Here is a 53,690-nt window from a genome sequence, read left to right as displayed (position 1 = left end):
GCGGGCTCGCCGGTACGGCAAACAGCAGCACCGCCGAGGCGCCCATCGGTGCCACGATCAGCGGCAATTGCGGATCGCCGCCGATCGCGAGATTGCAGATGAAGCCCGTCAGGCTGATGCCGATGAGCGCGCCCAGACATCCGATCAACCGCTCACGCAGCGTCGCCCCGGTCAGGATCGGCGCGAAACCCGGGAAGCGATCAATGACACTCTTGCGATGTTTTGACCGGAAGCGGCGCATGAACGTCACGGCAGAAGTACCTTCAAATATTGATCTTTTTAGAGATTCTCCACGCCTGCGGCATTGAGGCTCCCAGACCCGGCCGGGATGCGCGTTAGAGGTTGTCCAGCTTGGTCTGCAGCGCCATCACCCAACTCCTCGTCAAGACCCCTGCTCTATCCCGCACCTTGAATCTATTATTTTTCAATTAGATAGAGCATATACATGAAGTGATCGCAGGATCAAGCTCAGATATCCAATTGTTTTTCAATAACAAATCCGTCATATCCCGGCTCGACATGCGGTGGCGTCTCGCCCATGACCGTCTCGTAATCCAGCGGCGTATGCATATGGGTCAGGACAGCCTGTCTCGGCCCGAGCCGCTCGATCCAGCCCAGCGCCTGCTCGAGCGACAGATGGCTCGGATGCGGCCGGTATTGCAGAGCATCGATGTAAAGCAGGTCGAGCCCGGAGAGCTTCGCAACCGTCTCCTCGGGAAAGTCGGAGATGTCACAGCAATAGGCGACGTCGCCGACGCGGAGACCAATTGAGATGATGTCACCATGCTGCTGTTTCAGCGGCAGGAGGCTGATGGTCCCGCCGGCGCCAGAGATCTCGATCGGCTGATCGAGAGCCTCGATGATGATCGGCGCGACGATCGGCGGATAGCTGCTGCCGGCCGGCGTCTTCAGGCAATAGCCGAAGCCGTCTTCGATGCGCGCCATGGTCACAGGCTCGGCATAGATCGGGATCCGGTTCTTCTGGGTGATGAAATAGCCGCGCAGATCGTCGATCCCATGCAGGTGGTCGGCATGGGCATGGCTGTAGATGACCGCATCGATATGCTCAACCTTCGCGCGGATCATCTGCTCGCGAAAATCTGGGCCGGTATCGACGACGACGGTCGTCTTGCCGCCACCGGCTCCGATCTGCTCGATCAGGAAGGACGCGCGGGTGCGCCGGTTACGCGGATTGTCAGGATCGCAATTGCCCCAGTCGCCATTGATCCTGGGAACGCCGGGAGACGAGGAACAACCGAGCAGCGTGAACCGGCGCGTGACCTTCATCGAAGCTCCCTCAAGCCAGCCGCGGCATCTTGGAGAAGCAGCGGAAGGCGTTCTCGGTGGTGATCTCGGCCATCTCCGCGTAACTCACGCCCTTCACCTCCGCCAGCACCTCGGCCGTATTCACCACATAGGACGGCTCGTTGCGTTTTCCACGCCAGCGCTTCGGCGCCAGATAAGGCGCATCCGTCTCGACCAGCAGCCGGTCCATCGGCACGGTCTTGGCGATCTCGCGCAACCCTTCCGATTTCGGGAAGGTCACGATGCCGGAGAAGGAGACATAGCCGCCGAGCGCAACACCGGTGTCGGCCAGCGCCTGGCCGGAGGAGAAGCAGTGCAGGATGAAGGGGAAGGCCCCCTTCCCTGTTTCCGTAGTCAGGATATCCGCCATGTCCTCATCCGCACTGCGGCTATGGATGACGAGCGGAAGACCCGTCCGCCGGGCCGCCTCGATGTGGCGGATCAGGCCGGTCTTCTGGTCCTCGGGCTTCTGCGTGTCGTAGAAGTAATCAAGTCCCGCCTCGCCGATAGCCACGATCTTCTCATGGCTCTCGGCAAGCTTCACCAGCTCGTCCGCCGTCACATCCAGCTCGTCGCCGGCATTGTTCGGATGCGTACCGACAGAGCAGAAGACGCTCGGATAGCGCTCCGTGAGTGCCAAAAGCGTCTCGAGCTTCCTGACGCGCGTCGAGATCGTCACCATCTGCTTCACGCCGGCCTGGTGCGCCCGCGTGACAAGCTCGTCACGCTCGCTGTCGAAATCGGCGAAGTCGAGATGGCAATGGGTATCGATCAGCATGGTGTCAGGCCTTGCCCGCGTCCGGGGCGACGTAACGCGGATAAACCGGCGAGGGTGCCGGCAGTTCCGTGCCAGGCTGCAGACGGCCGGCAGCGCCGAGCGTTGCAAACACGCGGTCTTCTTCGGCGACCGCCACGAGATCGAGGATCTTCGCCGAGGTTTCCGGCATGATCGGCTGGAACAGGATCGCGATCTGGCGCACGACATCAGCCGTCACATAAAGCACCGTGCCCATGCGCGCCTCGTCAGTCTTCTTCAACACCCACGGCGCCTGTGCCGCGAAATAGCGGTCGGCTTCGTTGACGATGTTGATGATCGCGGCCACAGCCTTGTGGATCTGCTGCTTGCCCATCTCCTCGCGGCAGATGTCGATCGCCTCGTCGGCAATCTTCAGGATCGCCTCGTCCTCGGCTGTCAGCGCACCGGGTGTCGGCACCCGGCCCTCGCAATTCTTGTTGATCATCGACAGCGAGCGCGAGGCCAGATTGCCGATGCCATTGGCGAGATCGGCATTGATGCGCGTGCCGATCCCCTCTTCCGAATAGCTGCCGTCCTGACCGAAGGAAACTTCACGCAGGAAGAAATAGCGCACCTGGTCGAGACCGAAGTGGTTTACGAGGTTCACCGGGTCGACGACATTGCCGAGCGACTTCGACATCTTCTCGCCCTTGTTGAGCAGGAAGCCATGGGCGTAAACGCGCTGCGGCAAAGGCAGGCCCGCCGACATCAGGAAGGCCGGCCAGTAGACGGCGTGGAAACGGATGATGTCCTTGCCGATGATGTGCACGTCCGCCGGCCAGTATTTCGCCCGCGGGCCGTTTTCGTCTTCGACGTAACCGGTCGCTGTGATGTAGTTGGTCAGCGCATCGACCCAGACATACATGACATGTTTGTCGTCGCCAGGCACCTTGATGCCCCAGTCGAAGGTGGTGCGCGAGATCGAGAGATCCTTGAGCCCCGACTTGACGAACGAGATCACCTCGTTGCGGCGCTCGTTCGGGCCGATGAAATCCGGCTGGTCTTCGTAGAGCTTGAGAAGCTTGTCTTCATAGGCCGAGAGCTTGAAGAAATAGCTTTCCTCTTCCACCCATTCGACTGGCGTGCCCTGCGGCCCGTAGCGCACGCCATCGGCACGCAGCTCGGTTTCCTCTTCCTGGTAATAGGCCTCGTCGCGCACTGAGTACCAGCCGGCATAGCCGCCCTTGTAGACGTCGCCGTTCTTCTCCATGCGGCGCCAGACTTCCTGCACCGTCTCGTGATGGCGCTTTTCGGTCGTGCGGATGAAGTCGTCGTTCGAGGAATTGAGCAGCTTGCCCATCTCACGGAATTCGTTCGAGTTCCGCTCGGCCAGAGCCTCCGGCGTTATCCCTTCGGCACGTGCCGTCTGCTGCATCTTCTGCCCGTGCTCGTCCGTGCCCGTCAGGAAGAACACATCCCGGCCGTCGAGCCGCTGGAACCGCGCCATGGCATCGGTCGCGATCAGCTCATAGGCATGGCCGATATGCGGCTTGCCGTTCGGGTAGGAGATGGCAGTGGTGATGTAGTAGGGATCGCTCATGGCTTCTTGTTGTCTTTTCGTCGGTTGCGATGGTCGTGTGCGATTGTCTTGCGGCCAGACCATGGCGGCGCGGATCAGCCACCATGCACGGCAAAAACAAATGGGGTCGAACGCTCTTAAAACATTCCGCTGGCTTTAGGAACATCCGTTTTGCTGCAGCGCCACCAGGAACCGCAGAGAGCCCCGATCGGGCATGTTCAACGCACGATCGCGCCGAGCACATCGAGCATCGTCTGCTTGCGGTCGAGATTGTAGGCCGCGGCGATGCCGAGCTGCTGGTTGATCGTGGAGGACAGCCGCGCGAAATGCTCGGCCCCACCGAGATCGCCTTCAAGCGCCAGCTGCCGTGCCGTCGCCGCAAGATGGTCGCCCAGATGCTCGGTGAAGAAGCCGAAGGCCACGTCGCTATCCTTGCCCGACAGCGCCTCGGCGATCTTGAACATCATCTTGCGCTGCGAGGGTCCTGACGCCGCAAGCATCTGATCGAAGGCGTCGAGGATATCGGCGCCTCCATAATTCACCAGTTTCAACGCCCGCGCCACGCTGCCCTTGGCAAGCGCCAGAACCGCCTCCCGCCTGTCCGCTGGGATCGACAGCCCAAGCTGCCCCAGCGCCTTGTCCATGGCTTCAGGCGACAGTTCATGCAGCCGAAGCGGCAGGCAGCGCGAGCGGATGGTCGGCAACAGTTTGCCGGGCGCATGGGAAAGCACGAGGAACATCGCCCGCTTCGGCGGTTCCTCCAGGATCTTCAGGATGGCATTCGCCGCATTGCGGTTGAGATCGTCGGCGGGGTCGATGATGACGATACGCCAGTTGCCGGTCCCCGACGTCTGGCTGAAGAAGTGACCCGCCTTGCGCACCTCGTCCACGGTGATCGCGCTGCGCACCCGGCCGGTCTTCTCGTCCACCGGCCGATGCAGATGCAGCAGATTGTGGCTGGCACCGGAGGCGAGTTGCCGTGTGACCGGGTGATCCGGATCCGGATCGGACAGGGTCTCGGGCGCACTGGCCGGCTCGGGATGACGCAGGATGTGGTTCGCAAAACGAAAGGCAAGCGTCGCCTTTCCGATCCCCTCCGGTCCCTCGATCAGCACCGCATGGTGCCCCTTGCCCGAGCGATAGCTGCGCGCCAGAAACTCTTCCGCCGCCTCGTGTCCGAACAGTTTCACATTGCTGACCGGCGCAATCGCCCCGTCGAGCAGCCCTGCCCTTTCCTCGCTCATGACCGCGCCGCCTGCTCCGTATCGGCTGCGCTACCCGCCTGACGGGCAAGCGCGTGCGTCACCTCGAAAAGGATGTCCCGCGCGATATGGTCGACGTCGAAGGACGCATCGACCACGCGGCAGCGTTCGGGTTCACGGTTCGCGATGTCGAGGAAGCCCTGGCGGCGCTTCTCGTGCACTTCGAGCTTTTCCTTCTCGAACCGATCCGGCGCCGTCGCCTCGCTCAACGCTCCTGCCCGTCGCCTCGCTCGCTGCAGTCCGACTTCGGCGGCGAGGTCCAGCACCAGCGTGATGTCGGGCATGGTCTTTCCGATCGACACCCGCTCGAGCGCCTCCATCAGCGGTGGCTCGATATTGCCGGTGACCCCCTGATAGACCCGGGAGGAATCGACGAAACGGTCACAGAGCACGATCTCGCCGCGCGCCAGTGCCGGACGGATCACGCAGTCAAGGTGATCGGCGCGCGCCGCCGCAAACAGCAAAGCCTCCATGCGCACCCCGAAGGGTTCTGCCGCGCCCGAGAGCAGCACATGACGAAGCGCTTCGGCTCCGGCCGATCCCCCCGGTTCGCGGGTCGTGATCACGGTATGGCCCTTCTCCCGCAGACTGTCCGCCAGAAGACGTATCTGGGTGGACTTGCCGGCCCCCTCGCCTCCCTCGAAACTCACGAACAATCCGCGCGCCGTCGCCAATGCCTTGCCTACTTCCCGCCTGAGGCGTCTGAAATTCACCCTTGCGGGCCTGCCTACGGCTCTAACCCAAGATCGTCTTCAGCGAAACCGTGAAGCACGCGGAGGATGCGGATTTTCGTCACATCCAGAAGAACAGGAGCTCGATCACCGCATCCCAGGCGCGCTGGCGCAGTGTGCCGACCTCGACTGCCTGCGCACTCTTCAGCGGCACGCTGACAAGTGGCCGCTCGCCTGACAGGATGTTGAGCGTCGCGATCTCCCGATCCGCAGCTAGCGGCGGCTTGAGCGGCCAGCGATACACGATCCGGGCCTGCAGCCGGTCGGGATTGTTGATCGGCACATAGACCTCGACCGGCCCATGTGCCACCAGCGGCACCTTGGAGGGATTGCCGCCATAGACGCTTGCCTCGCCGACCACTTCGCCGGGCTTGAACAACGTGCGCATCTCGAAGCCGTCGAAACCCCAGTTCAGGAGGCGCGTCGCTTCCTCCGTTCGCTCCTTGTCGGTCTGGGCACCGCTCAACCCGAGGAACAGCCGTCGCCCATCCCGCTCCATGGAAGCGATGATGGCAAAGCCGCTCTCCTCGGCAAAGCCGGTGCCAAGCCCGTCCGCCCCGATCGGCAGAAGCGGATTGCGGTTGCGCTGCAGGATCTTGTTCCACTCGAACTCGGCGAGGCTGAAGGTCTGGTAGAGATCCGGATAGGCCTCGACCAGATGCCGCGCGAGCTTGACCAGGTCGACCAGCGTCGAACGGTTGTCGGGATGCGGAAGTCCGGTCGCGTTGGCGAAATGGCTTTCGGTGAGCCCGAGTTCGGCTGCGCGCGCATTCATTCGCTCGACGAATTTTGCCTCTGATCCGGCCATGCCCTCGGCAATGATCAGGCAGCCATCATTTGCGGTCTGGACCGCGATCCCCTTGATGAGATCGGCAACCGGCACCTGGCTTTTGACCGCCGCGAACATGGTCGAGGTTCGGGACGGCGCGCCGCCCGTGCGCCAGGCATATTCCGAAACCGGATAAATCGTGTCGGGCCGGATCTCGCCCTTCTTCAGCGCATCGAACACCACTTCGAGCGTCATCAGCTTGGCAAGCGACGCCGGCGCAAAACTCTTCGTCTCGTCCTTGGAAAAGAGCACCGTGCCCGTCGAGGCTTCGATGAGATAGACCTGCGCTGCCTTGCTCTCGATCAACGGCGCCGGTGCCGCCGTCTGCGCAAATGCCGCCGGGGACGGAAGTCCAAGCGACAGAAGGCTCGCCAGAAGCAGGACGACGGTGGAGAAGATACGCATGATCACACTTCGGCTGGCCAGTCTCGGTGTCGGAACACCCGCATTCTCGCCGCGACGCACCGCCGACCGGCTTAGCGGCCTGTGGAGAGCCGGATGCCGCCGCTTGCGACCGAGGAGAGAATCGAGCGCTCGGTGAGGCTGCCATTGCGCACGAGAATGGCATCGAAGGCAAGCGCGCCGGTGTCCGAACGCTCTTCCACGAAGGCCGCCGCATAGCCGGAGCCGTCATAGCCATCGATGTGGTGCGGCCGCGGCATCGGCGTCGGGCCGAAGTCCGGCAGGGCCGCGAAGCTCTCGCCGGAAACCACGCCAGTGCCCGCAGCACCGGCGCTGCCCTGCATCAGCAATTGCGCATCGAGAGTCTGGGGCTGAGCATTGCCGCTCGGTGTCGGACCAGCCAGAGCGGTCTGATAGGTCGTTGCCACCGGGGGCTGATAATCAGGCGTCTTGACCTCGTTTGAGGCCACCATCACGCCGGATGCAATCTGACCGCCGGGATCGATGACCGGTCCGCGTTCGCCCTTCCGGATATAGGACGCCATGAGATAGGGCATGTCATGCCCGTCGAGCCGCGCCGGCCCGATATACTGCACGCGCACCTCGCCGGTCCCGCTGTGCTTCATGTCCAGCATGTCGGCCGTCTTGCGCGACAGGTCGATGATCCGCCCCTTGTGGAACGGACCGCGGTCGTTGATGCGCACGATGACGGAGCTGCCGGTGTTGAGATTGGTGACGCGGGCATAACTTGGCAGCGGCAGCGTCGGATGGGCCGCCGACAGATGCTCCTTGTCGTAAAGCTCGCCATTCGCCGTCATCCGGCCATGGAAGGCATCCCCATACCAGGAGGCGACGCCGACCTTGTCGTAATCGGGATTTTCCTGCGGCACGAAGGTCTTGCCCTTCACCACATAGGGCTTGCCGACCATATAGCGTCCGCCGCCCTTGGGAACGGGACCGCTCGCCACGACCCGCGGGCTCGCCTTCACGCCATAGATCGATTCGGCGAAATACTCCTTCGACCGCTTCGGCTTCTCAGCCGTCTTGGTGGTCGAACAGGAGGCGGTAAAGGCGCACAACAGCACAAGCCCGAACCACTTCCCCGAATTGGCCAGGCGGCCAGCGATCGAAAACTGCATCAGTCCCACTTCACATCAGCAGGGCCTGCAATCATCGCGCCCCATCCGCGAAGCCCCCATGCCTCGCTCACGTCAGCGCAATAACTCTCGTGGAAAAATGACCAAAATGGGAAAAGTCACAATTTGAATGATCGCGAGGGGCGCAAAGCTGCAATCATGGTTAGCAGACGGTTAATGCGCCACCGCCCGACGCCGCCGCATACGCACACCCCGTCAGACACCCCTTCCCCGCCTTTTCCCGCGACAATCGCTCTTGCCAAGTCGAATGGCTTTGCGCATAACGCACCCCACTGGAAGAGTGTCCGAGTGGTTTAAGGAACCGGTCTTGAAAACCGGCGTGCGGGAGACCGTACCGTGGGTTCGAATCCCACCTCTTCCGCCATACTGGCAAGTTTCGCTGCCGAGGCCGCCCGCTGCCCGCCTCCCCAACCTTACCAATCTTTCACTGTCCTTTCCGCTGCGAATGTCTATCTCCATAGCCATGGAACCTGATCGCGCTTGACCGCGATCAAGGGTTTGAGAGCGCGCCTGCCCCAGGATGGCGGCGAGTTGAATGATCCAGACGGAGCAGACGTGAAAGACGACGTGAAACCGCAGACCTCTCCCGAGACCGAAGAGCTGAAGGCGATTCTGGATCAGGCCGCACGGCCCAGGGCCCGCTGGGGGCTGCGCCTCCTCGGCCTCGTGGCCGTCGCCGGGCTTGCCTATGGCGCCTATCTCTGGTCGGCCGGCGGGACGACGGTGAGCTACACCACGGCAGAGGTGAAGCCAGGCAATCTCACGGTCATCGTCACGGCAACGGGCTCGGTCGAACCGACCGTGCAGGTCGACGTCTCCTCCGAACAGTCCGGCACGATCCGCGAGGTGCTGGTCGACTATAACAGCGAGGTCACGAAGGGCGATGTGCTTGCGCGTCTCGACACCGACAAGCTGAGCGCCGACCTGAAGGCGAAGGAGGCAGCCGTTGCCTCCGCGCGTGCCACGGTCTCCAAGGCCCGCGCCGATGAGCAGTCGGCCAAGGCCAAGCTCGATCGCCTGACGACGCTGGTCTCCAGCCGGGTCTCCACCCAGCAGGATCTCGATACCGCCGAATACACCTTCCAGGCCGCCGAAGCCGCGCGCCAGAGTGCCGAGGCCGACGTCATCTCGGCGGAAGCCGCCCTTGAGCAGTCGAAACTCTCGCTCTCCAAGGCGACCATCGTCTCGCCGATCGATGGCATCGTGCTCTCGCGCGATGTCGACACCGGCGCCACGGTCGCGGCATCGCTCGAAGCCCCCACCCTCTTCACCATCGCCGGCGACCTCCGCCAGATGGAACTCCAGGTCTCGATCGATGAGGCCGATGTCGGTCAGGTCGCAGTCGGCCAGGACGCAACCTTCACCGTCGACGCCTTCCCCGATCAGCGCTTCCCGGCCAAGATCACCTCGATCCGCTATGCCGCGGAAACCGTAAGCGACGTCGTCACCTACAAGGGCATTCTGTCTGTCGCCAATGACGACCTGCTGCTGCGCCAGGGCATGACGGCAACCGCCGATATCGTGGTCCAGTCGATCACCGATGGTCTGCTGATCCCCAATGCCGCCCTGCGCTACGCGCCGCCGGCCACCACGCCGGCCGAGACCGAAGGCGGCGGCAGCGGTGTCTTCAGCATCTTCCGCCCGCCCCGTCAGACGCCGACAAGCGCGCCGGAGCCGGAAGGCAGTGAGCGGACCGTCTGGGTATTGCGCGACGGCGCCCCCGTGGCCATCAACATCGAGATCGGCGCCTCCGACGGTCAGAACACCGTGATCGTGAAGGGCGACATCAAGGAGGGCGACCGGGTCATCACCGACCAGACCGTCCGCAACGGGTAAGGACGCCGCATGGCCAGCGCCCCGCTCATCGAATTTCGCCAGATCTCGCGCCTCTATGGACGCGGCGAAGCCACGATCCGCGCCCTCGACCGCGTCGACCTCACCATCGACCGGCATGAATTCGTGGCAATCATGGGCCCTTCCGGCTCCGGCAAGTCGACCGCGATGAACATCCTCGGCTGCCTCGACGTGCCGACCTCGGGTCAGTATCTCTTCCAGGGGATCGACACGACTGGCTTCGACCGTGCGCAATACACCCTGCTACGTCGCCACATGCTGGGCTTCGTCTTCCAGGGTTTCAATCTCCTGGCCCGAACCTCTGCCGTGGAAAATGTCGAGCTGCCGCTCGTCTATCGCGGCATGGATGCGCGTGAACGGCGCGCCCGGGCGCTGAAAGCGCTCGCCCAGGTCGGTCTCGGCGGCCGGGAGAACCACACAACGCAGGAGCTTTCGGGCGGACAGCAACAGCGCGTGGCGATCGCCCGCGCCATCGTCACGAGCCCCGCCGTGCTTCTGGCCGATGAACCCACCGGAAACCTCGACACGAAGACCAGCCGCGAGATCATGGACCTGATCACCGGCCTCAACCGCGACCATGGCATTACGGTCATCATGGTCACGCATGAGGACGACATCGCCGCCTATGCGAAACGCAACCTGCGTTTTGTCGATGGCCATATCCAGTCCGACAGCCGGAATGAGGAGCCCCTCGCCCATGTTCGGTGAAACCATCAAGCTTGCGCTGCGCGCCATCCGTCGCAACCTGCTCCGCTCGTTCCTGACCGTGCTCGGCGTGGTCATCGGCGTTGCCGCCGTCATCGCCATGGTCACGATCGGCAATGGCACCACCGCGCAAGTGACCAGCGAAATCTCCAAGCTCGGCACCAATCTCCTCTTCGTCCGTCCCGGCCAGTTCGGCCCTGGACGTGCGGCAACCGATGCGAAGAAGTTCACCATCCGCGACATCGATGCGATCCGCGATCAGATCCCCGGTCTGCGCGCGGTCGCCGCGATCAACCAGTCCAGCCAGACCGTCATCTTCAGTGGCCAGAGCCGCCAGACCTCGATCATCGGCTCCGGCGATGACTACCTTGTCGCCCAGAACTGGGAGCTCGCCTCCGGCCGCAGCTTTCTGCCGTCGGAAGAGCGCGGCGGCCAGGCCGTCTGCCTGCTCGGCGAAACGGTCCGCTCCAAGCTCTTCGGTTCGACACCGGCCGTCGACCAGACGATCCGCGTCGGCAATGTCGCCTGCCAGGTCATCGGCATTCTTGCCAAGAAGGGCCAGAGCGGCATGGGCAGCGATCAGGACGATGTCGTCATGATGCCGCTCAAGGTCTTCCAGCGCCGCATCGGCGGCTCCTCCGACGTCTCGAGCATCATGCTCTCGGCCGAGGACGGCGTCTCCACATCCAAGGTCCAGGCGGATGTCGAGCGTCTGCTTCGCGAACGCCGCAAGATCATTGCGGGTCGCGACGATGATTTCAGCGTCAACGACATGACCCAGATGGCGGCAACCCTGACCGGCACCACCACGCTGATGACCGGCCTTCTCGGCGCCGTCGCCGCCGTCTCGCTCCTCGTCGGCGGCATCGGCATCATGAACATCATGCTGGTATCGGTTACCGAACGCACGCGCGAGATCGGTATCCGGCTCGCAATCGGCGCGGTCGAGCGTCAGGTCCTGATGCAGTTCCTCGTCGAAGCCGTCACCCTCTCCATCTTCGGCGGTGTCGTCGGCATCGCGCTGGGTCTCGGCATTGCCTATACGGCGGTCAGCCTGATGTCCGTGCCCTTCGTGGCAAGCCCCTCCATCATCCTGCTCGCCTTCGCCTTTTCAGCCGCGATCGGCATGGTCTTCGGCTATTTCCCCGCCCGCCGCGCCGCCCAGATGAACCCGATCGACGCGCTCCGCCACGAGTGATGGCGACGCAGGAGCAGCGGGACAAGCCTCGGGCAAACTTGTTGTGGTGTAGCTGGTCCTAATGGATGCGGGCTCTGTTCGCGTCCCGGAGCCTTGACCATGTGAGGGAGTAAGCCCATGTCCGCCTTTCCGGATCGTGACACCGTCGCCGCCAAGATCGCCTCGATGCAGGAGCAGGATCAGGCCTTCCTGAAGCTGATCTTCGAAAACCCGGCCCAGGACGACGCGCTGCTCGAAGGCCTTTGCCTCTATCTCGACATCGCCTCCGAGGGGCGCTTCTTGAACACGCTGAAGCTCGAACGCAATGGCGAGTGGATCGGCGACAACGCCCCGCCACGCCTGCAGATCCGCCTGATGGAAGTCGCGCGCTCGAGCCAGCATCCGGCCTTTGCCGCTTTCCGCACAGGCCTCAGCCGCTCCGGCGGACTGGAGCGCGCCTATCCCAAGGCGGCGGTCTAGGCCTTACTGCGGGATCTGCATGCTGACCGAAAGGATCGGCCCCATCGGGAAAAGCCGGTCCATGCGCTTCTCCTCGGCGATAAAGACGCTCGATATCGTGCCGTCGAGGTAGAGCGCATTGGCACAGCCCAACCGGTCCCGAAAGAACGTGGCGAAGTCGTAGAACCGCACGGGCACCCTCGACACCACCATATGCACCCGCCCATCGGCATCCACGCCGACACCGTTGCGGATGTTGAAGCTGTCGCTGTCGGGCAGGAAGCGCGGATGCAGCTGTCCGTCGATCACCAGCATCGGCCCCGACTGCGTGCCGAAATCCGGCACCATTCCACTCGCCACGAACGCCTTGGTTTCCATGACCGACGCCTTGCCGTCCTTGATCAGGAAGACCCCGTTCGGCAGCAGGTGGAAATTGCCCCAGCCGCCGCCGGTCACAGCCGGTTTCAGCACCTTGCCATGCTCGGCAAAGTAACCGACCGGCGAGAGATCATCGTGATACATGCCGGCATTCATCGCAAAGGTCAGCACCCGCCGCTCGGCCCAGAGCTGCTGGCGAAGACGGGCAAAGCCGCCATAGGCCTGTCCATCCGGAGAAGCGAGATGCAGCCGGATATCGTCCTTGGCAGGGTCGAAACGGCAGGAAAGATAGCTCTGAGAACCCTCCTGCAGCATCTCGCATGCCGCATGGGAAACAGACGGCATTGTCAGGCCGGTCAGGAAACCGAGGAAAGTGAGGATCTTGCGCACGCATTGGCCCTTTGGTGAGCCCGCTTCTTGCCGCTGATATCAGGCATTGTGAAGACGGCTTGCGCGATATCCCCGAAATCGATCCCGTCGATCAATCCGGCAGTGTCAGCGCCTGCATGTGAAATTGAAGCTGCGCCTCCGGATAGCGGTACTCGGTACCGACAGGACAGGCATTGCGGGCAAGACATCCCGAGATCATACAGCCGCGCTGTCCCTGAGGCGTCGCGAGATGCCGCCGGCACCCCAGGACGTCAAAGCCGTCTTCCGTGACCGCGCCGACGGGACAGGCGGACAGACAAGGCTTGTCGCGACAGCGATCGCAGGGATGATCCGACCCAACGGCCGCTTCGCCGCCATCCTGCCAGTCGCCAAACAGCAACGCCCCGCGATAACTGTGCCAGAGCCCGAAGCGCGGATGGACGAGGATCCCGAGCGGCGAGGCTTTGAGACCCTCCGCCCGCATCGCCCAGGCCTGAAAGGGTTGGTAAGGCGCCTCTGACGGATAACAGGCCGCCGCGCCGACCTCTCTGGCAACCGAATCGATGACGCTTTGAGACCACCGATCGAGCGGGTCTGACCCGCCCCGATCCGGCTGAGCTGCCCGCCAGGCTGAAAAAACCGGCCACATGCCAGCACCCGCGACACCGATCAGCACCACCGCCTCGCTCCGTCCGCCATCCGGCAACCGCGGCGTTGGCTCGTCACTCCCAAAGCGAACCACCCCGCGCGGCGAAAGCCCGTGCCTGGCAAGCAGCGTTTCGATCTCGGTCAGAACGGAAGAAGGGCCGCTCATCGCGGCCCCTCGATCTTGTAATGCGGTCGCCAGACCTCCTCTTGGATCATGTCGGCAACTCTGTTGGCTCCGCCTTGCTCCCTGGCAACGGGACCCTTTCAGGAGAAGGCGTCGGGCATCGAATCCTTGCGGCTCGCGACGAAGGCCAGCAGCGCCTCGTCGATGGCCGGATCGAGCGCCGGCGCTTCGTAAGCGTCGAGCCACGAGCGGCAGAGTGCGTTCGCCCGGTCCTCAATGCGCTTGCGGCCCTCGATTTCCCACTGCTCGAAGGAATTGTTGTCGGCGAGCGGCGAACGATAGAAGGCGGTCTGGAAGTTCGCCTGCGTATGGGCGCAGCCGAGATAATGCGCGCCCGGGCCGACTTCACGGATCGCATCCATCGCCTGGCCGTCGTCGGAGAGATCCACACCCTGTGCCATCTTCTGCATCATGCCGAGCTGGTCCTGGTCGATCATGAACTTCTCGTAGCAGGCGGCAAGACCGCCTTCGAGCCAGCCGGCCGCATGCAGAACGAAGTTGGCGCCGGCGAGGAGCGTCATGTTGAGCGTATTGGCGCTCTCATGTGCTGCCTGCGCATCCGGAACCTTCGACGCACAGAGCGAACCGCCGGTACGGAAAGGCAGACCCATGCGCCGCGCGAGCTGAGCCGCGCCATAGGAAACGAGTGCCGGCTCCGGCGTGCCGAAGGTCGGTGCACCCGACTGCATCGAGATCGAGGCGGCGAAGGTGCCGAAGAGCACCGGTGCGCCCGGACGGATCAGCTGGGTGAAGGAGGCACCCGCGAGCACTTCAGCCAGGATCTGCGTCAGCGTACCGGCGACCGTGACCGGGCTCATGGCGCCCGAGAGAATGAAGGGCGAAATGACCGAGGCCTGGCCGTGACGGGCATAGACCTTGGCAGCGCCCAGCATCGTCTCGTCGAAGACCATCGGCGAATTGGCGTTGATGAGGTTCAGCATGACGCAGTTGTTTTCGACGAAGTCGTCGCCGAAGACGAGCTTCGCCATGGCAACCGAATCTTCCGCGCGCTCCGGTGCCGTGACCGAGCCCATGAACGGCTTGTCGGAATATTTGATATGGCTGTAGACCATGTCGAGGTGACGCTTGTTCACCGGGATATCGACGGGTTCGCAGACCGTGCCGCCCGACGAATGCATCGACGGCGCCATATAGGCGAGCTTGACGAAGTTGCGGAAGTCCTCGAGCGTCGCATACCGACGATTACCCTCGAGGTCGCGCACGAAGGGCGATCCGTAAACCGGGGCAAAGACCGTGGCATTGCCGCCGATGCGAACGCTGCGCTCGGGGTTGCGGGCATGCCAGGTGAATTCGGACGGCGCCGTCTTCAGAAGTTCGCGGCAGAGACCCTTCGGGAAATGCACGCGCTGCCCGCGCACATCGGCCCCGGCTTGCTTCCAGAGCTCCAGGGCTTCCGCGTCGTCACGAAACTCGATGCCGATCTCTTCGAGAACGACATCGGCATTGTGTTCGATCAGCGCCAGACCTTCCTCGTCCAGAACCTCGTAGGTCCGGATCTTGCGGGTGATGTAAGGCATGGCAGGACCGGCACCGCCGCCGCTGCGCGATGCCCTGCGGGCCGCAGCCCCTCGCCCCTCGCCGCGTTGGCGGCGGCCTGCGCCCGGTTCTGCCGTGATATCGTCCATGTCTGCTTCCTCGCTCGAGCGCTCGATCGCGCTGCTTCTCTCCCCCATTATGCTAATCCAATCCGCTTGTGAAACCATCCTTTATGCGCCAACGGCTTGCGTCATGCAGACATCGGCTTTTTCCTCCACTTGTCTGCCGCCGTCGCTTTTCACCGCCGCCGCGTCGTAATCGAAAAGAGTTTTTCACGAACTTGAGGTTTAACTTTCGATCGGGCAGTCTGATGCCCGGCGCGACCGGAATCGCGTTGAAAAAGAAGCGGGAAGCACCACCATGGCCGAAGACGACATCATTCTTTCCGAACTCTCCGATGAAGAACTCGTGCAGCAAATGCATGATGACCTCTATGACGGCCTCAAGGAGGAGATCGAGGAAGCGACACAGATCCTGCTCGACCGCGGCTGGGCTCCCTACGACATCCTGACCCAGGCGCTCGTCGAAGGCATGCGCATCGTCGGCATCGATTTCCGCGACGGCATTCTCTTCGTTCCGGAAGTTCTGCTCTCCGCCAACGCCATGAAGGCCGGCATGACGATCCTGCGTCCGCTGCTTGCCGCCACCGGCGCGCCCAAGCAGGGCAAGATGGTGATCGGCACGGTCAAGGGCGACATCCACGACATCGGCAAGAACCTCGTCGGCATGATGATGGAAGGTGCAGGTTTCGACGTGATTGACCTCGGCATCAACAACCCGGTCGAAAACTATCTGGAAGCGCTGGAACGGGAAAAGCCCGATATCCTCGGCATGTCCGCGCTGCTCACGACCACGATGCCCTACATGAAGGTCGTCATCGACACGATGAAGGAAAAGGGTATCCGCGACGATTACGTCGTTCTCGTCGGCGGCGCGCCGCTCAACGAGGAATTCGGCAAGGCTGTCGGTGCAGATGCCTATTGTCGCGATGCCGCCGTTGCGGTCGAGACGGCCAAGGACTTTATTGCACGCAAGCACAACAGCATGGGCGCCCGCGCCTGAAGCTTTGGAAACGCAGAAGCCGGCCCTTAAAGGCCGGCTTCTGCGTAGAACTCGCCCTGAGGGGCCGTTGCCATGGTCTGCCAGGCAACATGCCCGCCGGCATACAGGATGGCCGCCAGCATATAGATGGCACTGGCCTTTGCGATGGTCGTGAGCGTCATGCTCCCTCTCCTGTTTCAGGTGCGCTCAAAGCGGTGTCCCCCGCGCGCTGACAATTAGCGGGAGGCGGCGGCGTCGACGTTGTTGGCGGCGTTCTGCGTCGCATCAACAGTGTTGGCGGCGTCCTGGCCTACGCCACGGATCGTATTGCCGCACGACGACAGTGCGAAGACGGTGAGGATGAGAGCTGCGCCGGCTGTCAGTTTTTTCGCCATCATGTGGGTGTACCTTTTCTCTGGGTAACGAGTGGATTGCGATGGAACAACGCGCGACATCAAAAAAAGTTCACGTGATCGCCTGCGGTGCGATCGCCCGTGAAATCCTGGCCGTCAAAGCGCTGAACGGGCTCGACCATCTGTCGCTCGAATGCCTGCCCGCCATCTGGCATGTCTGGCCCGAAAGGATTGCACCGGCACTGCGAGAAAAGATCGCGGAAGCCCGCGCAGCCGGCCATGAAAACATCTTCCTCGGCTATGCCGAATGCGGCACCCAGGGCGAGGTCGACAAGATCTGTCGCGAAGAAGGCATCGAGCGCCTGTCAGGCCCCCATTGTTATGCCTTCTTCACCGGTACGGAGAAGTTTTTGGCCGAATGCGAAAGCGAATTCACCTCCTTCTATCTGACCGACCTAATCACCCGCCAGTTCGAAGCCTTCGTCATCGAGCCCCTGAAACTCGATCGTCATCCCGAACTGCGCGACATGGTCTTCGGCAATTACACCAAGATCGTCTATCTCGCGCAGACTGAAGATGCCGAACTTCAGGCCAAGGCCAAATGGGCCGCCGACTATCTGAAGCTCGACTATGAATATCGCTTCACCGGTTACGGCGACCTGCAGCCGGAACTCGTCGCGGCTGCCGAACGAAGCCTGGTCCCGGCCAACTGAGGTCGGGAAAATCGATCCCTTTAGCGGACCGAATTGGCGACGCTGCGCCCCGCATCCTGCGTCGCATCCACCGCATTGCCGAGATCCGCGCCGACGCCCCGGATCGTGTTTCCGCAGGAGGTGAGACCCAAGGTCAGCGCCAGCAGCAATGCGGCGAGACCTGCAGTTGCGTGAGAAGACTTCCTCATTCTGATTCCCCGTTTTTGGAAGGCAGCCCTCTTAGCTGACAAGGGAGAGAGGAGAAATCAAGGCAATGAGGTAGGGTGATGAGCTGTGTGCGTACGGTCAGCTGAAGATCAGCGCGCCCGCGACGAACAACAGCCCCACCACCAGGAGCAGCTGCACCAGCAGGAAAAGTGGAACACGCGACAAGGCAGCGGCGACAACTATCGTCAAAACCCAATGCCAGACTTCGTAGACGGTCACCAAAACACAAAACAAGACCAAGCCACCAAGGACAACCGTCATGAAGAAGGCGTCAAAGCCTGACGGCAGCTGATTGCCGCTAGAACTTGACCCGGCACTCTCCACCGCGTGCGCGTTTTTCTCGTCGCTGTTCAATTTGGTCCGATCCATACCGACATCTCAGTCGCTGCGGTCCGCAAAGGTCAACAACCATTTGTGGTGGCAACAAAATTCACCCTCCTTTCACCATTCCCGAAAGCGTGAACAGGACACGGATCCGCTTTAATCCGGCTGTAATCTCCCCTTGCGACACTGCCTGTCAGGTCAACAAGAAACCAAGAGAATCAGCAATGACCGACAGGGCGGAAACATGGGTGGCGGGTCTCGCCACCGCGTGTGAAGACAAGCATCCCGAAAACCTTTCGGACCTTCTCGTCCGGCTGGCCCGCACGACGGACCGCAAGGTGACCGTCCGCGACATCGCGATCGCCCTGCAGGACCGCTCCTTCGGCGCATTCCTCCTGGTCTTCGCGCTTCCGAACCTCGTGCCCATGCCGCCGGGCGCAACCTTCATCCTCGGCCTGCCCCTCATTTTCGTCGCCTGGCAGATGATGGCGTCTCCGGGCGGTCGCGTCTTCTTCCCAAGGGTCGTCAGCGACTACGGTGTCGAACCGCAAACCTTTGAAGCGATCGTCAAGCGGCTGGTGCCCTGGATGCGCTGGGCCGAGAAACTGGTCGTGCCGCGCTTCTGGGTTTTCGAAAGCCGTTTCGTCGAACGGGTAATCGGCTGCCTTGCCCTGATCCTCGCCATCGTCGTCTTCCTGCCGATCCCGCTCGGCAACTGGCCGCCGGCCTTTGCGCTCGCCGTCCTCGGCTTTGCCCATTCCCAGCGTGATGGCCTCGGCGTCGTCGTCGGCTGTCTGATCGGCCTCCTGTCGCTCGCCGTTGCCGGTTTCGTGGTCTACACCGCGATCGCCGTCGTCTCGCTCGTCGTCTGATGTCCGAAACAGGAGACAGCCCAACGCGCCGCAAGGTGGTCGTCATGACCGCCGGCGGCTTGAACCCCACCATCGTCATCCAGCATCTGGCGGCCTGCGGCTTCGACATCTCCGTCATCCTGGAGAACCCGGAGGGCAAAGGCGAGATCACCCGCCGCCGGGCGCGGCGCCTCGGTTGGATCAACGCGACAGGACAACTCGGCACGATGATCGCCGCGCGCCTGTTGCGCCGCCTGGCGGACCGGCGCATTGCCGATCTGCTGGACCGCCATGGCCTTCAGCGTGAACTTCCGCAAACAATCCCGATCCAACCGGTCACCTCGATCAACGCACCGGAAACGGCAGCGCTCGTCGAGGAGCTCGATCCCGGCGCGATCCTCCTCGTCTCCACCCGCCTGATGTCGGCCCGCCAGCTCTCGGCCATGCCCTGCCCGGTCATCAACCTGCATGCCGGCATCAACCCGAACTACCGCGGCCAGATGGGTGGCTACTGGTCGCTCCGGGAAAACGATCCTGACAATTTCGGCGCCACCCTCCATCTCGTCGACGCCGGCACCGATACCGGCGGCACGCTCTACGAGGTCCGCACCCGCCCTGCATCAGCTGATTTCATCTCCACCTATCCCCTACTGCTGACCATCGCTTCGCTCGACATCACGCGCCAATCGATCGAGGACGCACTCAGGGACCGTCTTGCTCCCAAGACGCCGGAAGGCTCCTCGGCCCTGCGCTTTCCGCCCACCCTCTGGTCCTGGATCTGGTGCGGTCTGACGCGACGCATCTGGTAAAAACACCGGGACTCGTGGCAGCGTCGTTTTTGGCGACAAGCGACGTCGTGAAGAGCGCAGTCCGGCGAATGCCCCCCGTGCATTCTGGCCCCAAAGGGAGTGAGTGGCATGGCAGACAAGATCGTCGTCTTCTGGCGGGACATTCCCGCTCAGGTGATCGTCAAGCAGGGACGTAAATCGGCAAAACGCGAACTCTCGCTCCGCTTCACCGAGGCCATCGACATGGCCGCGATGCGCACGGGAGCGGCTGAAACCGACGCCTATCTCGCCGATTGGCGCAAGGCCGATCCGGTGCCGGTCGGTGACGACCTCGAAGCCGAAGCCGAAGCCGCGGCAGCCGAGATCGAGGCCGCCTACGACAAGGCCCGTCTCGTGGCCCTCGTCCATGCCGGAGGCCGCGACAATGGCTGAACCCGTGCTCGTCGATCCCGGCCCGCCGAAGAAGGGCAATGCCGCACCGGCCGCCAAGGCCAAGACCGGCGCGTTTACGCCGGCAGGCGTCTCGCCCAACCGCCGCGCCCGCCGCTCCTATACGATCCGCCTCTGGGCGGTGCGCAATTCGCGCTTCCTCGAATGGTTCTATCGCAATTTCGCCAGCGCCTTCCTCTTCCTCCATCCCGTCTGGAAGAAGCTGGGCTACAACAGGGTCGAGAAGCCGATCACCTTCGTCGAGCGCAATGTGAAGGGCCTGCTCTTTGACTGTCGGATGTGCGGCCAGTGCGTCTTGTCCTCCACCGGCATGTCCTGCCCGATGAACTGTCCCAAGCAGCTGCGCAACGGCCCCTGCGGCGGCGTGCGCGCCAATGGCAATTGCGAGGTCGAGCCGGACATGCCCTGCGTCTGGGTCCAGGCCTGGAGCGGCTCGCGCAACATGGTCGCGGGTGATGCGATCCTGAAGGTGCAGAAGCCGGTCAACCAGTCGCTGCGCGAGACATCCTCCTGGCTGCGCGTCACGGCAGAAGCCGCCGCCGAGCGGGAAAAACAGACGGCAAAGGAAGTCTGAGAGCATGGCCCAGATCGACGAAAATCCGCTTGGCGTCCACCTGCCACTCGATCCCCTGCCCGGCCATTCCTCGCTCGGCCGCCTGGAGCGCGTCCTGCGTCGTGGCGAATTCGCCGTCACCGCCGAACTCAATCCGCCCGACAGCGCCGATCCGGAAGATGTCTATGAGCGCGCCAAGGTCTTCGACGGTTGGGTCGACGGCATCAATGCGGTCGACGCCTCGGGCGCCAACTGCCACATGTCCTCGGTCGGCATCTGCGCGCTTCTGACCCGCATGGGCTATGCCCCGATCATGCAGATCGCCTGCCGCGACAAGAACCGCATCGCCATCCAGGGCGACGTGCTCGGCGCTGCCGCCATGGGTGTTGCGAACATCATGTGCCTCACCGGCGACGGGGTGCAGGCCGGCGACCAGCCGGGTGCCAAGCCCGTATTCGATCTCGACTGCATGTCGCTTCTGGAAACCGTCCGCACGATGCGCGACGAATCCAAGTTCCTCTCCGGCCGCAAGCTGACCACGCCGCCCAAGGTCTTCCTGGGTGCTGCGATCAACCCTTTCGCGCCGCCGTATGATTTCCGCCCCTATCGCCTGGGCAAGAAGATCGAGGCCGGCGCCCAGTTCGTTCAGAGCCAGTATTGCTTCGACGTGCCCATGTTCCGGGAATACATGAAGAAGGTCCGCGACCTCGGCTTCCACGAGAAGTGCTTCATTCTCGTCGGCGTCGGGCCGCTTGCCTCGGCCAAGACCGCCAAGTGGATCCGCTCCAACGTGCCCGGCATCCACATTCCCGATCACGTCATCAAGCGCCTGGAAGGTGCCGAAGATCAGAAGAAGGAAGGCAAGCAGCTTTGCATCGATATCATCAATGAGGTGAAGGAGATCGAGGGCGTCTCCGGCGTGCATGTCATGGCCTATCGCCAGGAAGAATATGTCGCCGAGATCGTCCATGAATCCGGCATCCTGAAGGGCCGCAAGCCCTGGAAGCGCGAACATGCCCGCGCCGACGACATGGCGGCCGAACGCATGCGCGAAATCGGCAGCGATCCCGTCCAGGACCAGCAGGAAATGGCAGCCAAGGCCGCGCATCCCCAGCCGCACTGAACCCACCCCATTGCTTTTTCCCGGCACCTGCCGGCACATCCCATTCCCGCCGTGCGAGAGCCGGCACCGACCGGAGGACTGAAATGACCCGCACCATCGTCGCATCCGCCACCAAGGAAATCATCATCGGTTTCGATCAGCCTTTCTGCGTGATCGGCGAGCGCATCAACCCGACGGGTCGCAAGAAGCTCGCTGCGGAAATGCAGGCCGGCAATTTCGAGACCGTCATCAAGGATGCGCTGGAACAGGTTGCCGCCGGCGCCACCATGCTCGACGTCAATGCCGGTGTCACCTCCGTCAACCCGAACGAAACCGAGCCCGGCCTGCTCGTCCAGACGCTCGAAATCGTCCAGGGCCTCGTCGACGTGCCGCTCGCGATTGACTCATCCGTGACGGCCGCCATTGAGGCCGGCCTCAAGGCCGCCAAGGGCCGCCCGCTGGTCAATTCCGTCACCGGCGAGGAAGAAAAGCTCGAAGCCATCCTGCCGCTCGTGGCCAAATACAATGTCCCTGTCGTCGCGATCTCCAACGACGAATCCGGCATCTCCCAGGATCCCGACGTGCGTTTCGCCGTCGCCAAGAAGATTGTCGAGCGCGCCATGGACTATGGCATCAAGCCGCATGACATCGTCGTCGACCCGCTGGTCATGCCGATCGGCGCCATCGGCTCCGCCGGCCTGCAGGTCTTCGCCCTTGTCCGCCGTCTGCGCGAGGAGCTAAAGGTCAACACCACCTGCGGCCTCTCCAACATCTCCTTCGGCCTGCCCCATCGCCACGGCATCAATGCCGGTTTCATCCCCATGGTCATCGGTGCCGGCATGACATCCGCCATCATGAACCCCTGCCGCCCGCAGGAGATGGAAGCCGTCCGCGCCGCCAACGTCCTCAATGGCACAGACGACAACTGCTACAACTGGATCAAGACCTACCGCGACTACAAGCCCGCCGAGGGCGGTGCGCACGCCGCTCCCGCCGCAGCCCCGGCAGCAGCCGCCTCCGGCGGCGGCCGCCGCGGTGGACGTGCGGCACGTGTCGGCGGTGGTGCTCCAACCGAATAAGGACCAATCTCCCTCGTTTTACATTTGCCTATACAAACGTGTAGTATTCAAACATGAAGCGATCGATTTCTGGCTTCGATTGGGACGATGGCAACTGGCCGAAATGTGCCAGGCACGGCCTGACGAAAGCAGAAATTGAGGAGGTGTTCATGAGGGCGCCTTCCGTTTATCCCGACCCCACAGTCGGAGAAGACCGGAAGCGCGCCATCGGAACCACTTCGGAAGGCAGATACGTCTTCATCGCCTTCACCTTGCGCGAAAGCGAGCTCGGAATTCTCATCCGACCAATCAGCGCGCGTTACATGCACGAACGGGAGATCAGGCGCTATGAGCAACGGTAAGGGTAAACAGATGCCGGTTCTACATTCTGACGAAGAGGCCGAAGCCTTCGTCGACACTGCAGACCTTTCCGAATACGACCTGTCCGGCTTCAAACCCGTGCAGTTCGAGTTCGAAAAGAAGTCAGCGCAGTTGAACATGAGACTACCGGAAGCCTTGCTTTCGGCGATCAAGGCAAAGGCTCAGGAAAGGGGTATCCCCTACACACGCCTGATCCGTGAAGTCCTCGAAAAGACGGTGGCCAAGTAGGCCAAGCAGACAGTCATGCCCCGGGGAACCGCCCCAGATTGCGAAAGACCAGAATGACAGACGCCACTGATCCCCTCGTCCTCTTCATGCCCTCGGGCAAGCGCGGCCGTTTTCCTGTCGGCACCTCCGTGCTCGAAGCGGCGCGATCGCTCGGCGTCTATGTCGAAAGCGTCTGCGGCGGCCGCGCCACCTGTGGCCGTTGCCAGATCGAGGTCCAGGAAGGTCAGTTCGCCAAACACGGCATCACCTCGTCCAACGACCACATCTCACCCGTCGGGCCGAAGGAAAAGCGCTACGCCGAGGTCCGCACCATCCCGGCCGGACGCCGCCTCTCCTGCTCGGCCACCATCCTCGGCGACCTCGTTGTCGACGTGCCGCCGGATACGGTTGTAAACGCCCAGGTCATCCGCAAGGCTGCGACCGACCGCACCTTCCCGCGCAATCCCGCCATCCAGCTCTGCTATGTCGAGGTTGACGAACCCGACATGCACAAGCCGCTCGGCGATCTCGACCGGCTCAACCTGATGCTGGAAAAGGACTGGGGTTTTCAGAACATCCTCGTCGCCCAGCATCTTCTGCCCGATGTCCAGAAGACGCTGCGCAAGGGCAACTGGGGCGTCACCGCCGCCATCCACCGCGATCTCGAAACCTCGCGTCCCAACATGATCGCGCTCTGGCCGGGCCTCCACAACGAGGCCTATGGCATCGCCTGCGACATCGGCTCGACGACCATTGCCATGCATCTCGTCTCGCTGCTCTCCGGCCGCGTCATCGCCTCATCAGGCACGTCGAACCCGCAGATCCGCTTCGGCGAAGACCTGATGAGCCGCGTCTCCTATGTGATGATGAACCCGGACGGGCGCGAGGCCATGACCAAGGCCGTGCGTCAGGCGATCAACGAGCTGACGGTCAAGGTCTGCAAGGAGGCCGGCGTCAACCCGGACGACATCCTCGACGCCGTCTTCGTCGCCAATCCGATCATGCACCATCTTTTCCTCGGCATCGATCCGACCGAGCTTGGCCAGGCACCCTTTGCGCTCGCCGTCTCCGGCGCCGTGCACACCTGGTCGCGCGAGATCGATCTCGCCATCAATCATGGCGCCCGCGTTTACTGCCTGCCCTGCATCGCCGGCCATGTCGGTGCCGATGCCGCCGGCGCCACGCTGTCGGAAGGGCCGCACCGCCAGGACAAGATGATGCTGCTCGTCGATGTCGGCACCAATGCCGAGATCGTGCTTGGTAACCGCGAACGCACGGTTGCAGCCTCCTCCCCCACGGGGCCTGCCTTCGAAGGGGCGGAAATCTCCTGCGGCCAGCGCGCCGCCCCCGGCGCCATCGAGCGCGTCCGCATCGACGCCGAAACGCTGGAACCCCGCTTCAAGGTCATCGGCGTCGAGCCCTGGTCGGATGAGGAAGGTTTTGCCGAAGCCGCGGAAAAGACCGGAATCACCGGCATCTGCGGCTCGGCGATCATCGAGGTCGTCGCCGAAATGTATCTCTCCGGCGTCATCTCCGCCGATGGCGTCGTCGATGGTGCCATGGCCGCGAAAAGCCACCGCATCCTCGAAAACGGCCGCACCTTCTCCTACCTCCTGCATGACGGCGCCCAGAAGATCACGGTGACGCAGAACGACGTGCGCGCCATCCAGCTCGCCAAGGCCGCCCTTTACGCCGGCATCAAGCTGCTGATGGAAAAGCTCGGCGTCGAGACCGTCGACACCATCCGCTTCGCCGGCGCCTTCGGCTCCTTCATCGATCCGAAATACGCGATGGTCTTGGGGTTGATCCCCGATTGCGACCTCGCCGAGGTCAAGGCCGTCGGCAACGCCGCCGGCACCGGCGCCCTCATGGCCCTCCTCAACCGCGACTACCGCCGCGAGATCGAAGACACCGTCACCCGCATCGAGAAGATCGAGACGGCGCTGGAGCCCCACTTCCAACAACTCTTCATCGACGCCATGGCCCTGCCGAACAAGGTCGACCCCTTCCCGAAGCTCGCAAGCGTCGTGACGCTGCCGGAGCGGAAAGTGCTAGCGGAGGGGGATGGCGAGGCCGGCGGGCGGAGACGGCGGCGGTCGAGGGAGTAGGTGGAGGGACCACTTAGTCGTAACTGCGGAGGGCTTGGCGCGGTGATTTTACCGCTTAGCCCAATTCTTGGTGGCTTGGTACGCAAAGCTCTCAAAGGACCACCAAAATGCTGTTATGTGTCAGAAGAGATCGGAACCGGGCCAAGTCTGGAGTTCAGGATGTCTGTGGTGAGGACCGAGTACAGGGGTATTGGGGACTTAGTTTTCGAGAACAGCACCGCTTCCGGCGAGCTGGAGACAGTAGAGAAGTTTTCAGTTTCCCTCAGGAATGATGCTCCCGACGAGCAAGGTCATGTAACGGGGTTCATTGCTACCGTGATTGGCCCAGCGTCGTCTCTAGATGAAGCCATTCATGAACATGCAATTCAATTAGCACACGCTCTCGATTATCTGAGCTTGGTCACGAGGTGCCGGTATAGAATTGGCGAACCGTTGAGAGCGATCGAATGGGAACCGGGACCGGGTCGGCGAAAGATGCTGGCCTTCTTGAGATTTGACGGCCGCTATCCGCCGTTGCCAAGATTGAGCCAACGGTACTTTGACGGTGGCCGCGTCATCCTACACGACGCACTGGAGCCGTTTCTATTGACCGCGGCAAGATACTTTAGGCTGGCTCTGTTGGACAAGTCAGCAGCCGACCAATTCATAAAGTTCTGGCATGCGTTGGAGGTAATTGCTGAAAACACGATCGAGAGGGCGCTAACGCCAATAACTTGTCGCAAGTGTTCTTCTCCGATTTCTTGCGCAGAGTGCGGTCACGAGGCGACCAGATTTCCGTTTCCGAAGGATGCGATAAAGGAGGTACTCAATCGGCTGAAAGTCCCGGATCTTGAGGACAATTTCAAACATCTTCTGACTGCTCGTAATTCGCTCATGCACGGCGGCAATAGCAAGACGGTTGAGCGCAAGTGCGGCGTTCCATTGACAACCCTGGTCAATCGGCTCGGATCCATCGTCCAAGCTGCCATTATCGTTCGTGCCGGATCTGGCAATAGGTTGTTTTTTGCCCACGATGGAGAGCTGTGTGGATTCCATCAGTTGAATCGCCTGCGCCTTGAGTTTGACTATGCAGGACCGGGTGAACACCCTGAGGAAGAACTGATACCGAAACCCATAATTAGCGTAACGCACAGCTTTGAAGCAACAGATCTGACCGAATCCGCCTCGCAAGAAGGTTAGCAGTGGACTTGCGGCTCCGAGACTATGGTAGCGACGCAGGTAACGAGCATTCTTGAATCCGCGACCGGGAGACAGCTCTTCCAGCCAAAAGTTCACAGTCTGACAACTGCTGCGTCTCCTCTTCTGCGCCGCAAAGCGTCTGACTTCTCCCCTCACCCCAAAATCCCCGAGGCATCCTCCACCATCTTCGCCAGCGCCTCCGGCGTGGCCCCGCGCACCGGACAGAAATACCTCACCTTCAAATCCTTGAACCCGCAGAACGCCCAAATCTGCCGCCGCAGCACCTTCACCCAGCCGTTGCTGAGAAAAACAGTCCACGTCTCCGAGGTGATGACCTCCCACCCCACCCCCTCATAAGATTTTTTCCGGGTCAACGGAGCTTGTTCCCGTCTGGCGCGTTCATCGACGTCGATATCATGGGGCCATCGCTATATGTTCACGGAATTCCTCGCAGACTACCAGGCGCAGATCGCACTGGGGCTGGTCGTCGTGCTGTTCGCCTTCTTCGTCTGGGAGAAATACCCGGCCGAAGTGACGGCCTCCGCCGGTGCGGCCCTCTTCATCGTCCTCGGCTTCGTGCCGGCCGACAAGGCCATGGGCGTCTTCTCCAATTCCGCGCCGCTGACGATTGCCGCCATGTTCGTGCTGACGGGGGCCCTGGTCCGGACCGGCGTGCTGGAACGCGTGGCGGGCCTCGTGCTCGAACGCTCCAAGACCTATCCGAAGCTCGCGCTCGGCGTCTTCCTGCTGACGGCCCTCATCGCCTCGGCCTTCATGAACAACACGCCCGTGGTGCTCGTGCTGATCCCGATCGTGATCCGGCTTGCCGCAGCGCTCGACATCGCCTCCACCCGGCTTCTGATCCCTGTCTCCTATGCCGCAATCCTCGGCGGCACCCTGACCCTGATCGGCACCTCCACCAGCCTGCTCGTCGATGGCGTCGCCCGTGGCCAGGGGCTTGAACCCTTCTCGCTCTTCGAGATCACGCCCGTCGGCCTCGCGACCGCCGCGACCGGCATCTTGACCATGCTCGTGCTCGGCATGTTCCTGCTGCCCGATCGGCGCGATGAAGGCGGCGAACTCGAAGACCAGAACGACGCCGAATATCTGTCGGAACTGACCGTGCTTGCCGATGGCCCCTTCACCGAAAAGCCGGTGGGCGAGATTGCCGAATTCAAGCAGCCGGGTCTGCGCATCACCGGCATCCGCGCAAATGGCGAGGTGATCCGCAAGGACGTCAATGCGCAGACGCTGAAGAAGGGCGACAGCCTGATCGTGCTCGCCAAATCCGCCGATCTGCTCACCCTGAACAACCTCGAAGGCATCCGGGTCGGTCAGCGCCGGGCCATGTCGGGCGAAGGCGAGCGCTCGATCGTCGAAGCCGTCGTCGCGCCCGGACGCTTCTCGCAAGGCATCCGCCTCTCCAGCCTCTCGCTCGGCCGCCGCTTCGGCGTGCGCATCCTCGGCGCCCACCGGCACAAACACGTGCCCGGCCCCGATCTCGGCAATGTCCGCCTGCGCCCGGCAGACAAACTCCTCCTGGAGGGCACGCCCGAAGCGCTCGACGAACTCTCGCATGAAAGCGAGCTCGTCTCCGTCACCCGCTCGACCGCCCGCGCCTTCCGCCCGACCAAGGCGCCGCTTGCCCTCCTCGCCCTCGGCCTCGTCGTCCTCTTGGCCGCACTCGACGTCATGGACATCGGCATCCTCGCCATGATCGCCGTGCCCGCCATCCTCATCCTGCGCTGCATCGATGCCGATGAGGCCTGGGGCTCGATCGAAGGCGGCATCCTGATCCTGATCTTCGCCATGCTCGTCGTCGGCCAGGGCCTGCAGGAAACCGGCGCCGTCACCCTCGTCGTCGACACCGCCATGCCGCTAATGTCGGCCGTCTCCCCCTTCGTGGTCCTGCTCCTGGTCTATGCGCTCTCCTCGACGCTGACCGAATGTGTGACCAACAATGCGGTTGCCGTCATTCTCACCCCGATCGTCATCGGTCTCGGCCAGCAGCTCGGCATCGAACCCCGCGCCCTCGTCGTCGCCGTCATGTTCGGCGCCAGCGCCAGCTTCGCCACCCCGATCGGCTACCAGACCAACACCCTGGTCTACGGTGCCGGCAACTACCGCTTCAGCGATTTCGTCAAGATCGGCCTGCCGATGAACCTCATCGTCGGCTTCGTCTCCTGCTACGCGATCTATCTGTATTACGGGGTGTAAGAAGGCTCGGGGCACGGAAGCGCCACCTTGTCACCTACCCGTGCAGCAGCGGCACCCGCTGATCACCGTTCCGGCCATTCCCAGGCCGGAACGCCAATGTTCCTGACGATCGTCTCGCCGCTCTCCTTCTCGAGCGCCAGCATCTGCGCCCCGTGTTCGGCAAGCGCCTCGACAAGGGCCTGGGCGTGACTGACGACAATGATCTGGCTGCGCTGGCTTGCCGCGGCAATCATGCGGGCCAGCGGTTCAAGCAGGTTGGGATGCAGACTGCCCTCCGGCTCGTTCAGCACCATCAGCTCCGGCGGGCGTGGCGTGTGGAGGGCCGTGGCAAGCGCGATATACCGCAATGTCCCGTCCGAAAGCTCGGAGGCGTCAAGCGCCCGCTGCAGCCCGCCTTGGCGCATGGAGAGGCGAAACAGGCCATTGACGGCATCGATCTCGACCGATGATCCCGGAAAGGCGTCCTCGATCGCATCGTCGAAGGCGGGTCCATCGCCGATCTCCCGCACGGTCTGGACGGCTGGAGCAAGATCGGAGCCATCGGAGGCGAGAGCCACGGTGCGCGTGCCGATCCGGGGAATGCGCGAGGGAGCGTCCCGATCGATGCGGAAGTGGTCGTAGAAACGCCAGGCCTTCATCCGCTCGCGCAGGAAAAGCAATTCCACCGCATTGGTCGGATCGGCGGCGCGCATCATCATGGTCTCGAAGGGCGCGAGGTCGCTGACGACAGGCCGCAACCGTCCGCTCTTGTCCTGCACGAGAACGGACGCATTGCCCCGCCGGGCAATCACGTTGAACCGCGACAGCCTCTCGCCCGCCCAGACGGCTTCCGCCTTCACGACCGGATCGTCGCCGAAGAGGGACCCCTCCTCGCGGCTCGCGCCGGGTCCGGGGATCGGCAGCCCGAGATCGATGGCATAGCCATAATCCTCCGACGCAAAACCGAGGCGAAGCGAGACCGGACCGCGTCCGACATTGCCCTGCATCGGCGAGCGTCCCGAGCGCATCGCGCTGGAATAGCCGGCTCCGCCCGCCCACATCGTCGACCGCAAGCCGCCCTCGGCGGCCAGCGAAGCGATCGCCTGCCCTTGCGCGACATCCGCAAGCAGGCGCAGCGACCGATAAAGGCTCGATTTGCCGCTGCCGTTGGCGCCGGTGACCACATTCAGCCGCTCGAGCGGCAGCACGAGGCTGCGCAGCGAACGGTAGCCAGAAACGGCAAGGGTGATAAGTGCCATTAGCTCTTCACTTCAGGGCCCGGAGAACGACGGGTTACGACCGCGTCAGATCGATCCGAGGTAATAGCCGATCGCCTCTTCCAGTTCGGTTTCCTCATAGCCGAAATGGGACCGTACGACCGCTTCGAGTTTTCGAAAAGTCTTTCCCGCCAGAATGAAATTCGCCTCCGTCGGCGCATCCGCCAATGCCTCTGCCGCGCGGGCCAGCCGGACGATCAACTCGTGCACGACCTCGTGCTCCGCCATCAGCTTCGCAACGACAGCGCCAAACCTGCCACCACCCGCAGCCTTAAGCCGGGGAAACATGTCGGCTCTTTCGATGTCGTGGTGGAATTTCAGCACATGGCATTCCCGGCCGCACAGCGAACCGAAGGCTTGAAAATTCTCCGCCATATCGAGGGAAAGCACGATCTGCCTGAGATGCTCAGGAGGCGCATCCCCCGTTTCGATCCGGGCAAGGATCGCGCCGATCTGCGCCATCTCTCTGAGATGATGACTATGGATCTGGGCCAGTTGCCGGCCCCGGTAGCGATGCACATCCGTCGCCTCGGGCACCGGCGGTGCCTTCGGCCGTGCGGCTTCATCCAGAGTCAGTTCATCGAGCGGTTGGGTTGAAAGATCGATCATGCCGTTTGATATTGGCCTATGCCGGGCCAAGTCAACGCGATCCAACCGGGGCCGGGAACGAGAATAGTCGCCTCACCCCAAGATCGCAGGCGCCGCCTCGACCATCTTCGCCAGCGCCTCGGGCTTTGCCCCGCGCACGGGAGCGAAATACTTGACCTTCAAATCCTTGAAACCGCAGAAGCCGAGGATCTGGCGCCGCAAGAGCTTCACCCAGCCATTGCCGTAGATCCATTTGAGAAAGATGGTCGGCGTGTCCGAGGTGATTACGATGCGCGCCTTGCGGCCGGCGAGCAGCGGCTTCGGCAGGGGCTTGCCCTCGATATACTGAAAGCCGAAGCCGGGCAGCAGCACGCGGTCGAAAAGGCCCTTGAGCTGCGCCGGTGCTGATCCCCACCACAGCGGATGCACGATCACCAGCCGATCGCACCAGATCAGGTCATCGGCGAAAGCCTTGAGATCCGGCTCCCATTCCATCCGCGCGCGATAACCCTGATTCAGATTGGCGTCGAAAGACAGATCCTCGAGATGCACAAGCCGCACCGTCTGACCGCGACGCCGGGCATCTGCGGCGATCTTCTCGGCCATGGCTCCGCACAATGTCTCCCGCGAAGGATTGCCGTTCAGAACAAGAACGCGGGAGGGTTGCGCATCACGCGAGAGGAAAGACATGAGGAGCCCTCAAATATTGACCGTGGTCATTTTATGACGTGTAAATTGACCGTGGTCAACGAATATTTGGCGTAGGCTCGGCCAAAAGGATTCGCGCATGAAGCTTCGCCAGACCCGCAGCCGCCAGACCAGAGAACAGATCCTGGCCGTTGCGCGCGAGCTTTTCGCCCGTCAGGGCTTCGATCAGACGAGCATCGATCAGATTGCGAGCGCGGCGAAGGTTGCGAAATCGAGCGTCTTTGCCCATTTCGGCGACAAGACCAATCTTCTGGCGGCCTTGGGCCTCACCGAGATCGAACCCATGGCCGAAGCCGGACGCAAGGGCATGGGGATCGACCCGGACGCGCCGCTGGAGACGCAGATCTTTTCCCTGCTCAAGCCCTGGCTCGACTATTTCTGCCGCGAACCGGCCTTTGCCGGGCTCTATCTCAGCCAGGCGGCCATTGTCAGTGGTCCCTATACCGAGACCTTCATGCGCCTCTGCTTCGAACTTGAAGACCAGATCGCCGATCTCTTTGCCCGCGCCATGCCTTCGCTGACGGCCGAGCAGTCCCGTACCTATGCCCGCGGCGTGCAGGCGCTTTTCCATGAGGTGATCGTCTTTGAAATGTCCGAGGGGCTGAAGCAATCGCGACCGAACCCGGCGCCACCCCAGGCGCTCCTGTCGACCATGCTCGCCGTCTGGGTCTCCGGTGTCCGCGCGCAGCAGACCTCAAAGGCCTGACACGAACCGCCGCGCAGCATCCGCCAGAACATCCGGCGCAAAGCCGGAAAACCCGATCACCAGTCCCCGCCGGCCGGTGTCCCGCTGGTAGAGCGGCGAAAGCGCCTTCACGCCGAAGCCGACCGTCCGCGCCATGGCCGCCAGCGCCACGTCATCCTCGACACTCTCGAGATCGGCCACCAGATGCAGCCCCTGCTCGGGCACGGTCACCCGCAGCCTCTCGCATTGCAGAGCCTCGACCAGCGCGTCCCGCGCTGCCCTGACCCGCTTGCGCGCCCGCTTGATATGCGCCGAAAAATGCCCGTCGCGCAGAAATTCGGTCAGCGCATCCTCGGCAAGTGTCGAAGGAAAGCGGTCCGTTAGCCGGCGAATGGTCAGCACCCGCTCACGCAGATGTCGTGGCACCACCAGATAGCCGAAGCGAAAGCCCGGCAGCAGCGTCTTGGAAAACGTGCCGAGATAGATCACACGCTCCTGGCCATCGATGCCCTGCAGCGCGCTCAAGGGCGGTCCGGAAAAGCGGAATTCGCTGTCGTAATCATCCTCGATGATATAGGCGCCCGCCTTCCGCGCCCAGTCGATCAGGGCCAGGCGCCTGGCCATCGAAAGCGTCACACCCAGCGGATATTGATGCGAGGGCGTCACGTAAACTGCCTTGGCATCCGGCCGTACTGCAATGCCTGCGGCCACATCGATCCCCTCGCCATTGATGGGCACCGGCGTGACGGATAGCTCCGTCCCCTCGAAAAGCTCGCGCGCCGCCGCATAACACGGGTCCTCGATCCAGACGGGATCCCCCGGTTTCAAAAGCGCCCTGACCGCCAGATCCAGCCCCTGCTGCGTGCCTGCCGTCATGATCACCTGATCCGGGGAGCAATTCACCCCGCGCGCCGCCTTGAGATACGCCGCGACTTCGACCCTGAGCGCGTGGCTGCCGGCGGGATCGTTGTAATGGAAATGCCGCGCCGAGGGCTGCGTCAGATGCCGGTTCATCAGCATGCGGAAGATCCGGAGCGTCGTCTCGTCCGCCGTCGAACAGCCGAGCGCGCCGGGCAGCGGCGCAACCGCCTCCGCGACTACAGCCGGCTCCTGCACCGGCGATGCCTGCAGGAGCGGCACGGCCTCGGCCACGTAGGTCCCCGCCCCCACCCGCGCCTCGGCAAAACCATCCGCGACCAGCATTTCGTATGCCGCAACCGCCGCGCCGCGCGAGACCCCGAAACGTTTCGCGATATCCCGGGTGGTCGGCAGCTTGTCGCCTGGTCGCATCTGGCCGCTCTCGATGAGCCCGCGCAACGAGCGATAGAGCGCGAGCCGCCGCGGCCCCATGGCCGGCAAAATAGGCGTATTCGCTGACCAGTCGGAATTGGTTCGGATAATTCTGGCCATCATGGATCTTTCTTGGACCAATCGCTCCACCTATCCCTGCCGCATCAGCCGTCAGGAGGCAAGCATGAACGACAGACCCGATCCCCAATCCTTTCCCGTGACCCCGCGCAACCGGGCAAAACGCCTGCACGAGCGCGCAGCCTACGACCGCGACGCCGTTTACGCCGTGATCGACGCAAGCCTCCTCTGTCACGTCGCCTATGTCATCGACGGACAGCCCTATTGCACGCCCACCATCCACTGGCGCGACGGCGACTGGCTGTTCTGGCACGGCTCGTCCGCAAGCCGCATGCTGAAGACCCAGAAGGCCGGTTTGCCCGTCTGCCTCACCGTCGCCCATCTCGACGGCCTGGTGCTCGCACGCTCCGGTTTCCACCATTCCGCCAACTACCGCTCCGCCATGTGCTTCGGCACAGCCCATATCATCGACGATCCGGAAGAAAAGGCCGAGGCCCTGAAAGCCGTCGTCGACCGCTTCTATCCCGGCCGCACCGACATGCTGCGCGAAAACGACCCGCAGGAAGCCAAGGGCACCATGGTCATCGGCATGCGCATCGAGGAGGCCTCGGCAAAAATCCGCACCGGTGGCGTCTCCGACGATCCCGCCGATGTCGACGCCCCCGTCTGGGCCGGCGTCATCCCGGTCGAAACCCGTCTCCGCGCGCCTGAAATCTGCCCCAAGGTGCCGGAAGGTGTGCCCTTCCCCGATCACCTCGGCCATTTCCAGGAAGGCCGGCGCCTCGACGAGGTCTTGACGGAGAGCCAGGCGCTCTATGAAAAGCAGGGCTGAAACCAGCCTCCCATGCGGGGCAGCCACAATCCGGGAGGCCCCGCATGAAAACGCTCTACGTCGTCACCCATCCGCAATCGATCCACCATGTCGAGAAAAAGGTCGGCGGCTGGTACGACGCAGGCCTCACGGATCTCGGCCGCCGCCAGGCCGAGGCGATCGCCGCGCGCCTCGCAGACCTCTGGGCCGGCGAGACGCCGCTGCTTACTTCTTCGGATCTCCTGCGCTGCAGCGAGACCGCCGAAATTATCGGCAGACACCTCTCCGTCCCGCCCCGCCTGACGCCGGAGTTGCGGGAAATGAGCTACGGTGTCGCCGAAGGCCGGCCACAAGCCTGGCTCGACGCCCGCCGCCTGCCCGTGCCGGATGAAGGCAGCCTCGACGATACCGGCGGCATCGAGCGCGCCGAAACCCGACGCCAGACCGCAACCCGCATTTACCGCGTCATGGACGAGATCCTCGCCGATCCCGCCGACTGCCACATCATCGTGACCCACGGCTTTGCGCTGACCTTCGTCATCGCCTGGTGGATAGGCATGCCGATCGAAAGCCTTGGGAGAGTGACCTTTCCGGTCAAGTCGGGCAGCATCACGCATCTCGCAGAGAACGCCCAGTGGAAGAGCCGCGCCGTCGTCACGCTCGGTGACACGGCCCATCTCGCCGACCTCACCTGATCCACTACCCCGCCGAGATCCACCCCTCGAGCTTCGCCCGCTGCTCGTCCGAAAAAGCCTGCGACTTGCGCGTCGTCTGGTCGAAATGCACCACCACCGTTTCGGCCGAGGCACACAGCCGGCCGTTCTGAAACACCGCCTGCTGCATGGTCACCGACGACCGCCCGACCCGCGTCACCCGCGTGCCGATCTCCACCGTCCCGGGCCACAAGACCTCGGCGATATAGTTGATGTCGAGCTTGGCGAGCACGAAGGAGAATCCGTCCCCGAGCAGCGGATCATCCGGGTTGTAGATCAGTTCCACGCGCCCCGTTTCCATGAAGGTGGCAAAGACCGCATTGTTGACATGCCCCTGCCGGTCGGTGTCGCCATACCGCAGTTTATCGTAAGCCTGGCCTGCAAAATCCTCGAGCCTCAGCCCCTTCGTCTCTTCATTCATCCGCACTTGAATCCTGCTACCCACTGCCCATTCGCCAAAACGCAATTCGGCATTTTCCTAATTCCAGAATTCACCAATTGCTGACCGAGCCGTCCCTCACGCCGCCATGCCGATCATCTCGGCAAAGGCATAGCGCACACTGTCGGCCACCGCCTGGATCGTCTCCGACGTCTCCTTGCCGGTGAGCAACCGCACCTCGAAGGAGCCGAGCTCCGGCAGCCCGTGCTTGGATCCCAGCGCCGTCATGTCGTCGGTCAGATAGCTGCGCGGAAGCGGCGCGACGGCCAGATCGGCAATCACCGCCGCGCGCTGCGCCATCGTATGCGCCGAGAGATAGGCGATGCGGTAGGGACGCTTCTCCTTGTCGAGCCTCGCCAAAGCATCCGCCCGCCAGCAGCAGCCGTCTTCCCAGATCGACACGGGCAGCGGATCGCGCATATGCGCCGTGCCGCATTTCGCCCCCGCCCAGACCAGCTGCTCCTGATGGATCACCTCGCCCTCATGCACCACCTGTCCCGGCGCGCAATTGACCAGCGTCAGGTCGAGCCGCTGCTCGGCGAGCCGCCGCCTGAGCGCCCCTGACGTATCGACCGTCAGATCGACCATGATCAGCGGATAAAGCTCGGCAAAGCGGCGGAGAATCGTCGGCATGAAACGCTCGCCGATATCATCGGGCGCGCCGAGCCTGACGACCCCCTTCATTTCCGGCATGCGGAAGCGCCCCACCGCCTCGTTCGACAGCGCCAGCATGCGCCGTGCATAGGGCAACAGCACCTCGCCGCTTTCCGTCAGCGTCACCGAACGCGCATCGCGCAGGAACAGCGTCACGTTCAGCTGCTCCTCGAGCTTCTTGATCTGCATCGAGACGGCGGACGGCGTGCGATAGACCCGGTCGGCGGCGGTGGTGAAACTGCCGGTTTCGGCAATCGCCACGAAGGTCCGAAGCACGTCATTGTCGAGAAGCGGAAGCGGCTGGCGCAGCATGAGTGTCATGGCGATTGACCTTCAGCAAAATTGAACTTGAAGACGATACTATTGCGTTTGATTGAATGTCAATCCGGGCGCATCCTGCTTCTCATCGCATACGATCAGGAGGAGCACGCCATGACAGAAGCCCGCCTTCACACCCTCTCGCAGCGGCTTTCGAGCCTGATGCGCGACACGAAGCGCCAGTCGATCCGCGAGCAGACCCGCCAGGCGCTCGAAGCCCTCGGCCCCGCCCTGCGCGACGACATCGGCCTCACCCGCCACCGACAATTGATAAGCTTTCAGAATGAGAGGCATCAGAAACATTCGTTTGATTGATGGAACAAAGAGGACCACAAGAAGACTCGGCCCTGCTTCGGAGTGAAAGACGAGAAGGCAAGCGGCCGCTGAACCCGAGAGGATGACGACCATGACCATGGTTTGCTGCGATACCCCGATCCCCCGCGCCGAGCGTTCCCGCGCGGCTGCCGCTGCCCTGACGCTCGACGAGCGCGCAAGCCGCGCCGCCGATCGCCTCGCCGCCGCCATGAAGGCCGTGGCGAATGCGATTGCCAGCCACCGTCGCCGCCGGCTCGACGCCGCAGCCCTCGAGGCGCTGCCCTTCGATCTGCGCAAGGATCTCGGCTGGCCTGCCGGCGACACCGCCCCTTGATATCGAGATCTCCCGGCACCCCGTTTGCGACCGCCCCGCCCCCGCCGGATCATGGCGCGTCGCAAACGGGGCAGTCGCCTGCCCGTCTCCGCGCATCGCCGCATTCCGTTAAGCCAAGGCTTTTCAACCCGCTACCGCTGACCTCTTAAAAACCGCCCGGTTCACGGCGTCGCAGCCTGAAAAATGCCTTGTTATGTCGCCCTTTAGCGATCATCGACAGTTTTGCGACGTCTGGCTTCATGACAATGTCGTAAAACGACAATCGCGGCGATCAATTCAGGCGGAGCATGCCGGAAAACAAGGGAACGGCAGCAAGGACACCGGCACCATCATGAGCAAGCAAATGACGCAGACCAAGAAGCGTTCGCTCGTCTTCTTCCTCGTACCCCATTTCACCCTCCTGCCCTTTGCCGGCGCCATCGAGACGCTGCGCATCGCCAACCGCATGCTGGGCTATGCGGCCTATGAATGGCGCCTCGCCTCGGTCGATGGCCAGAAGGTCTATTCCTCCTCCGGCATCGGCATCGAGGTCAATTCCTCGCTCGCCGACGAGCGCCGTTTCCTCGGCGGCGAAAACCGACCGAACATGGCGATCGTCTGTTCCGGCATCTATGTCGAGGAGTTCAACAACAAGTCGGTCAATGCCTGGCTTCGCGAAGCCTATAACCGCAATGTCGCGGTCGGCTCGCTCTGTACGGGCGCCCATGTGCTGGCCCAAGCCGGCCTGTTGAATGGCAAGCGCTGCGCCATCCACTGGGAAAACCTGCCCGGCTTCTCCGAAACCTTCCCCCAGGCGGAAGTCTATGCCGACCTCTACGAAGTCGATGGCAATCTCTACACCTGCGCCGGCGGTACTGCCTCGCTCGATATGATGCTGAACCTGATCGGCCAGGATTTCGGCGAAGGCCTCGTCAACCGCGTCTGCGAACAGCACCTGACCGACCGCGTCCGCTCCGCCAACGACCGCCAGCGCCTGCCGCTCCGCGCTCGCCTCGGCGTGCAGAATTCCAAGGTGCTGCAGATCATCGAGCTGATGGAAGCCAATCTTGCCGAACCGCTGTCGCTCCTTGAGATCGCTGACGATGCCGGCCTTTCGCGCCGCCAGATCGAGCGCCTCTTCAGACAGGAAATGGGCCGCTCCCCCGCCCGCTACTATCTCGAAATCCGCCTCGACCGCGCCCGTCATCTGCTGGTCCAGTCCTCCATGCCCGTCGTCGAAGTCGCCGTCGCCTGCGGCTTCGTCTCCGCCTCGCACTTCTCCAAGTGTTACCGCGAACTCTACAACCGCTCTCCCCAACAGGAGCGCGCTGAGCGCAAGCTGACGATGTCGAGCAACCGGACGGGCGTGGTGGTGTAAGCCACGCGCCACAAAGGGCGAGGCCAGATTAAGCCCTCTCCCCTGTGGGGAGGGTTTGGGAGGGGACTGTCCCCAGGCACCACGTCTCCCCGTACAGTAGCAGCCGCGCACCCCACGCCACCCCTCATCCTGAGCTGCCCGCGCAAGCGGGCCTCGAAGGATCGAGGCCCCAGCCGACGCAATGCTCTTCGGGAACTCTTAGCCGAATTTCATGGCGCGCCTCAAAGTTGGAAGAGCTACGATCCTTAAGGCTTGTAGGTGCAGCACACGTACTCTCTTACTCGCCAGTTCATGCGGCAGGACGAGTGACCTGTGCTCATCTTCGAAATGCTGAAGAGACTTTCCGCGAAGGGGTAGATGTCCACCCGCGATACAGGTCCTGGATAAAAAACACAGTAGTTAGACAGAAAATGACCAAGTCGCCGTACCCCGCAACCTGCGACGTTACCATCTTCTCAAAGCCATATGTGGGCCAACCGGCATCTTTAGCCATCATGGACACCTTCGATATTCCTATGATACCGGCGTAAGCAAACTTTCCCGCGACCCAGGCGAAGAATAAAAGCATGAACAACAATACAACGGGGAATGCCACCCGCTTAAACGGAAATAATGGGTGAAACAGTTCGTCGCTATCGAACAGCGAAGAGGATCTGTAGATCAGATGTGACTCCCGCCGGATCTTCCCAGATAGCTTGATAGACCCCGAAGATCCCGTATGGAGAATTTCCAAAACGACCCCCTCCTTCGGCCTGATCACCTCATACTCCAAAACCACGCTGTTATTCTCATCCACGCGCACGCGCGCGCCATTTTCAGGAGTATCAGCTTCCAACACAGAAGCCTCAAGCACCTCAGCTTGATTCTCCGCGAACGAGACTTTCAACAAATTTTCACTTAAAAAATCCTCTGGACTTATTGGGGCGTTGCCGGTGTTCCACAATATAATCTTAGAAGAAGTGACTCGAGGCACCTTTCGACCGGTGAAGAATATTTCTAAATACTCTGAAATTTCCGGCCCACTCAAGCTAACGACACTTGTCTCTCGCACTACGTAGTGGAGCCTGTATTTCGTTTTCGACTTTGAATACAGATAGTACCCTACAAGAATGCCCAGGATGCCAAGCCCATTGCCGATATTGATGTTTTCTAGAATGAAATTGGCCAAGCTGAAATCCACAATATCGATGTTGGACAGCGTATCTCGCAGAGACTCACGCTGTAACGCAGGCATTATACCGACCGTGCCTCACAGCTAAAAGTATTAGATATCCAGGGCAGCTTATCAACCTGAAAGCGCCGTTTGTTTCACTGACCAACAACCTTAGCCTTGCCTGAGAGGAGGGATATGAACAGTTGGTAGCAAGCATTTTGGAGTCGTTTTGTTGAGGTGCCTCTTGATTGGACCCCTTACTCACTTCACCAAACTCCAGAAGACCACCCCTGCAAACGGCAGGATCACCGCAAACCCAATCTCCAACTGCGGCTTGTTGGCCGGCGCGCCAGCTACCCGCCATAAGGCGTGACCAGCATGGCGATCGGAAGATTCACCGCAAAGGCGATCCAGTGACGAGGCCTATCGAAGACGGCGGCGCCCCCCTCACCGCACAACCCGATAATTAAACTCCGCCGTCCCCAGCGCGCGCCAAAGCCTTAGCCAGAAGGGCATCGTGCCTTCCATGCGACGCGCCCCGTCGATCCCGCCGAGGTCAATTGGCGCGGTCAAGCCCGAGCTATGCAGCAGCTCGGCTACCACGACCTTTGCATCCGAGTCCTCGCCGCAGAGGAAGACGCCATGCGGGCCGCGAAGCCGGCCGGGATAGACCATCAGGGGCGCCGTCAGGGTGTTGAGCGGGTCAGGCGCAACGATCGGGCGGCAGACCTGTCTTGGCTCCGCGACCGCGCCGCCGAGCTCCTTCGCTGAGATCAGCCGTAGAGGCTCCAGAAAAACCGCGCCGACACAAACAGCAGGAACACCGCAAAGCCCACCTCCAGCTGCCGCTTGTTGAGGCTGTGGGCGAGTTTCACGCCATAGGGCGCGACCAGCATGGTGATCGGGAAGATCACGGCAAAGGCGATCCAGTTGACATAGCCGGTGGAAAAGGGCGGCAGGCCCGCCTCGCCCCAGCCGGCATAGATGAAGCCGAGAAAGGCCGGGATCGAGATCAGCACGCCGACACCCGAGGAGGTCGCGACCGCCTGGTGGATCGGCCGGCCGAAGATCGTCATGAAGGTGTTGTTGAACACCCCGCCGCCGACCCCCATCAGCCCGGAAAAGAGCCCGATCGCCGAGCCGGTCAGGAACCGCCAGGGCTGGCCCGGCAGCTCGGTGCCGAGATGCATGCGGTTGGAGAGGAAGAGCATGCGGGCGGCCAGCACCAGTCCCATCACCGCGAAGAACAGCCGAAGCCCGGCGCTTGAAACGTAAGCCGCGACCACGGTCGCAAGCAGCGCCCCGAGCGGCACCGCAATCACCCAGCCCTTGAGCAGATCCATGTCGACCGCCCCGCGCGCCTGATGCGCCCGAAACGACCGCAGCGAGGTCGGCACGATCAGCGCCGTGGAGGTACCGACCGCCAGATGCATGATCACCTCTTCCGGGATGCCGGCATAGCCGAAGACCTGGTAGAAGACCGGCACCAGCACCGCGCCGCCGCCGATCCCGAAGACGCCGGCCAAGAGCCCCGCCACGGCACCCGCCGCCGCCAGCATGGCGGCAAACATCAAGACATCGGCAATCGGCGGCATGGGGGCACTCCGGATCAGGGCGGCCAGTCCGAACGGACGGCCTGAAGGGCAGGACAAGGCACCTGTTGCGGGACCCGACGGGAGGCCGGACCGGCAACAGGGTTGCGATCCCAAAGCCTCTAGGCCCTGCCCGCCCCGCCCGCAAGCCCGCGACCGGCCCCTCCGGTACGGCTTGGACGCCGACAGTCACCCGAAGCGGGTCGAAGTGGGATGCTCCGTGCTCGCGGAGTCGTAAGCAGCGCCTTCCCCGTCACCCGCCCCGACACAGAGAGTTCGGCCGCAATAGAGAGTTAGGCAATTCCCGAATTAGGAAATTAAGCGAAGGCGAACCCTAGCGGCAGTTCCGCTTGTCGAGATAGAGCGAGCAATCCTTACCCGACGCCGCCGGAGCAGCCGCTGCCCGCCGGGTCGAAACCGGAACCGGATCCTCCAAGCCGGAATTGCCGCTATCGACCGAAAGCGGCAGGATCCCGCCCTCCTCCGGCATCTCCGCCACCTGTGTCTCCGCCATGACCGGCTGCGAGGTCCCGCTCGGGCCCGTCACGATCTGCGTCGGCTCGTCGAAGCCGATCCCGTCGACCACAGGCTGACTGGTATTGCCCTCGGCAATCGCCATGGCGCCGCCTTGCGTCACCACATGCGGCTGAACGCCGACAGGGCTCGTCGCATCGGCATAGCCGGCATCCGAGACAAACGACGCCCCGCCGATCCCGAGCTCCCCGTCGATGTTGACGCCACCCTCGGGGATCGCCATCGCCGTCATACTGGAAGGTCCGGCTGCATCCGCCGCAGTGTCGACGGCAGGAGCCTCGGCCAGATTGGGCGTGTTGAGATAATCAATGCCCGCGCTGCCGCCGTTTTGCGCGGCAGCCGGCGGCGCATAGGCGGCCGTCTCCGGCGAAACCTCGCCGACCCGCCCGACCAGCACCCGCCCGTCCCGGCTGCGGTCGACCTTGCCGATCAGCTGGTCGCCCGCCCGCGGTCCGCCGACATCGGCAAAGGGAATGCGATCGCTGCCGGAACATCCCGACAGCAGCAGGGCCGAAAACGCAGCCACCGTCAGCCGGCGGCCAAGGGACGAAAACACAAGACTCATTTCACCCTCGATGGCCCTGAATGGGACAACTTCCGGCAGCATAGGGCCGCCCGGCTTAATGCGCCATGAACGAAATCGGCAAGCATTGCGGGGCAAAAAGTAAGGGCCGGCAGATCGCTCCACCGACCCCGGATCTTTTGCCGTCGTCTCGACCGACCGTCAGGCCGCCCGGCGATGCCCCGCCGCCGCCTGGGCCGCGTTCACCTTCAGGCGCGAGAGCAGCTGGCGCAGATTGTAGCTCTCTTCCGCCAGCGACTGGCCGGCCGCCGAGGTTTCCTCGACCATCGCCGCATTCTGCTGCGTCATCTGGTCCATGTGGTTGACCGAGGTGTTGATCTCGGCAAGCCCTGTCGCCTGCTCCTTGGCAGCGGTCGCGATCGTGTTAACGCTCTCGTTGACGCGGTTCACCAGCGCCTCGATCTCGAGCAGCGCCTCGCCGGTCGAACGCACAAGGCCCACACCGGTATCGACTTCCGCCGCCGAAGCGCTGATCAGCGTCTTGATCTCCTTCGCCGCATTGGCCGAACGCTGCGCCAGTTCACGCACTTCCTGCGCCACGACCGCAAAGCCGCGACCGGCTTCACCCGCACGCGCCGCCTCGACGCCTGCGTTCAGAGCCAGGAGGTTGGTCTGGAAGGCGATTTCGTCGATCACGGAGATGATCTGGCTGATCTTCTGCGAAGACCCTTCGATTCGGCCCATGGCATCGACCGCATTGCGCACGATCTCACCGGATCGGTTGGCGCTCGACTTTGTCTCGGCCACCATCTGGCGGGCTTCGTTCGCCCGTTCGGCCGCCGTGCGCACGGTCGCGGTGATCTCGTCCAGCGCCGCTGCCGTCTCTTCCAGGGCCGCCGCCTGCTGTTCGGTGCGCTTCGACAGGTTGTTCGTCGCCTCGCTGATATTGCCGGCAGAAGACGTCACGACATCGCTCGTCTGGTTGATCGCCGCGATCACGCTGCCGAGCGAGTCCACCGCGCGGTTGAAGTCGTCCCGCAGCTTTTCATATTCCGAGCCGATCACGCCGATCTGGACGGTCAGGTCACCTTCGGCCAGCCGTTCCAGTGCCGAACCCAGCGCGTTGATCGCATGGTTCTGGCGCTCGGACGAGGTCCGCAGGTTCACCTCGTTACGCTCGCGCTCGCCGTTCAGGCTCGCCTGCTGCTCGACTTCACGATCCCGCAGCTTGATGCGCTCGCGCACGCTGTCGCGCAGCACCACCAGCGTCTGGGCCATGCCACCGATTTCGTCGCGACGGCCGGTATCGGCGATCGCAATCTCAACGCGCTCTTCGGCAATGTCGTTCATCGCGCCCTTCAGGCGGTTGATCGGGTTCACCACGCTGCGCACCACGAGATAGGCGCAGAACACCATACCGGCTGCAGCAAAGGCGATCAGCACGCCATACCGGATTGCCGTGCCGCGGAAGAGAGCCGCAAGATCATCCGAATAGACGCCAGTGCCAACGACCCAGCCCCAGGGCTCGAAACCGATGACATGCGACAGCTTCTCGACCGGCTCCTCGAAGCCCGGCTTCGGCCAGTAATAGTCGACGAAGCCTTCCTTGCTCGCCTTCACGGTATTGACGAACTCGACGAACAGATGCTTGCCGTTCGGGTCCTTGTTCTGGCTCAGATCCTTGCCGTTGAGCTCCGGCTTGATCGGATGCATGACCATGGCCGGCTGCATGTCGTTGATCCACATATAGCCATCGGGCTGATAGCGCATGGCACCGATGACATCCTTAGCCCGCTCCTGCGCCTCCTCGCGCGTCAGCGTGCCATCCAGCTCCATCTTGTGGTATTTGTCCAGGATCGCGACAGCGTTGTCATTGATCTGCGCCAGACCGATCCGGCGCTCCTCGACCAGCATGTCATAGGACTGAAACAGGCTGTAAGTCAGCGCACCAACAAGGACTGCCAGAGCCAGTGCGACCAGTGCATAGAGGCGCACCGACAGAGACATGATTTTCATTCTTCCACCCCCAAAAATTCCATAATCTCTAAAGTTTGATATTTATCAGTTCTAATTTCCGTAAATGCGCGCCTGCGAAAAATGAGGGGAGCATTTTCACCCACTAAAATTAGTAGTGGCGCCATTGGTCTGAGGGTCGTTCCTTGGCGGAAATGCAAGAGAAGAGAATCAGGGAATCATGACGATTGAGGCGAATACCCCGACGGGCGAACTGACACTGAGAACGCTCGCCATGCCGGCCGATGCCAATGCCGCCGGCGACATCTTCGGCGGCTGGGTCATGGCCCAGATGGACCTTGCCTGCGGCATCCGCGCCGCCGAACGCGCCCGCGGCCGCGTCGTCACCGCCGCCGTTCAGGAGATGGCCTTCGCCATGCCGGTCAAGATCGGCGACACGCTCTGCGTCTACACGGAGATCAGCCGTGTCGGCCGCACCTCGATGACGCTCAAGGTCGAAACCTGGGCCCAGCGATACCTCACCCATGTCATGGAAAAGGTGACCGAGGCGACCTTCGTCATGGTGGCGCTCGATGCCGAGGGCAAGCCGACGCCCGTCCCCTCGGCCTGAACCGCATCAGCGCCCGGCCATCTGCCGGAACAGCGCCTCGCAGGCCTCGTCCATCGGGAAGAACATCTCGATCTTAATGTCGGCCAGCGCGATATCCTCGGCCGTGCCGAATTGCGTCATCGTCGAAAACATCGGATAGACCTGGCCTCCGAAACGGAAGCGGACCGTCAGCACCGGTGGCAGGTCGCCGCCGCGGTTCGGATCACCGTCTTCCGCCACCTGCCCAATGAGCCCCTGAGCGGCCCGCTCCAGAACCAGGTCGCCGCCCAGATGCGCACTCTCCAGTCGGAAGCGGGCGGCCAGATGCTGCGCCACCTGCACCCAGTTCTCGACCAGCTCGACACCCCGCCCCGGCAGAAGCAGGAAGTCGAGGAAGCTGTCACCCATATCGAGCCCGAAACCGGCCAACATGCCCCGGCCACTGCCATTGGCGTCCAGCACGCGCCAATGCCGGTCGAAGACGAAGGCCGGATAGGGCGAATGTCCCTCGATCATATGCGCGATCGCCTTGCGCACCGGCTCCATCGCGGCACCCTCGAGAGGCCGGCTGGCATAGGCAGCGCGAAATCCGGCCGCGTCCAGCATCAGGTTGCGCTCCGCCCGCGGCACTTCCAGCGCCTCCCCCAGGAGCAGCACCATGCGCTGGCTCGGCTTCGCCGGCCCGGTCTCCAGAAAGGCAATATGACGGGCAGAGACGTCGGCCGCCAGCGCCAGCTGCAGCTGGCTCATCCGCCGCTTGCCGCGCCAGGTTTTCAGCTGCCCGCCGAATTCAGTCGCCATCGCCGGTCTCCCTGTCTTCCGCTGCCACCATGGCATCAGCGCAGTTTTGCCACGCCTGCTTGAGGCCGTCACTTACCTCCGGGGTAATTGCAGCCCCGTCTCGCTCGCTTCAGGCTCTCGGACGTCCAAACAACGAGAGGAATATTGCCATGTCCGCCGATTTCACGCCCACCTGGCTGAAGCTCACCAGCCTGTTCGTCATCCTGCTCGGCCTGCTCGTCGCCGCCGGAGCCCATCCCGCAACGGCCTTGCCGGCCAACATTCTGACCGACATCGTCTTTTGGCCCTTGGATGGCCAGCAGGCGCTCGATGCTGAGGCCGCACACATGCTCGCCGCGATCAGCGGCGGTGTCATGGTCGGCTGGGGCCTCATGATGTGGCTTGTCATCGACCGGCTGTATCTTGCCGATCCCAGGCTCGCACGCCTGCTCTTGGTGGAATCCACTCTGGCCTGGTACCTCGTCGACAGCACGGGATCCTTCGTTTCAGGCGCGATCGTCAACGTTCTCTTGAACACGGCGCTGATGCTCGCGATCGTCGTTCCGGCATGGCGCATCGGATCCAGGGCTGCTGTCGTACAGCCGTGAACGACCATTGGCGAATGGAGTGGAAGGGCGCAGCCAGATCGGACTGCGCCCTCTCATCCCTTATCCGCGGAAGACGAAGGCTGCACCGGCCGCAATCAGCGCAAAGCCGATGGCATGGTTGATCGTCAGGCTCTCTTTCAGGAAAAAGACGGAAAAGCCTGAGAACACGATCAGCGTGATCACTTCCTGGATCGTCTTGAGCTGTGCTGCCGAATAGACCTCGGCGCCGATCCGGTTGGCCGGAACGGCAAGGCAGTATTCGAAGAAGGCGATGCCCCAGCTCGCGACAATGGCGATCCAGAGGGCTGACGTCTTGTATTTCAGATGGCCGTACCAGGCGAAGGTCATGAAGATGTTGGAAAGGGAAAGAAGCAGGATGGGCCAGAGAGCGGCGGGGGAAAAGCTCGGCATGAGACGCTCGTGTGAGAGGAGGATGAAGGTGCGACCCGAGTCGCCCCGGATATTTGCTCATAGCAATATGGAATGAGCATGGTGCAACTCTCTTGCATGCGCCCGGCAACCTCCCCGCCGCCGACTGCAACCTGAGGAAATCATGCCGGCGTTTCAAGCCCCCGTCCTTTGCGCGTCAAGCGGGCAGGCGGCGGCCACACTTTAACACCGAAAAGTTGCCGATGATTTCTAGTTAAATTGCGCAAAGCTGCCGTAACATCCCGTTAAGTCGCTCTTGTTATTGAGTATATATTGCGATCGGTATGGGTTTTGTTTTATGTGGTTGAGTGAGAGCCGAAGCGGCAAGACAATGCCGGCAGTGCTGCAAGCCCAGGTGGCGGACATCGCCGAGGGCTATCGCTCCACCCTGGTCCTCAACCTCATCACGCTGTGCGTCAGCCTCGTGATCATCCACCTCAACAATGAGGCAAGCACCGTCAACTTGGTCTGGTTCGGCATTGCGCTGGCAGTCGTCTCGGCCCGCGCCTACTGCATGAACGCCTTGACCAGACGCGGCGCGCTGATCTCCGCCCCCCAGACGAGCCTGCGTGTTCTCTCCGTCGGCGCTCTCGCGCTCGGCCTGGTCTGGGCCACCCTGCCCTGGACCGTGCCCGCATTCGATCCACTGGGCCGCCACGCAGCCCTTTTCCTGATCATGGGCGGGATGGCCGCCGGCTCAGTGATCAAGCAGATCGGCTACACGCCGCTTGCCCTCAACTATTCGATCCCGATCCTGGTGTCGCTGGTAATCAATCTCCTGACCCTGTGGCGCGCCACCGAGGTCCTGATCGGCGCCTGCCTCTGCCTGATGATCCTGGTCTTCATCCGCCGCAGCATCTGGGCGGAACGCATGTTTGTCAGCAGCCAGGTGGCGCGCCACGAGGCGACGGCGCTTGCCGACAGCCTGACGCGGGCTAACAGCGACATCCTGCGCCAGAATTCGCGCCTGGAGGCACTCGCCAATCGCGACACGCTGACAGGCCTCGCCAACCGCATGTTCTTCCATGGCCGTCTGGCCGGCGACATCGCCCGCGCCGCCGTCGTCAAGGAAGAGGTCGCGCTCCTCATCTTCGACGTGGAACGCTTCCAGTCGATCAACGACACGCTTGGCCACAGCGCCGGCGACGCCCTGCTCCGCGAGATCGCGGCCCGCCTCTCCTCCATCGTCGAGGATGGCAGTCTGATCGCGCGGCTCGGCGGTGACGAGTTTGCCGTTGTGGTCAGCGGCCCGGAAGCGCTGGAACGCGCCCGCGCCCACGCCGCATCCGTGCTCGAGGCAAGCCGCCGTCCGATCCACTGGCACCAGCGCCAGGCCGTTGTCGGCCTCAGCGTCGGTCTGGCCGCCTATCCGGATCACGCCGAAAACGCCGAGGAGCTGCTCGCCTGTGCCGACATGGCGCTCTACGACGCCAAGCGTGGTGACCGCCGCCAGTTGCGCGAATTCGATCCGGATCTGCGCCGCAACGCCGAGCGCAAGCGCATCATCGAACAGGATCTGGAGCGGGCGATCGATACCGGTGTCCTCGGCGCCTGGTTCCAGCCGCAGGTCGACCTGATGACGCGCCGCATCACCGGCTTCGAAGCCCTGGTCCGCTGGCAGCATCCGCAACTCGGCTTCGTCTCGCCACCCGAGATCGTCAATGCCGCCCGCGCCGTGCATCTGTCCGAACAGCTGACCGCCCGCATCGCCGGCGACGCCTGCCTGCTCGCCCGCCGCCTGCCGAAGCTCGGTCTGGCGGACGTGACGGTCGCGCTCAACGTCTCGCCGCGCGAATTCGCCCTCTATTCCGTCGCCTCCATGCTGCAGCGGGTGACGACCGCCCATGACGTCGATCCCTCGGCGCTGGAGATCGAGATCACCGAAGAGGCGATCCTCGATCCGGCACTCGCCGATGAGCAGCTGAAGCAGCTGGAACAGGCCGGCTACAAGCTCGCCGTCGACGATTTCGGCATGGGCCACTCGTCGCTTGCCTATCTCATCGGCCTGAAGGTCGACCGGCTGAAGATCGACCGCAGCTTCGTCAGAGACGTTGCCCGCAGTGAAACCAACCAGAAGCTCATCTCCGCCATGGTGAGCCTCGGCCAGTCCCTGTCGCTCGAAATCGTCGTGGAAGGCGTCGAGACCCCCGAGGACGCCGCCATCCTCGCCCGCCTCGGCTGCAGCACCGCCCAGGGCTTTCTCTTCGCCCGCCCCATGCCCCCAAGCGCCCTCGACCCCTGGATCGCCGACCACCAGCCCAACACCGAGCTCAAGCGCAAGGGCAAGGCGAAACACCTGTCGGTGGCGTGAACGTTAGATTTACGAGCAGTCCTGATGAGCGACGATCCTAAAGATCGTGCGTTGCGTCGACACGTGACAACACGCCGTGCAGCATCCTGGCAAACGGCCTGATGTCCCGATCGACATCTAGGTCCTGAATGGGAGTTTGCCCATTCCAACCGAGGCGCTGCATAGGCAGCAGCACAAAGATATCCGCGCCCCTGATTGCAATCTGTGGGAGGTTCTGGAGCTTGAGCGTCAGCAGCACGTCGACCGCCGCGACCAGCCCGGACAGTCTCGCGGTGGCGGCACTTACATCCGTTGTGACGAAATCATACGCCCACCGACCGAGATGTGTGGTGTTGGGAACCGGTCTCAGGCGGTCCGGTAGCGCGGTGCCCTGCCACAGCGAGCGCTGCCTGTTGGGCCGCCTGAGCGCGGCGAAATCGCCGGGGAATGAGGTCGACGCCTGAACCCATACGATGAGGCCACAAAACGTCGTCTCTGCAGTGTCATCGCCCCGTGTCCGCGTCAGCAAAGTCTGTGTGATCGAAAATGGAATGCCGGCCACCGAGCCTTCGACATGAAAATCGCAATCGATCTCGTCGCGCGGAACGAAATAATGACCCGGCATGCGCTCGATCTGTCGTGCCGGCTTCCTGGTAACGATCGACCACTGGTCGAGGCCGGGCAGAAGCAGGGGCAGGATTGCGATGTAGAAATCCGTCTGGAACCGACGCTGCTTGGCCGCGATGACCATGAAGAGCGGGGCCGGCGCTAGCAATGCCAGAAAAAGCGTCGCGGACGCGATTTCGGGATCGGACCGGAGGTAGCTCAGCCAGAGCCCGGCGCCGCAGGCCAACGCGATGACGCCTAGGCCGCAAATCTTGAGCATTCGCTCCTGGCGCAGCAGACTCTCACGCGCCGTGCTATGGGCAAGAACAACCGCCTTGACCGCGGACCAGTCCGGCTCCGTCGACGTGAACTGCTGTGCGGGCGAATGAGCAGTATGGATACGAAGCCTCCCATTGGTTGCGGCATCACTATGCGCAACCCTGCGGATCTGCGCAACACATCCGTGTGGATATGACGCCCTCACCCTCCTGCCACCACGCTGGCAACAACCTCCTTTGCCCGTTGCGTTTTTGTTCTGATTTCCCGCCGCCGCCCCTTCCCTTTGCCGCTGCCCTTCTCCATATTCCGGCCATGGCCAAGTCTCCCAGATCCTCCGCCCCCTCTGATAGTTTCGAGGAAGCCCCGCAAGCTCCGTTCGAAGGCGCGCCGCTCTCCGGCTCGGTTTCGGATTGGGTGAAGCAATTGGAGGCGGAGGCCGAGGCCTCGACCGTCGAGAGCCAGCGCGAACTCGCCTCGAAAGCGGGCAAGCACCGCAAGAAGATCGAGATCGAGGCCCGCCGTCACGCCGAGAAGGTGGCGCTGGAAAAGGCGAAACCCACCACGGCCAAGAACACCACGGCCTCCAAAACCTCCCGCGGCGTCTCGATCGGCGCCTCCTCCGACCCCAAGACCCGCGCCGCGGCCGGCCTCAATCCGATTGCCGGCATGGATGTCTCGCTCGAGGAAGCCCAGTCGCTCGCCACCGGCGCCGTCACGGCGACGGTCGACGCGCTTTCCAAGCTCATCGAAAGCGGCAATCCGCTGTTCAAGAACGGCGAGATCTGGGTGCCGCACCGCCCTGCCCGCCCGCAGAAATCCGAAGGCGGCATCTCGATTCGCATGGCCTCGGACTACAAGCCCGCCGGCGACCAGCCGACCGCCATCAAGGACCTCGTCGAGGGCCTGAATTCCGGCGAGCGCTCCCAGGTCCTGCTCGGCGTCACAGGCTCCGGCAAGACCTTCACCATGGCCAAGGTGATCGAGGAGACCCAACGCCCGGCCGTCATCCTCGCGCCGAACAAGACGCTCGCCGCCCAGCTCTATTCCGAGTTCAAGAACTTCTTCCCCGACAACGCGGTCGAATATTTCGTCTCCTATTACGACTACTACCAGCCGGAAGCCTATGTGCCGCGCTCGGATACCTTCATCGAGAAGGAGAGTTCGATCAACGAACAGATCGACCGCATGCGCCACGCCGCCACCCGCGCCATCCTCGAGCGCGACGACTGCATCATCGTCGCCTCCGTCTCCTGCATCTATGGTATCGGCTCGGTCGAGACCTACACCGCCATGACCTTCCAGATGCAGGTCGGCGACCGCATCGACCAGCGCCAGCTCCTGGCCGACCTCGTCGCCCAGCAATACAAGCGCCAGGACATCAACTTCATCCGCGGCTCCTTCCGCGTCCGCGGCGACACGATCGAAATCTTCCCCGCCCACCTGGAAGATGCCGCCTGGCGCATCACCCTCTTCGGCGACGAGATCGAGAGCATCACCGAATTCGATCCGCTGACCGGCAAGAAGACCGGCGAGATGAAGTCGGTGAAGATCTACGCCAACAGCCACTACGTCACGCCGCGCCCGACGCTGAACGGTGCCATCAAGGCGATCAAGGACGAACTCAGGCACCGCCTCGCCGAGCTCGAAGCCGCCGGCCGCCTGCTCGAAGCCCAGCGCCTCGAACAGCGCACGAAATACGATATCGAAATGCTCGAGGCGACCGGCTCCTGCGCCGGCATCGAGAACTATTCCCGCTACTTGACCGGCCGCAAGCCCGGCGAGCCGCCGCCGACGCTCTTCGAATACATCCCCGACAACGCCCTGATCTTCATCGACGAAAGCCACGTCACCATCCCGCAGATCGGCGGCATGTATCGCGGCGACTTCCGCCGCAAGGCAACGCTTGCCGAATACGGCTTCCGCCTGCCGTCGTGCATGGACAACCGCCCGCTGCGCTTCGAGGAATGGGACGCCATGCGCCCGCAGACGGTCGCCGTCTCCGCCACGCCCGGCAACTGGGAGATGGAAGCGGCTGGCGGCGTCTTTGCCGAACAGGTCATCCGACCCACCGGCCTCATCGACCCGCCGGTCGAGGTCCGCTCGGCCAAGACGCAGGTCGACGACGTGCTCGGCGAGATCCGCGAGACCGCTGCCAAGGGCTACCGCACCCTCTGCACCGTGCTCACCAAGCGCATGGCGGAAGACTTGACCGAATACCTGCATGAACAGGGCGTGCGCGTCCGCTATATGCACAGTGACATCGACACGCTGGAGCGCATCGAGATCATCCGGGACTTGCGCCTCGGCGCCTTCGATGTCCTGGTCGGCATCAACCTCCTGCGCGAGGGCCTCGACATCCCCGAATGCGGCTTCGTCGCCATCCTCGATGCCGACAAGGAAGGTTTCCTCCGCTCGGAGACCTCGCTCATCCAGACCATCGGCCGCGCCGCGCGAAACGTCGACGGCAAGGTCATCCTCTATGCCGACCAGATCACCGGTTCCATGCAGCGCGCCATGGACGAGACCGCCCGCCGCCGCGAAAAGCAGATGGCCTACAACACCGAACACGGCATCACGCCGGAATCGGTCAAGGCGAAGATCTCCGACATCCTGGACTCAGTCTACGAACGCGACCACGTCCGCGCCGACATCTCCGGCGTCTCCGGCAAGGGTTTCGCCGATGGCGGCCACCTCGTCGGCAACAACCTCCAGGCCCATCTCAACGCGCTCGAAAAACAGATGCGCGACGCCGCCGCCGACCTCGACTTCGAAACCGCCGCGCGCCTCCGCGACGAAATCAAACGCCTCAAGGCCGCCGAACTCGCCGCCATGGACGACCCGATCGCGAAGCAAGAGGCGAAAGATATCGAAGGCGGACGAGGAAAAGCCCGCAACGGTAGCGGTCCACTCTCCCCCCCTGTGGGGGAGATGTCGCCGCAGGCGACAGAGGGGGGTGCCCCGAACCCAGCGGCACCCCGCATCTCCCCCTCCGGCCGCAACAAATCCGGCACACCCGAGGGCAAGGGCAGCTATTTCTCAAAACCCCATATCGACGACATGGGCCCCGGTACCGACACCGCCGTCCCCCTGCCGAAATCGGGCGCGGAAGGCTCCTATTTCCGCAAGAACACCCTCGACGAAATGACCGTCGGCCGCACCGAAAAACCGGTGACCGGAAAGATCCCGGAGAAACCGAAGCCATCCTCCCCCTTGGTGGGGGAGGATAGTTCGCCCCAAGAGGCGAAGCCGATTGGCGAGGCGAACTTGGTGAGGGGGTCCCAAGACCCCCGCCCCATCATCCGCGCCCGCTCCGGCGCCGGCTCCTACGAAGATCCGATGGATCAGAAGCGCAAGGGCCGCACCAAGGGCAAGACGGGGCGCCCGGGACGGTGACTTTATCTCCCCCCTTGCGGGGAAGAACGGAATTTCAGCATCTTGGCGCAGCTAAGCGCTAGAAATTCCAAGAGAGGGGCAACTGCGGACACCATGCAAGACCTCGCAGCCCTGCTCTCTGATATCCTCAGCTACATGACCGCCGGCTGGCGCAGCCGATCCCCCAGCGTGAGATGGCTGGTGCGGGGTGTGACGGTGGCGTTGGTGGTCGAGTTGGTATGGGTGCTGTGGGGGATGTAGGTCGCATAGCAGTGACGGATGCGAAATTAGCCGACTATCTGATCGAAAAACACCAAACCAGCCTCGAATCAGTTGACTCACTGCGCCTAAGCAGAAACATCTTATGCGTGTAGATAAGCTGCGGTGACGGTTCATGCAAGCTGAAACGGTGTACTCAAAATCTAGAATCGATAAGGCAGGTCACATCTTGAGTGATCTTAATAGACCTTATGATGAAATTACGCTTGAACTCGAATACGTGTTTGAGGACTACCGGAGGCGCCACCTAGCACCGCTTACTAGGCTGACAC

Annotated in this window: 57 protein-coding genes and 1 tRNA gene; 27 read left to right on the top strand and 31 right to left on the bottom strand. The window is 62.8% G+C overall.

Features of this window, described 5'->3' with window-relative positions; genetic code table 11:
- The 8 genes from FAA86_RS21850 to FAA86_RS21815 all read right to left on the bottom strand — a co-directional run.
- The coding region (locus tag FAA86_RS21850) for an HPP family protein (protein WP_425467450.1) at positions 1-241 on the bottom strand (241 nt) is incomplete at its 3' end.
- Positions 242-468: 227 nt separating this feature from the next.
- A complete protein-coding gene (locus FAA86_RS21845; protein WP_136543132.1) occupies positions 469-1,287 on the bottom strand; it encodes an MBL fold metallo-hydrolase in 819 nt (272 codons plus the stop codon).
- Between the two features lie 10 nt (positions 1,288-1,297).
- Positions 1,298-2,083 (bottom strand): TatD family hydrolase, encoded by a 786-nt coding sequence (locus FAA86_RS21840; protein ID WP_136543130.1) that lies wholly within the window; start codon positions 2,081-2,083, stop codon positions 1,298-1,300.
- 4 nt (positions 2,084-2,087) lie between these two features.
- Complete coding sequence (metG, locus tag FAA86_RS21835) at positions 2,088-3,704, bottom strand: methionine--tRNA ligase (protein WP_281281766.1); 1,617 nt, start codon at positions 3,702-3,704, stop codon at positions 2,088-2,090.
- Positions 3,705-3,838: 134 nt separating this feature from the next.
- Positions 3,839-4,864 (bottom strand): DNA polymerase III subunit delta', encoded by a 1,026-nt coding sequence (locus FAA86_RS21830; protein ID WP_136543126.1) that lies wholly within the window; start codon positions 4,862-4,864, stop codon positions 3,839-3,841.
- Entirely contained in the window at positions 4,861-5,556 is a 696-nt protein-coding gene (tmk, locus tag FAA86_RS21825) for a dTMP kinase (protein WP_136543124.1), read from the bottom strand. Before tmk ends, FAA86_RS21830 begins: the two co-directional genes overlap by 4 nt.
- A 118-nt stretch (positions 5,557-5,674) precedes the next feature.
- Positions 5,675-6,847 (bottom strand): D-alanyl-D-alanine carboxypeptidase family protein, encoded by a 1,173-nt coding sequence (locus tag FAA86_RS21820; protein WP_136543122.1) that lies wholly within the window; start codon positions 6,845-6,847, stop codon positions 5,675-5,677.
- Positions 6,848-6,918: 71 nt separating this feature from the next.
- Positions 6,919-7,983, bottom strand: a complete 1,065-nt coding sequence (locus FAA86_RS21815; protein ID WP_136543120.1) for a septal ring lytic transglycosylase RlpA family protein — start codon at positions 7,981-7,983, stop codon at positions 6,919-6,921.
- Between the two features lie 292 nt (positions 7,984-8,275).
- Here FAA86_RS21815 and FAA86_RS21810 point away from each other — a divergent pair.
- The 5 genes from FAA86_RS21810 to FAA86_RS21790 all read left to right on the top strand — a co-directional run bounded on the left by FAA86_RS21810 (position 8,276) and on the right by FAA86_RS21790 (position 12,217).
- Positions 8,276-8,365: transfer RNA gene (locus FAA86_RS21810), tRNA-Ser, on the top strand.
- A gap of 191 nt (positions 8,366-8,556) precedes the next feature.
- Positions 8,557-9,837, top strand: a complete 1,281-nt coding sequence (locus tag FAA86_RS21805) for an efflux RND transporter periplasmic adaptor subunit (protein ID WP_136543136.1) — start codon at positions 8,557-8,559, stop codon at positions 9,835-9,837.
- Between the two features lie 9 nt (positions 9,838-9,846).
- Positions 9,847-10,563: an ABC transporter ATP-binding protein gene (locus FAA86_RS21800; protein ID WP_136543118.1), complete on the top strand. Its 717-nt coding sequence runs from the start codon at positions 9,847-9,849 to the stop codon at positions 10,561-10,563.
- Complete coding sequence (locus tag FAA86_RS21795) at positions 10,553-11,758, top strand: ABC transporter permease (protein ID WP_136543116.1); 1,206 nt, start codon at positions 10,553-10,555, stop codon at positions 11,756-11,758. The genes FAA86_RS21800 and FAA86_RS21795 overlap by 11 nt, the downstream gene beginning before the upstream one ends.
- Before the next feature lie 117 nt (positions 11,759-11,875).
- The gene (locus FAA86_RS21790; RefSeq protein WP_113461369.1) at positions 11,876-12,217 is read left to right on the top strand and encodes a hypothetical protein; all 342 of its coding nucleotides are present in this window, start codon (positions 11,876-11,878) and stop codon (positions 12,215-12,217) included.
- Between the two features lie 3 nt (positions 12,218-12,220).
- Here FAA86_RS21790 and FAA86_RS21785 read toward each other — a convergent pair whose 3' ends face one another.
- The 3 genes from FAA86_RS21785 to FAA86_RS21775 form a co-directional block, all read right to left on the bottom strand.
- Entirely contained in the window at positions 12,221-12,964 is a 744-nt protein-coding gene (locus FAA86_RS21785) for a phosphodiester glycosidase family protein (RefSeq protein ID WP_246035160.1), read from the bottom strand.
- A 91-nt stretch (positions 12,965-13,055) separates the two neighbouring features.
- Complete coding sequence (locus tag FAA86_RS21780) at positions 13,056-13,757, bottom strand: 4Fe-4S dicluster domain-containing protein (RefSeq protein ID WP_136543114.1); 702 nt, start codon at positions 13,755-13,757, stop codon at positions 13,056-13,058.
- 98 nt (positions 13,758-13,855) lie between these two features.
- A complete protein-coding gene (locus FAA86_RS21775; protein ID WP_136543112.1) occupies positions 13,856-15,421 on the bottom strand; it encodes a trimethylamine methyltransferase family protein in 1,566 nt (521 codons plus the stop codon).
- Between the two features lie 271 nt (positions 15,422-15,692).
- Here FAA86_RS21775 and FAA86_RS21770 point away from each other — a divergent pair, with 271 nt between their 5' ends.
- Positions 15,693-16,394 (top strand): corrinoid protein, encoded by a 702-nt coding sequence (locus tag FAA86_RS21770; RefSeq protein ID WP_113461371.1) that lies wholly within the window; start codon positions 15,693-15,695, stop codon positions 16,392-16,394.
- Positions 16,395-16,420: 26 nt separating this feature from the next.
- Here FAA86_RS21770 and FAA86_RS25130 read toward each other — a convergent pair whose 3' ends face one another.
- Positions 16,421-16,555 carry a hypothetical protein gene (locus FAA86_RS25130; protein WP_280640729.1) on the bottom strand — a complete coding sequence of 45 codons (135 nt, stop codon included), beginning with the start codon at positions 16,553-16,555 and terminating at the stop codon, positions 16,421-16,423.
- 54 nt (positions 16,556-16,609) lie between these two features.
- Positions 16,610-16,771 (bottom strand): entericidin domain-containing protein, encoded by a 162-nt coding sequence (locus tag FAA86_RS21765; protein WP_113461372.1) that lies wholly within the window; start codon positions 16,769-16,771, stop codon positions 16,610-16,612.
- 38 nt (positions 16,772-16,809) lie between these two features.
- On the opposite strand from FAA86_RS21765, the gene FAA86_RS21760 reads away from it, so the two are divergent.
- A complete protein-coding gene (locus FAA86_RS21760; protein ID WP_136543110.1) occupies positions 16,810-17,439 on the top strand; it encodes a DUF1638 domain-containing protein in 630 nt (209 codons plus the stop codon).
- Between the two features lie 20 nt (positions 17,440-17,459).
- On the opposite strand, the gene FAA86_RS21755 is transcribed toward FAA86_RS21760, so the two are convergent.
- Together FAA86_RS21755 and FAA86_RS21750 are read right to left on the bottom strand one after the other, a co-directional pair.
- Positions 17,460-17,627 carry an entericidin domain-containing protein gene (locus FAA86_RS21755; RefSeq protein ID WP_136543108.1) on the bottom strand — a complete coding sequence of 56 codons (168 nt, stop codon included), beginning with the start codon at positions 17,625-17,627 and terminating at the stop codon, positions 17,460-17,462.
- 97 nt (positions 17,628-17,724) lie between these two features.
- Entirely contained in the window at positions 17,725-18,000 is a 276-nt protein-coding gene (locus FAA86_RS21750) for a hypothetical protein (RefSeq protein WP_136543106.1), read from the bottom strand.
- A gap of 194 nt (positions 18,001-18,194) precedes the next feature.
- Between FAA86_RS21750 and FAA86_RS21745 the strand changes: the two genes are divergently transcribed.
- From FAA86_RS21745 to FAA86_RS21700, 10 genes are all read left to right on the top strand, one after another.
- Positions 18,195-18,842 carry an exopolysaccharide biosynthesis protein gene (locus FAA86_RS21745; protein ID WP_136543104.1) on the top strand — a complete coding sequence of 216 codons (648 nt, stop codon included), beginning with the start codon at positions 18,195-18,197 and terminating at the stop codon, positions 18,840-18,842.
- A complete protein-coding gene (locus FAA86_RS21740) occupies positions 18,842-19,630 on the top strand; it encodes a formyl transferase (protein ID WP_136543102.1) in 789 nt (262 codons plus the stop codon). The genes FAA86_RS21745 and FAA86_RS21740 overlap by 1 nt, the downstream gene beginning before the upstream one ends.
- Before the next feature lie 108 nt (positions 19,631-19,738).
- Positions 19,739-20,041, top strand: coding sequence for a virulence factor (locus FAA86_RS21735; protein ID WP_136543100.1), 303 nt, complete (start codon positions 19,739-19,741; stop codon positions 20,039-20,041).
- On the top strand, positions 20,034-20,633 hold the full coding sequence (locus tag FAA86_RS21730; RefSeq protein ID WP_136543098.1) for a methylenetetrahydrofolate reductase C-terminal domain-containing protein: 600 nt from the start codon (positions 20,034-20,036) through the stop codon (positions 20,631-20,633). The genes FAA86_RS21735 and FAA86_RS21730 overlap by 8 nt, the downstream gene beginning before the upstream one ends.
- A gap of 4 nt (positions 20,634-20,637) precedes the next feature.
- On the top strand, positions 20,638-21,735 hold the full coding sequence (locus FAA86_RS21725) for a methylenetetrahydrofolate reductase (RefSeq protein WP_136543096.1): 1,098 nt from the start codon (positions 20,638-20,640) through the stop codon (positions 21,733-21,735).
- Between the two features lie 83 nt (positions 21,736-21,818).
- Complete coding sequence (locus FAA86_RS21720) at positions 21,819-22,793, top strand: methyltetrahydrofolate cobalamin methyltransferase (RefSeq protein ID WP_136543094.1); 975 nt, start codon at positions 21,819-21,821, stop codon at positions 22,791-22,793.
- A gap of 53 nt (positions 22,794-22,846) precedes the next feature.
- Positions 22,847-23,134, top strand: coding sequence for a BrnT family toxin (locus FAA86_RS21715; RefSeq protein ID WP_136543092.1), 288 nt, complete (start codon positions 22,847-22,849; stop codon positions 23,132-23,134).
- A gap of 10 nt (positions 23,135-23,144) precedes the next feature.
- The gene (locus FAA86_RS21710) at positions 23,145-23,381 is read left to right on the top strand and encodes a CopG family antitoxin (RefSeq protein WP_246035159.1); all 237 of its coding nucleotides are present in this window, start codon (positions 23,145-23,147) and stop codon (positions 23,379-23,381) included.
- Positions 23,382-23,434: 53 nt separating this feature from the next.
- Entirely contained in the window at positions 23,435-25,468 is a 2,034-nt protein-coding gene (locus FAA86_RS21705) for an ASKHA domain-containing protein (protein ID WP_136543088.1), read from the top strand.
- Positions 25,469-25,627: 159 nt separating this feature from the next.
- A complete protein-coding gene (locus tag FAA86_RS21700) occupies positions 25,628-26,647 on the top strand; it encodes a HEPN domain-containing protein (RefSeq protein WP_136543086.1) in 1,020 nt (339 codons plus the stop codon).
- Positions 26,648-26,799: 152 nt separating this feature from the next.
- On the opposite strand, the gene FAA86_RS21695 is transcribed toward FAA86_RS21700, so the two are convergent.
- Positions 26,800-27,021 carry a hypothetical protein gene (locus FAA86_RS21695; RefSeq protein ID WP_183954740.1) on the bottom strand — a complete coding sequence of 74 codons (222 nt, stop codon included), beginning with the start codon at positions 27,019-27,021 and terminating at the stop codon, positions 26,800-26,802.
- Positions 27,022-27,079: 58 nt separating this feature from the next.
- Here FAA86_RS21695 and FAA86_RS21690 point away from each other — a divergent pair, with 58 nt between their 5' ends.
- Complete coding sequence (locus FAA86_RS21690; RefSeq protein WP_136543084.1) at positions 27,080-28,864, top strand: SLC13 family permease; 1,785 nt, start codon at positions 27,080-27,082, stop codon at positions 28,862-28,864.
- Positions 28,865-28,926: 62 nt separating this feature from the next.
- On the opposite strand, the gene FAA86_RS21685 is transcribed toward FAA86_RS21690, so the two are convergent.
- The 3 genes from FAA86_RS21685 to FAA86_RS21675 all read right to left on the bottom strand — a co-directional run bounded on the left by FAA86_RS21685 (position 28,927) and on the right by FAA86_RS21675 (position 31,398).
- Entirely contained in the window at positions 28,927-30,102 is a 1,176-nt protein-coding gene (locus tag FAA86_RS21685; RefSeq protein WP_136543082.1) for an AAA family ATPase, read from the bottom strand.
- Between the two features lie 45 nt (positions 30,103-30,147).
- On the bottom strand, positions 30,148-30,729 hold the full coding sequence (locus FAA86_RS21680; RefSeq protein WP_136543080.1) for a hemerythrin domain-containing protein: 582 nt from the start codon (positions 30,727-30,729) through the stop codon (positions 30,148-30,150).
- Between the two features lie 72 nt (positions 30,730-30,801).
- Complete coding sequence (locus tag FAA86_RS21675) at positions 30,802-31,398, bottom strand: NAD(P)H-dependent oxidoreductase (protein WP_136543078.1); 597 nt, start codon at positions 31,396-31,398, stop codon at positions 30,802-30,804.
- Positions 31,399-31,495: 97 nt separating this feature from the next.
- Here FAA86_RS21675 and FAA86_RS21670 point away from each other — a divergent pair, with 97 nt between their 5' ends.
- Positions 31,496-32,122 carry a TetR/AcrR family transcriptional regulator gene (locus FAA86_RS21670; protein WP_136543076.1) on the top strand — a complete coding sequence of 209 codons (627 nt, stop codon included), beginning with the start codon at positions 31,496-31,498 and terminating at the stop codon, positions 32,120-32,122.
- Here the strand turns inward: FAA86_RS21670 and pdxR are convergent.
- A complete protein-coding gene (gene pdxR, locus FAA86_RS21665) occupies positions 32,111-33,511 on the bottom strand; it encodes a MocR-like pyridoxine biosynthesis transcription factor PdxR (RefSeq protein WP_377344424.1) in 1,401 nt (466 codons plus the stop codon). The two genes, FAA86_RS21670 and pdxR, sit on opposite strands and share 12 nt — an antisense overlap.
- A gap of 64 nt (positions 33,512-33,575) precedes the next feature.
- Here pdxR and FAA86_RS21660 point away from each other — a divergent pair, with 64 nt between their 5' ends.
- Both FAA86_RS21660 and FAA86_RS21655 read left to right on the top strand, forming a co-directional pair.
- Positions 33,576-34,301: a pyridoxamine 5'-phosphate oxidase family protein gene (locus tag FAA86_RS21660; protein ID WP_167495064.1), complete on the top strand. Its 726-nt coding sequence runs from the start codon at positions 33,576-33,578 to the stop codon at positions 34,299-34,301.
- A 44-nt stretch (positions 34,302-34,345) separates the two neighbouring features.
- Positions 34,346-34,975 (top strand): histidine phosphatase family protein, encoded by a 630-nt coding sequence (locus FAA86_RS21655; RefSeq protein WP_136543070.1) that lies wholly within the window; start codon positions 34,346-34,348, stop codon positions 34,973-34,975.
- A gap of 4 nt (positions 34,976-34,979) precedes the next feature.
- Here FAA86_RS21655 and FAA86_RS21650 read toward each other — a convergent pair whose 3' ends face one another.
- The 3 genes from FAA86_RS21650 to FAA86_RS21640 form a co-directional block, all read right to left on the bottom strand.
- Positions 34,980-35,414 carry an acyl-CoA thioesterase gene (locus FAA86_RS21650; RefSeq protein ID WP_136543068.1) on the bottom strand — a complete coding sequence of 145 codons (435 nt, stop codon included), beginning with the start codon at positions 35,412-35,414 and terminating at the stop codon, positions 34,980-34,982.
- 96 nt (positions 35,415-35,510) lie between these two features.
- Positions 35,511-36,407 (bottom strand): LysR family transcriptional regulator, encoded by an 897-nt coding sequence (locus tag FAA86_RS21645; protein ID WP_136543066.1) that lies wholly within the window; start codon positions 36,405-36,407, stop codon positions 35,511-35,513.
- 39 nt (positions 36,408-36,446) lie between these two features.
- Positions 36,447-36,818: a hypothetical protein gene (locus tag FAA86_RS21640; protein WP_136543063.1), complete on the bottom strand. Its 372-nt coding sequence runs from the start codon at positions 36,816-36,818 to the stop codon at positions 36,447-36,449.
- On the opposite strand from FAA86_RS21640, the gene FAA86_RS21635 reads away from it, so the two are divergent.
- Together FAA86_RS21635 and FAA86_RS21630 are read left to right on the top strand one after the other, a co-directional pair.
- A complete protein-coding gene (locus tag FAA86_RS21635) occupies positions 36,811-37,053 on the top strand; it encodes a hypothetical protein (RefSeq protein ID WP_136543061.1) in 243 nt (80 codons plus the stop codon). The genes FAA86_RS21640 and FAA86_RS21635 overlap by 8 nt on opposite strands.
- A 331-nt stretch (positions 37,054-37,384) precedes the next feature.
- A complete protein-coding gene (locus tag FAA86_RS21630; RefSeq protein WP_113461396.1) occupies positions 37,385-38,410 on the top strand; it encodes a GlxA family transcriptional regulator in 1,026 nt (341 codons plus the stop codon).
- Positions 38,411-38,726: 316 nt separating this feature from the next.
- Here FAA86_RS21630 and FAA86_RS21625 read toward each other — a convergent pair whose 3' ends face one another.
- The 5 genes from FAA86_RS21625 to FAA86_RS21605 form a co-directional block, all read right to left on the bottom strand.
- Positions 38,727-39,578, bottom strand: a complete 852-nt coding sequence (locus FAA86_RS21625) for a hypothetical protein (protein WP_136543060.1) — start codon at positions 39,576-39,578, stop codon at positions 38,727-38,729.
- A 432-nt stretch (positions 39,579-40,010) separates the two neighbouring features.
- Positions 40,011-40,238 (bottom strand): NAD(P)-binding domain-containing protein, encoded by a 228-nt coding sequence (locus FAA86_RS21620; RefSeq protein ID WP_136543059.1) that lies wholly within the window; start codon positions 40,236-40,238, stop codon positions 40,011-40,013.
- A gap of 98 nt (positions 40,239-40,336) precedes the next feature.
- The gene (locus tag FAA86_RS21615; protein ID WP_136543058.1) at positions 40,337-41,158 is read right to left on the bottom strand and encodes a sulfite exporter TauE/SafE family protein; all 822 of its coding nucleotides are present in this window, start codon (positions 41,156-41,158) and stop codon (positions 40,337-40,339) included.
- A 331-nt stretch (positions 41,159-41,489) separates the two neighbouring features.
- Complete coding sequence (locus tag FAA86_RS21610; RefSeq protein ID WP_136543057.1) at positions 41,490-42,254, bottom strand: hypothetical protein; 765 nt, start codon at positions 42,252-42,254, stop codon at positions 41,490-41,492.
- A gap of 159 nt (positions 42,255-42,413) precedes the next feature.
- A complete protein-coding gene (locus tag FAA86_RS21605) occupies positions 42,414-44,228 on the bottom strand; it encodes a methyl-accepting chemotaxis protein (RefSeq protein WP_136543056.1) in 1,815 nt (604 codons plus the stop codon).
- A gap of 178 nt (positions 44,229-44,406) precedes the next feature.
- Here FAA86_RS21605 and FAA86_RS21600 point away from each other — a divergent pair, with 178 nt between their 5' ends.
- Positions 44,407-44,796, top strand: a complete 390-nt coding sequence (locus tag FAA86_RS21600; RefSeq protein ID WP_113462316.1) for an acyl-CoA thioesterase — start codon at positions 44,407-44,409, stop codon at positions 44,794-44,796.
- A gap of 6 nt (positions 44,797-44,802) precedes the next feature.
- Here the strand turns inward: FAA86_RS21600 and FAA86_RS21595 are convergent, their stop codons facing one another.
- Entirely contained in the window at positions 44,803-45,576 is a 774-nt protein-coding gene (locus FAA86_RS21595; protein WP_167495063.1) for a helix-turn-helix transcriptional regulator, read from the bottom strand.
- Between the two features lie 149 nt (positions 45,577-45,725).
- On the opposite strand from FAA86_RS21595, the gene FAA86_RS21590 reads away from it, so the two are divergent.
- Positions 45,726-46,163 (top strand): excinuclease ABC subunit A, encoded by a 438-nt coding sequence (locus tag FAA86_RS21590; protein ID WP_136543054.1) that lies wholly within the window; start codon positions 45,726-45,728, stop codon positions 46,161-46,163.
- Positions 46,164-46,223: 60 nt separating this feature from the next.
- Here the strand turns inward: FAA86_RS21590 and FAA86_RS21585 are convergent, their stop codons facing one another.
- Entirely contained in the window at positions 46,224-46,574 is a 351-nt protein-coding gene (locus FAA86_RS21585) for a DMT family protein (protein WP_113462313.1), read from the bottom strand.
- Positions 46,575-46,923: 349 nt separating this feature from the next.
- Here FAA86_RS21585 and FAA86_RS21580 point away from each other — a divergent pair, with 349 nt between their 5' ends.
- Entirely contained in the window at positions 46,924-48,903 is a 1,980-nt protein-coding gene (locus FAA86_RS21580) for a putative bifunctional diguanylate cyclase/phosphodiesterase (RefSeq protein WP_136543053.1), read from the top strand.
- 37 nt (positions 48,904-48,940) lie between these two features.
- Here the strand turns inward: FAA86_RS21580 and FAA86_RS21575 are convergent, their stop codons facing one another.
- Entirely contained in the window at positions 48,941-49,768 is an 828-nt protein-coding gene (locus FAA86_RS21575; RefSeq protein WP_136543052.1) for a hypothetical protein, read from the bottom strand.
- Positions 49,769-50,079: 311 nt separating this feature from the next.
- On the opposite strand from FAA86_RS21575, the gene uvrB reads away from it, so the two are divergent.
- Positions 50,080-53,160: an excinuclease ABC subunit UvrB gene (gene uvrB, locus FAA86_RS21570; RefSeq protein WP_136543051.1), complete on the top strand. Its 3,081-nt coding sequence runs from the start codon at positions 50,080-50,082 to the stop codon at positions 53,158-53,160.
- Positions 53,161-53,690: the final 530 nt, after the last annotated feature.

Source organism: Rhizobium rosettiformans W3 (genome assembly GCF_004912135.1).
GTDB classification, from domain to species: Bacteria; Pseudomonadota; Alphaproteobacteria; order Rhizobiales; family Rhizobiaceae; genus Allorhizobium; species Allorhizobium rosettiformans.
Note: the sequence above shows the minus strand (reverse complement) of the source record. Positions and strands in the feature narration are given on the sequence as shown.

Excerpts from the sequence above, each read along its gene's own strand:
- FAA86_RS21845 (WP_136543132.1), bottom strand. The coding sequence starts at position 1,287 with ATGAAGGTCACGCGCCGGTTCACGCTGCTCGGTTGTTCCTCGTCTCCC.
- FAA86_RS21840 (WP_136543130.1), bottom strand. The coding sequence starts at position 2,083 with ATGCTGATCGATACCCATTGCCATCTCGACTTCGCCGATTTCGACAGC.
- metG (WP_281281766.1), bottom strand. The coding sequence starts at position 3,704 with ATGGTCTGGCCGCAAGACAATCGCACACGACCATCGCAACCGACGAAA.
- FAA86_RS21830 (WP_136543126.1), bottom strand. The coding sequence starts at position 4,864 with ATGAGCGAGGAAAGGGCAGGGCTGCTCGACGGGGCGATTGCGCCGGTC.
- FAA86_RS21820 (WP_136543122.1), bottom strand. The coding sequence starts at position 6,847 with ATGCGTATCTTCTCCACCGTCGTCCTGCTTCTGGCGAGCCTTCTGTCG.
- FAA86_RS21815 (WP_136543120.1), bottom strand. The coding sequence starts at position 7,983 with ATGCAGTTTTCGATCGCTGGCCGCCTGGCCAATTCGGGGAAGTGGTTC.
- FAA86_RS21800 (WP_136543118.1), top strand. The coding sequence starts at position 9,847 with ATGGCCAGCGCCCCGCTCATCGAATTTCGCCAGATCTCGCGCCTCTAT.
- FAA86_RS21795 (WP_136543116.1), top strand. The coding sequence starts at position 10,553 with ATGTTCGGTGAAACCATCAAGCTTGCGCTGCGCGCCATCCGTCGCAAC.
- FAA86_RS21790 (WP_113461369.1), top strand. The coding sequence starts at position 11,876 with ATGTCCGCCTTTCCGGATCGTGACACCGTCGCCGCCAAGATCGCCTCG.
- FAA86_RS21780 (WP_136543114.1), bottom strand. The coding sequence starts at position 13,757 with ATGAGCGGCCCTTCTTCCGTTCTGACCGAGATCGAAACGCTGCTTGCC.
- FAA86_RS21775 (WP_136543112.1), bottom strand. The coding sequence starts at position 15,421 with ATGGACGATATCACGGCAGAACCGGGCGCAGGCCGCCGCCAACGCGGC.
- FAA86_RS21770 (WP_113461371.1), top strand. The coding sequence starts at position 15,693 with ATGGCCGAAGACGACATCATTCTTTCCGAACTCTCCGATGAAGAACTC.
- FAA86_RS25130 (WP_280640729.1), bottom strand. The coding sequence starts at position 16,555 with ATGACGCTCACGACCATCGCAAAGGCCAGTGCCATCTATATGCTGGCG.
- FAA86_RS21765 (WP_113461372.1), bottom strand. The coding sequence starts at position 16,771 with ATGATGGCGAAAAAACTGACAGCCGGCGCAGCTCTCATCCTCACCGTC.
- FAA86_RS21760 (WP_136543110.1), top strand. The coding sequence starts at position 16,810 with ATGGAACAACGCGCGACATCAAAAAAAGTTCACGTGATCGCCTGCGGT.
- FAA86_RS21755 (WP_136543108.1), bottom strand. The coding sequence starts at position 17,627 with ATGAGGAAGTCTTCTCACGCAACTGCAGGTCTCGCCGCATTGCTGCTG.
- FAA86_RS21745 (WP_136543104.1), top strand. The coding sequence starts at position 18,195 with ATGACCGACAGGGCGGAAACATGGGTGGCGGGTCTCGCCACCGCGTGT.
- FAA86_RS21740 (WP_136543102.1), top strand. The coding sequence starts at position 18,842 with ATGTCCGAAACAGGAGACAGCCCAACGCGCCGCAAGGTGGTCGTCATG.
- FAA86_RS21735 (WP_136543100.1), top strand. The coding sequence starts at position 19,739 with ATGGCAGACAAGATCGTCGTCTTCTGGCGGGACATTCCCGCTCAGGTG.
- FAA86_RS21730 (WP_136543098.1), top strand. The coding sequence starts at position 20,034 with ATGGCTGAACCCGTGCTCGTCGATCCCGGCCCGCCGAAGAAGGGCAAT.
- FAA86_RS21725 (WP_136543096.1), top strand. The coding sequence starts at position 20,638 with ATGGCCCAGATCGACGAAAATCCGCTTGGCGTCCACCTGCCACTCGAT.
- FAA86_RS21720 (WP_136543094.1), top strand. The coding sequence starts at position 21,819 with ATGACCCGCACCATCGTCGCATCCGCCACCAAGGAAATCATCATCGGT.
- FAA86_RS21715 (WP_136543092.1), top strand. The coding sequence starts at position 22,847 with ATGAAGCGATCGATTTCTGGCTTCGATTGGGACGATGGCAACTGGCCG.
- FAA86_RS21710 (WP_246035159.1), top strand. The coding sequence starts at position 23,145 with ATGCCGGTTCTACATTCTGACGAAGAGGCCGAAGCCTTCGTCGACACT.
- FAA86_RS21705 (WP_136543088.1), top strand. The coding sequence starts at position 23,435 with ATGACAGACGCCACTGATCCCCTCGTCCTCTTCATGCCCTCGGGCAAG.
- FAA86_RS21700 (WP_136543086.1), top strand. The coding sequence starts at position 25,628 with ATGTCTGTGGTGAGGACCGAGTACAGGGGTATTGGGGACTTAGTTTTC.
- FAA86_RS21690 (WP_136543084.1), top strand. The coding sequence starts at position 27,080 with ATGTTCACGGAATTCCTCGCAGACTACCAGGCGCAGATCGCACTGGGG.
- FAA86_RS21685 (WP_136543082.1), bottom strand. The coding sequence starts at position 30,102 with ATGGCACTTATCACCCTTGCCGTTTCTGGCTACCGTTCGCTGCGCAGC.
- FAA86_RS21680 (WP_136543080.1), bottom strand. The coding sequence starts at position 30,729 with ATGATCGATCTTTCAACCCAACCGCTCGATGAACTGACTCTGGATGAA.
- FAA86_RS21675 (WP_136543078.1), bottom strand. The coding sequence starts at position 31,398 with ATGTCTTTCCTCTCGCGTGATGCGCAACCCTCCCGCGTTCTTGTTCTG.
- FAA86_RS21670 (WP_136543076.1), top strand. The coding sequence starts at position 31,496 with ATGAAGCTTCGCCAGACCCGCAGCCGCCAGACCAGAGAACAGATCCTG.
- pdxR (WP_377344424.1), bottom strand. The coding sequence starts at position 33,511 with ATGGCCAGAATTATCCGAACCAATTCCGACTGGTCAGCGAATACGCCT.
- FAA86_RS21660 (WP_167495064.1), top strand. The coding sequence starts at position 33,576 with ATGAACGACAGACCCGATCCCCAATCCTTTCCCGTGACCCCGCGCAAC.
- FAA86_RS21655 (WP_136543070.1), top strand. The coding sequence starts at position 34,346 with ATGAAAACGCTCTACGTCGTCACCCATCCGCAATCGATCCACCATGTC.
- FAA86_RS21650 (WP_136543068.1), bottom strand. The coding sequence starts at position 35,414 with ATGAATGAAGAGACGAAGGGGCTGAGGCTCGAGGATTTTGCAGGCCAG.
- FAA86_RS21645 (WP_136543066.1), bottom strand. The coding sequence starts at position 36,407 with ATGACACTCATGCTGCGCCAGCCGCTTCCGCTTCTCGACAATGACGTG.
- FAA86_RS21635 (WP_136543061.1), top strand. The coding sequence starts at position 36,811 with ATGACCATGGTTTGCTGCGATACCCCGATCCCCCGCGCCGAGCGTTCC.
- FAA86_RS21640 (WP_136543063.1), bottom strand. The coding sequence starts at position 36,818 with ATGGTCATGGTCGTCATCCTCTCGGGTTCAGCGGCCGCTTGCCTTCTC.
- FAA86_RS21630 (WP_113461396.1), top strand. The coding sequence starts at position 37,385 with ATGAGCAAGCAAATGACGCAGACCAAGAAGCGTTCGCTCGTCTTCTTC.
- FAA86_RS21620 (WP_136543059.1), bottom strand. The coding sequence starts at position 40,238 with ATGGTCTATCCCGGCCGGCTTCGCGGCCCGCATGGCGTCTTCCTCTGC.
- FAA86_RS21615 (WP_136543058.1), bottom strand. The coding sequence starts at position 41,158 with ATGCCGCCGATTGCCGATGTCTTGATGTTTGCCGCCATGCTGGCGGCG.
- FAA86_RS21610 (WP_136543057.1), bottom strand. The coding sequence starts at position 42,254 with ATGAGTCTTGTGTTTTCGTCCCTTGGCCGCCGGCTGACGGTGGCTGCG.
- FAA86_RS21605 (WP_136543056.1), bottom strand. The coding sequence starts at position 44,228 with ATGAAAATCATGTCTCTGTCGGTGCGCCTCTATGCACTGGTCGCACTG.
- FAA86_RS21600 (WP_113462316.1), top strand. The coding sequence starts at position 44,407 with ATGACGATTGAGGCGAATACCCCGACGGGCGAACTGACACTGAGAACG.
- FAA86_RS21595 (WP_167495063.1), bottom strand. The coding sequence starts at position 45,576 with ATGGCGACTGAATTCGGCGGGCAGCTGAAAACCTGGCGCGGCAAGCGG.
- FAA86_RS21590 (WP_136543054.1), top strand. The coding sequence starts at position 45,726 with ATGTCCGCCGATTTCACGCCCACCTGGCTGAAGCTCACCAGCCTGTTC.
- FAA86_RS21585 (WP_113462313.1), bottom strand. The coding sequence starts at position 46,574 with ATGCCGAGCTTTTCCCCCGCCGCTCTCTGGCCCATCCTGCTTCTTTCC.
- FAA86_RS21580 (WP_136543053.1), top strand. The coding sequence starts at position 46,924 with ATGCCGGCAGTGCTGCAAGCCCAGGTGGCGGACATCGCCGAGGGCTAT.
- FAA86_RS21575 (WP_136543052.1), bottom strand. The coding sequence starts at position 49,768 with ATGCTCAAGATTTGCGGCCTAGGCGTCATCGCGTTGGCCTGCGGCGCC.
- uvrB (WP_136543051.1), top strand. The coding sequence starts at position 50,080 with ATGGCCAAGTCTCCCAGATCCTCCGCCCCCTCTGATAGTTTCGAGGAA.